Raw genomic sequence first — 41,689 nt, 5'->3', positions numbered from 1 at the left:
GGGGCGCGCGGCGGGCCCGGCGGCGGGGGGCGTCCTCCTCTTCGAGTCCCCCTCTCCCGCGCCCCGCCCCCGGCGGCGGCCCCGCCCCCCGCCCCCCCCGGCCCCCGTCCTGCTGCGGTCTCCCGCCTCGGTCCTGCTGCGGTCCCCCGCCTCAGTCCTGCTTGAGGACGAACGAGGTCCGGGCCACCGCCATGCCCGGGGACTTGACCTCGACCACGTACGTGTCCGGCGTCGCCGCGCCGGGCGGCGGCGACTGGCACTGGGCCGCCGCGCTGAAGTGGCGGTCCCATTCGAGCGATTGCTTCGTCTCGCCCTGCGAGGGCACCCGGAAGAACATGCTGCCGGCGCCCGTCGGGCAGTCCGCCGAGGACCAGACCGGCTTCGCGTTGCTCGCCTGAGTGATGGTCAGCACCGCCTGCTTCGGGCCGAGATCGACCTTGCAGGTGGTTCCGGAGACGTTGCGCGCGACGAGTTCGAGGCGGGGCTTCTCGTTCGCCTCGTACTCGTTCTTCACGCTCTTGACCTCCCACTGCAGCGCGCTGGGCGCGCAGGTGGGCACCGGCGAGTCCGCCGGGACGACCTGGTTCTGGCCGGAGGTGCCCGCGCCGCCGTCCGCCGAGCCCGGTGCGGAGCCCGGCTCGCCGTTCTTGCCCGAGCCCGCGCCGCCGGAGCCCGCGCCGGCGGCGGCGCCCGTGCCGCCGCCGCTGCCCGACTCGCCGCGGCCGCCCGGGGCCTGACTGATCGCCGGGCCGGAGCCCGACGGTCCGGGGGTGATCTGGGTGACGGGATCGGAGCCGCCCTGGCCCTTGCCGTCCGTCCCCGGCTTCCCCCCGCCGGAACTGACGGTCCATACGGCGAGGAGCGCGAGGAGCGCGGCAACGGACGCCAGCACGGCCCTCCGTCGCCAGTAGATGGAGGAGGGGAGCGGCCCGACCGGATTGCGCAGAGATCCCACGGAGGGAACTTTACGAGAGTTCAGGGCGCGATCCGTGCCCACATGCCGCGCACTCGGCTTGTTTTGCCGATGATCATCCTGCGGAGTGACCCGGGGCCACCCGGTGAGGTCCGGAACGGTCCGGAATTGATGAGGCCATTATTCCGCTTTGAGTACTGTCGGTCACCATGGACAGCTCTGGCCTCTATCTCGACATCACCGATTTCGCCCGCTCCGCCCCCGGCTGGGTGCAATCGGCCTTCGAGCTCTGGACGGAGTACGGCCTGTTCGCCTTCGGCGCCCTCTTCATCGCCGTGTGGTGGCGCTCCCGGACGCGGCACGACCCCCGCGCGGTCGCCCTCGCGGTGCTCGCCCCCCTGGCCACCGCCGTCGCGTACGTCGCCTCGGCGCTGGTGAAGTCCAGCGTGCACGAGGAGCGCCCCTGCCGGGCCGTGGCCGGGGCGGCGGACTCGCTGCTCACCTGCCCGGCCTCCGGCGACTGGTCCTTCCCCAGCAACCACGCCACGATCGCCGGCGCCGCCGCCCTCGCACTGGCCCTGGCCGTACGCCGGCTCGTCCTGCTCACCGTGCCGCTCGCGCTGCTGATGGCCTTCTCCCGCGTGTTCGTCGGCGTCCACTACCCCCACGACGTGGCGCTCGGTCTGCTGCTGGGCTCGAGCCTCGCCGTGCTCACCGTCCTCGCGCTGACCGGTCCCACGGCCAGGATCATCACCGCCCTGCGGGCGAGCGGGGTCCGCGCCGCCGTCCTGATCACCGGCCCGGACCCGGCGCGGTAGGGGCGAAACGTGCCAGGATGCCGTCTGTCATGACTGCATCCCCGGCATACCCCGCGACGTCCACGCAGCCCGCGCCGCCCACGGCGGCCCCGGCGGCCCCGGCCGCGCTGCACTCTCCCGTGATCGCCTGGTTCGAGGCGCACGCCCGGGACCTGCCCTGGCGGCGTCCCGAGGCCGGCCCCTGGTCCGTGATGGTCAGCGAGTTCATGCTCCAGCAGACCCCCGTCAACCGGGTCCTGCCGGTGTACGAGCAGTGGGTCGCCCGCTGGCCCCGCCCGGCCGACCTGGCCGCCGAGGCCCCCGGCGAGGCCGTACGGGCGTGGGGGCGGCTCGGTTATCCGCGCCGGGCCCTGCGCCTGCACGGCGCGGCCGTCGCGATAACGGAGCGGCACGGGGGCGACGTACCGCGCGAGCACGCGCAGCTGCTGGCGCTGCCCGGGATCGGCGAGTACACGGCGGCGGCCGTGGCCTCCTTCGCGTACGGGCAGCGGCACGCCGTCCTCGACACCAACGTGCGCCGGGTCTTCGCGCGCGCCGCGACCGGGGTCGAGTACCCGCCGAACGCCACGACGGCCGCCGAGCGGCGCCTGGCGCGGGCCCTGCTGCCCGAGGACGAGGACACCGCGGCCCGCTGGGCGGCGGCCTCGATGGAGCTCGGCGCGCTGATCTGCACGGCCAAGAGCCCCGACTGCGGGCGCTGCCCGGTGTCCGGGCTGTGCGCGTGGCGGCTCGCCGGGAAGCCCGCGCACGAGGGGCCGCCGAGGCGCGGGCAGACGTACGCCGGGACGGACCGTCAGGTGCGCGGCAAACTCCTCGCGGTGCTGCGCGAGGCGGTCGGCGCGGTGCCGCTGTCCCTCCTGGACACCGTCTGGGACGAGCCCGTGCAGCGGGCCCGCGCGCTGGACGGGCTGGTCTCGGACGGGCTCGTGGAGCCGCTGGCCGGTCAGATGTACCGGCTTCCCGCGGGGCTCCCCACGACCCCTCAGGACTGACGGGAGGATTCCGCTTAGCCCGGCGAAACCCGCAGCTCACGGGCTTCGTTACACAATCTATGGGTGTCCGTGCGCCCACCGAAGGCTGACCCGCACAGGCCCGTGACAACGCCTCCGTACCGTCTGATCCGTAAGGCAGCGGATGAGCGGCAGCGGAGGCGGTCTAGAGATGGCGCACGGCGAGGTACTCGCGTTCGAGGAGTACGTACGCACCCGGCAGGACGCGCTGCTGCGCAGTGCCCGTCGCCTGGTTCCGGACCCGACCGACGCACAGGACCTCCTGCAGACCGCCCTCTTCCGTACCTACGGCCGCTGGGACGGGATCGCCGACAAGTCCCTCGCCGACGCCTACCTGCGCCGCGTCATGATCAACACCCGTACCGAGTGGTGGCGCGCCCGCAAGCTCGAAGAGGTCCCCACCGAGCAGCTCCCCGACGCCTCGGTCGAGGACGGCACCGACCAGCGCGCCGACCGCGCCCTGCTGATGGACATCCTCAAGGTGCTCGCGCCCAAGCAGCGCAGTGTGGTCGTCCTGCGACACTGGGAGCAGATGAGCACCGAGGAGACGGCCGCGGCGCTCGGCATGTCGGCGGGAACCGTGAAGAGCACCCTGCACCGCGCACTGGCCCGTCTCCGGCAGGAGCTGGAGAGCCGGGACCTGGACATGCGCGCGCTGGAGCGTGGTGACCACCGCGGCGACCACATGATCCGGTACGAGGGGCGTGAGCGGTGCGCGGCCTGAACGGCCCACAGCTGAACGGTCGGACACCGAACGCCCGGGAACCGGGCGAAGGGCGTCTGGCGGGCAAGAGCTCGGTGGTACTCATGTCGGCGGGGACGGTCGTCCTCGCCGGCACTGTGCTGTTCGCGGCCGGCTGCTCCACCGGGGGCACCGGCCTGCGGGACGGCGGCCCGGCGCGCACCGAGTCGGTGGCCAAGACCGGCGTCCCCTCCGGCGAAGCCGAGGGGACGGCCGCCGCGCCCTTCGCCCCGCGGGCCTCCGGGACGCCGGGGGGCAAGAAGATCGACCCGGTCGCGCTGATCAAGGCGGATCCGAAGGTCAGCGCCGAGGTCAAGCGGGAGCTGAAGCCCTGCACGGGCAAGGAGTACCCGGTCGACGTCAGCTACGGGAAGGTCACCGGCGGACCGGCGGTCGACATCGTGGTCAACGTCCTGTCCTGCGCCGACGCCCTGGGCCGCGGCTCGTACGTGTACCGGGCGGACGACGGGAAGTACGAGAATGTCTTCTCGGACGAGCAGCCGCCCGTCTACGCGGAGATCGACCGGGGCGACCTGGTCGTCACCAAGTCCGTCTACGGGAAGAGCGACGCGCTCGCCTATCCCTCGGGCGAGGACACGATCACGTACCGCTGGAACGGGGAGAAGTTCACCGAGCAGGACCGGGTGCACACCGACTACAGCAACGTGGTCGACGGCGGGGCGGCCCCCGCGCCGGCCGTCAGCCCGAAGGGCTGAGCACCGCGCGGCGAGCGGCGAACACTGAGCACTGAGCACTGAGCACTGAGCACTGAGCACTGAGCACTGAGAAAAGTACCGAGTACCGAGGCGAGGCGAGGCTCCCGAATGGCCGAGACGCATGTCCTGTTCGTGGAGGACGACGACGTCATCCGCGAGGCCACGACCCTGGCGCTGGAGCGTGACGGCTTCGTGGTCACCGCCATGCCCGACGGACTGTCCGGCCTGGAGTCCTTCCGGGCCGACCGCCCCGACATCGCGCTGCTCGACGTGATGGTGCCCGGCATGGACGGCGTGAGCCTGTGCCGCCGCATCCGCGACGAGTCCACCGTCCCCGTGATCATGCTCTCGGCGCGCGCCGACTCCATCGACGTGGTCCTGGGTCTGGAGGCCGGAGCCGACGACTACGTCACCAAGCCCTTCGACGGCTCGGTCCTCGTCGCCCGGATCCGCGCGGTCCTGCGCCGCTTCGGCCACGCCGGCGGCCCGCAGGGCGGCGGGGCCGACGAGGACGACGACGCCGAGCACGGGGTCCTGGTCTTCGGCGACCTGGAGGTCGACACGGAGGGCATGGAGGTGCGCAAGGCCGGTGCCTCGGTGGCGCTGACCCCCACCGAGATGCGGCTCCTGCTGGAGTTCTCCACGTCCCCCGGCACGGTGCTCTCGCGCGACCGGCTGCTGGAGCGGGTCTGGGACTACGACTGGGGCGGCGACACCCGCGTCGTGGACGTCCACGTGCAGAGGCTGCGCACCAAGATCGGCCAGGACCGGATCGAGACGGTCCGGGGCTTCGGATACAAGCTGAAGGCCTGAGGGCCCTGACCAGAATGAAGCCGGGGAGAATCGGGGGATGAACACGGGGATGAAGCGGGAATGAGACGGTTCACCCTCCGGACCGGGATCCGCTGGAAGATCACGCTCGCCATCGCGTCCGTGGGCGCGCTCACCGCCATCGCACTGAGCCTGGTGGTGCACAGCGCTGCCCGCGTGTCGATGCTGGAGAGCGCCCGCGAGGTGCAGCTGGACCGGGTGCAGTTCATCTCCCGCAGCGCCGACGCCAACCGCAAGCCCTCGATGGGAGCCAAGCTCAACGACCCCGAACTGCCCGCGGGTCTGCGGGAGAAGGCCCGGTCCGGGCGGCGCGGCACCTATGTGCAGGAGAGCCCGCGCGCACTGCCCGAGGTGTGGGCCGCCGTACCGCTCGGCAACGGGCAGGTGCTCTCGCTCCACTCCCCGTTCCGGGAGAGCGCCAACATGCTCCGGGACCTGGACCGGGCCCTGGTCGTCGGCTCGCTCGCCGTGGTGATCGGCGGTTCGGCGCTCGGCGTGCTCATCGGCGGCCAGATCTCGCGCCGGCTGCGCAAGGCCGCGGCCGCCGCGCAGCGGGTGGCGCACGGGGATCCCGAGGTTCGGGTGCGGGACGCCGTCGGGGGCGTCGTACGCGACGAGACCGACGACCTGGCGCGGGCCGTCGACGCGATGGCCGACGCGCTCCAGCAGCGGCTGGAGGCCGAGCGGCGGGTGACCGCCGACATCGCGCACGAACTGCGCACCCCGGTGACGGGCCTGCTCACGGCGGCGGAACTGCTGCCTCCGGGCCGGCCGACCGAGCTCGTACGGGACCGCGCGCAGGCACTGCGGGCGCTGGTCGAGGACGTGCTGGAGGTGGCCCGGCTGGACAGCGCGTCCGAGCGGGCGGAACTTCAGGACGTGGCGTTGGGCGAGTTCGTGGGGCGCCGGGTCCACTCCCTGATGCCGGAGGCGAGCGTACGGATCGTCGCGGACGAGATCGTCAGCACCGATCCGCGCCGCCTGGAGCGGATCCTCGGGAACCTGCTGGCGAACGCCTCGCGGTACGGGCGGGCGCCGGTCCAGGTCGACGTCGAGGGCCGGGTCGTACGGGTGCGGGACCACGGGCCGGGCTTCCCGGAAGCGCTGCTGCGCGAGGGGCCGAGCCGGTTCCGGACCGGGTCGACGGACCGCGCCGGGGTGGGCCACGGGCTGGGGCTCACCATCGCGGAGGGGCAGGCGCGGGTGCTGGGCGCCCGGCTGACGTTCCGCAACGTGGCGGCGCCGGGCGGCTTCGCCCGCGAGGGCGCGGCGGCGGGCGCGGTGGCGGTGCTGTGGCTCCCGGAGCACGCGCCGACGTCGACGGGGAGCTTCCCCGTCGTGCCGAAGGCGTAGGTCCGGTCGGACCGACGCCTTGGGCACGGGGACTTCGCGGGCGGGCGGGCCGTCCGGTCAGACGGTGACGCCGAACTTCTGCAGGAAGGCGACCGGGTTGACGGCCGAGCCGTAGTTCGGGGTGGTGCGGATCTCGAAGTGGAGGTGCGGGCCGCTCGAGTTGCCGGTGTTGCCGGACAGGGCGATCTTCTGGCCCTTGGCGACCTTCTGGCCGGGCTTGACCTGGATCTTCGAGAGGTGCGCGTACTGCGAGTACGTGTTGTTCGCGTGCTTGATCACGATGGCGTTGCCGTAGGCCGGGCCGTCGCCGCCGCCGTTCGGGCCGGCCTTGACGACGACGCCCGCCGAGGCGGCGTCGACCCGGGTGCCGACGGGGACGGCGAAGTCCTGGCCGGAGTGCTTGTGCGACCACATGGTGCCGCCCTTGCCGAAGGTCGCGGAGAGCGTGTAGCTCGAGACGGGCTTCTCCCAGGCCGTGGCCGCCGGCTTCGCGGCGCCCGCCGCGGCCTGGGCGGACACGAGCCCGGCGGTGCCGGCCAGGGCGGTCGGGGTCTCGGCGGCGAAGGCGGCGGTCGTCCCCGCCCCGAGGGCCAGAGTCGCACCGAGAGCGGTGGCGCCGATGGCGATACGGGTACGACGGGTGCTGACGCGCTTCGCGGACATGAAAGAGACCTCCGGGGCCGGGGACAAGGGCGTGTGTTTCGCTGCTTCGCTGCTTCGGTACTGCGGTGTTCCGGTGCTTCGGGCAAGAAAGGACCCGGCACGCTCAGGGGTGCCGGGCTCGCTTGCTCATCCTTGGTAACCCGGCCCCCCCGGCTTCCCCAAACGTCCGTTTTACTACCGGAGGTCGTAGGAGGACCGGGTGCTGTCCGACCTGTTGACCGCCTGATTACTGAGGTGAGGGTGGGGCAAATCGGACACAAAACCCTACGAATACTCCTAGTAGGTCCGATTTGCCCTGTGCGGCTTGTCACCGGCGCGGGACCTCCGCGGCCACCGCGTGGGGCCAAAGCCCTGCGACCGCCTCCGCCCGGAGCTACGCTCACGCCTCGTGGACGCATCCGTGGTGGGGATCCGGCTGGCCTCGGGGGTCGTGACCCCGCTCGTGAAGAAACTCCTCCGGGGGGAGGGACCGGGCGCCGGCCTCGCGGACCGGCCCGTGCGCATCTCCTCCTACGTCGGCCTGCGCGAGCAGCGGGTCCTGACCCGGGACGACCTGCGCGAGCTGGCCGGCACGCTCGTCGCACGGGCCCTGCGGGCCCCCGGGGAGCAGCCGCTCCCGCCCGGCGAGGAGGCGGGCGTCGCGACCGCCCTGGCCGTCACCCTCCACGCGCTGGGGGACCTCTCCATGGAGGACGCGCAGGCCGTCGAGATGGGCCCGCGCGCCTTCGCCGCGGCCCTGCGCGCGGCCGCGCCCCCGACGGGCCTGGGACGGGACGCGGAGCTCTTCCACGACCGGCTGCTGGAGCTCACCTGCCTCCACATCCTGCACTTCTTCACCACCCGCTCCACCTTCATCCCGCACGCGCTGGTCGAGCAGGCCCGCCGCCAGGCCGAACTGATCGCCAAGGTCGACGCCCTGCTCGCCCGGATCACCCGCGAGGACGGCCGGGACGCGGCCTTCGAGACCCGGTACCTGCAGTACCTCGTCAAACGGCACGGCAGCCTGACGATCTTCGGGATGGACCTGCCCCCGGGGGCGGCGCGCTGGCCGCTGGACACGGCGTACGTGACCCTGGAGGCGGCCTCCCACCCCCACCACACCGGCGGCGGCGCCTTCCGCCCGGACGCCTGGAGCGGCGGCACGGGCGGGGCGCCCGGGAGCTGCCCCGACCCCGCGGCCACCACGGACCGGTTACTGGTCAACCGGTCACGCGTCCTGCTGCGCGGCGAGGCCGGCTCCGGGAAGACCACGCTGATCCAGTGGCTGGCCGTCTCCACCGCCCGGGCGGCGGCCGAGGGCGGCCCCGTCCCCTTCGTCCTGCCGCTGCGAACCCTGACCCGCTACGGGGAACGGCTTCCCGCCCCGGAGGACTTCCTGGTCGCCACGGCACTGAAGGGGCAGGCGCCGGACGGGTGGGAGAGCCGGGTCCTGAACGAGGGGCGCGGCCTGATCCTGGTGGACGGCATCGACGAGATACCGGAGACCGAGCGGGCCCGCGCCCGCGACTGGCTCTGCGACCTGCTCACCGCCTACCCCGGCAACCGCTGGCTGGTGACGTCCCGCCCCTCCGCGGTCCGCCCGGACTGGCTCGGCGCCGAGGAGTTCACCGAGCTGACGCTCGCCCCCATGAACCGGGCCGACGTGGCGGGCTTCGTCACCCGCTGGCACCGGGCGACCGGGGCCGGCGAGGAACTCCGCGACCAGCTGCTGGAATCCCTGCACGCCAAGGGGGAACTGGCCCGGCTCGCCACGAACCCCCTGCTCTGCGGACTGATCTGCGCCCTGCACCGCGAGCGCCGGGGCTTCCTGCCGTCGGGGCGCAAGGAGCTCTACTCGGCTGCCCTGTCGATGCTGCTGCACCGCCGCGACCGGGAGCGGGAGCTGCGCCTGCCCGAGCTCGCCGAAGAGCCCCAGCTCCAGCTGCTCCAGCGGCTCGCGTACTGGCTGATCCGCAACGGCCGCACCGCGATGGGCCGGGACCGGGCCGCTTCCCTGATCGCCGACGCGCTGCCCGCCGTACCGGCCGCCGCGCGGGCCCTCGGCGAGGCCCCGGCCGTGCTCACGTACTTCCTGGAGCGCAGCGGCCTCCTGAGGGCCCCCACCGCGGACACCGTCGAGTTCGTCCACCGCACCTTCCAGGACTTCCTGGGCGCCCGGGCGGCCCTGGACGAGGGCAGCCTCGGTGAACTGACCCGGCACGCGGACGACGACCAGTGGGAGGACGTCATCCGCATGGCGGTCGCCCAGGGCCGCCCCCTCGAACGCGCGGCGATCATCGGCGACCTGCTGGTCCGCAACTCCGACCGGGCGGTCCTGCTGGCCTTCGCGTCCCTGGAGTACGCGGCCGAGCTGGAACCGCGGCTCCGCGCGGACGTCCGCAGGGCGGCCCGCCGGCTCATACCGCCGAAGGACGAGGAGGCCGCGCGCGCCCTGGGCCGGATCGGCCCGCTGGTCCTGGACCTGCTGCCGCACGGCGAGGAGGCCCGCGGCGACGACGCCCACCTGTCGGTGATCGCGGCCCTGGAGACGGGTTCCGAGGCCGTCGGCTACCTCGCCCGCTACGCCCGCCACCCGGACGAGCGGATCCACGAGCGGCTGACCCGTTCATGGGGGCTGTTCGACTCCCGCCAGTACGCCGCCGAGGTGCTCGCGCGCATGGAGCCCCCGCCCCGCTACCTGTCCGTCGAATCCGATGCCATGCTCGACGCGCTGACGGGCTTCACCGGCCCGCCCGGCCTGTTGGTCCGGCACGAGGTGACCCGGGGCGCCCTGACGCGCTTCCTGGCCCGCCAGCCGGTGTCGGGGCTGACGCTGTGGAGCTTCCCGGGCGGAACCGACGCGGAATTCCTGCGCGGACACAGCACACTGCGGCGCCTCACCGTCAACCACTGGTCCGAGCTGGCGAGTCTGGAACCGCTCCACGGGCTGCCCCTGGAGGACGTGTCCCTCTACCTGGGCAGCACCCTCCCCCTCGGCCCGGCGATCGCGTCCTGGACCCGGCTGCGCCGGCTCAGTCTGTTCGCGAGGGCGGGCCAGTGGTCCTTCCACGACGCCTCCCGGGCGACGCACCTGGAGGAGATCGAGGTGACCGAGGCGGACGGGGACCTGGCCGGTCTGGGCCGGCTCGGGAGCCTGCGGCGGCTGTGGCTCGGCTACGGCTGGCGCCCGGGCGGAAAGGCCGCCTGGGCGGAGCTCTCCGCCCTGAAGAACCTGCGGGAGATCGCCGTCTCCCCCGGGGTGCTGGCCGGCCTCGCCGAGTTCGCGGAGCTGCCCTCGCTGCGGACCGTGATGTTCTACGACGACGACGAACCGTGGGAGGACGGGATCGAGGAGCGGCTGCGGCGCCGCTTCCCCGAGGCCGAGCTCGACATGGTGCCGCAGGCCTACGGCTGACGGCCGCGGCCCCGGGGGCCGCGCAAAAGGGGCGGCCCCGGAACCTTGAGGTTCCGGGGCCGCCCCTTCGTACAGCGTCCTGGCGAGCAGCGCTTACGCGCCCTTCGACAGGTCCGGGCCGGAGCCCGTGGCCTCGATCGGGGGAAGGTCCGAGATCGGGGTCTTCTCCTCGCCGCGGAAGGTGAACTTGGCTTCCTCGCCCTCACCCTCCTTGCCGACGACCACGATGTGACCGGGACGCAGCTCGCCGAAGAGGATCTTCTCCGACAGGACGTCCTCGATCTCCCGCTGGATCGTGCGACGCAGCGGGCGGGCACCCATGATCGGGTCGTAGCCGCGCTTGGCCAGCAGTGCCTTGGCCTCGGCGCTGAGCTCGATGCCCATGTCGCGGTCCTTCAGGCGGTCGTCGACCTTGGCGATCATCAGGTCGACGATCTGGACGATGTCTTCCTCGGTGAGCTGGTGGAAGACGACCGTGTCGTCGACGCGGTTGAGGAACTCGGGCCGGAAGTGCTGCTTGAGCTCTTCGTTGACCTTCGCCTTCATCCGGTCGTATCCGGTCTTGGTGTCTCCCACGGCGGCGAAGCCGAGGTTGAAGCCCTTCGAGATGTCCCGCGTACCCAGGTTGGTCGTCATGATGATGACCGTGTTCTTGAAGTCCACGACCCGGCCCTGGGAGTCGGTCAGACGACCGTCTTCCAGGATCTGGAGAAGGGAATTGAAGATATCCGGGTGCGCCTTCTCGACCTCGTCGAAGAGGACGACGGAGAACGGCTTCCGGCGGACCTTCTCGGTCAGCTGGCCGCCCTCTTCGTAGCCCACGTAGCCGGGGGGCGAACCGAAGAGACGGGAAACCGTGTGCTTCTCGCTGAACTCCGACATGTCGAGGGAGATCAGCGCGTCCTCGTCGCCGAAGAGGAATTCGGCGAGCGTCTTGGAGAGCTCGGTCTTACCGACACCGGACGGGCCGGCGAAGATGAACGAGCCACCGGGACGCTTCGGGTCCTTCAGACCCGCACGGGTACGGCGGATGGCCTGGGAGAGCGCCTTGATGGCGTCCTTCTGGCCGATGACGCGACGGTGGAGCTCGTCCTCCATGCGCAGGAGTCGCGAGGACTCCTCCTCGGTCAGCTTGAACACCGGAATGCCGGTCGCGGTCGCCAGGACTTCGGCGATGAGCTCGCCGTCGACCTCGGCGACGACGTCCATGTCGCCGGCCTTCCATTCCTTCTCGCGCTTGGCCTTCGCCGCCAGCAGCTGCTTCTCCGAATCACGGAGGGAAGCCGCCTTCTCGAAGTCCTGGGAGTCGATGGCCGACTCCTTGTCGCGACGCACGTTCGCGATCTTCTCGTCGAACTCGCGGAGGTCCGGCGGCGCGGTCATCCGGCGGATGCGCATCCGGGAGCCGGCCTCGTCGATCAGGTCGATCGCCTTGTCCGGGAGGAAGCGGTCCGAGATGTACCGGTCGGCCAGGGTGGCCGCCTGCACGAGGGCCTCGTCCGTGATGGAGACGCGGTGGTGGGCCTCGTAGCGGTCGCGCAGGCCCTTGAGGATCTCGATGGTGTGCTGGAGGGAAGGCTCCGCCACCTGGATCGGCTGGAAACGGCGCTCGAGAGCGGCGTCCTTCTCAAGGTGCTTGCGGTACTCGTCGAGCGTCGTGGCACCGATGGTCTGGAGCTCACCACGGGCCAGCATGGGCTTCAGGATGCTGGCGGCGTCGATCGCGCCCTCGGCGGCGCCCGCACCCACGAGGGTGTGGAGCTCGTCGATGAACAGGATGATGTCGCCGCGGGTGCGGATCTCCTTGAGCACCTTCTTGAGGCGCTCCTCGAAGTCACCGCGGTAGCGGGAACCGGCGACCAGGGCACCCAGGTCGAGGGTGTAGAGGTGCTTGTCCTTGAGGGTCTCGGGCACCTCGCCCTTGACGATCGCCTGGGCCAGGCCCTCGACGACGGCGGTCTTGCCGACGCCGGGCTCGCCGATGAGGACCGGGTTGTTCTTGGTCCGGCGGGACAGCACCTGCATGACCCGCTCGATCTCCTTCTCGCGCCCGATGACCGGGTCGAGCTTGGATTCGCGAGCGGCCTGGGTGAGGTTGCGGCCGAACTGGTCCAGGACGAGCGAGGTCGAGGGGGTTCCCTCGGCCGGGCCGCCGGCGGCCGCCGACTCCTTGCCGCCTCCGGAGTAGCCGGAGAGCAGCTGGATGACCTGCTGCCTGACTCGGTTGAGATCGGCGCCCAGCTTCACGAGGACCTGGGCTGCGACGCCCTCGCCCTCGCGAATGAGGCCGAGCAGGATGTGCTCGGTGCCGATGTAGTTGTGGCCGAGCTGGAGGGCCTCTCGGAGCGAAAGCTCCAGGACCTTCTTCGCCCGCGGGGTGAAGGGGATGTGGCCGGAAGGGGCCTGCTGCCCCTGTCCGATGATCTCCTCAACCTGCTGGCGAACAGCCTCGAGCGAAATCCCGAGGCTCTCCAGGGCCTTAGCGGCGACACCCTCACCCTCGTGGATCAAGCCCAGGAGGATGTGCTCGGTGCCGATGTAGTTGTGGTTGAGCATCCGGGCTTCTTCCTGAGCCAGGACGACAACCCGCCGCGCGCGGTCGGTGAACCTCTCGAACATCGTTTATCGCTCCTCAGAGCGGTCGGGCAGTTCGGGGTCGGTCCCCGCCCTGTCCTTCCGCATGCTAGTCCCGCGGGGCGGGACAGCTCATTCCAACTGCCGACATCCGTCCGCGGCTCACCCTCACGTCCGTGGGAAAACCCGGCTGTAAGTGCCGACAACTGCTCCAACCCGATGGTGCGAGACGATGTTCCCGCAGGCCAGGCAGATACCCGTCACACGTGTACGCCGATGGCGAACGGAAGCCCGTCACAGGCACCGCAAAACAGCGTGTCGCCCCCATCCACTAGGAATGTCTTACCCGCGTGGAGCGACAGTTCACGTCGGTGGACGACGGATCCCTCCGCTACGGGCGAACAGACCTCCGTCCCGAATGTGGGACTCCGCCCCGACGGATGTTTACGTTCCGCATTGACTCGAGTGCGGTGCGTCACATCGCGCGTAACCCCGGGACGTTTCCGGAGTTGCTCCGGTCATGGCTCCCACCGCGCCGCCCCTCACCGTCCCGCTCCCCCGCGCCCCGTTCGAAAGCGATTCCGATCCGGCGTCCTGGTACGAACGCGTGCTCGGCTGGACCGTGGCCGGAGGGCCGCCCGCCCAGCTGGTGACCGGGATCCGGTTCGACGTGCTGGAGCTGCCGGCCGACGCCGGGGCCGCCGTGCTGCGCCGGCCCGTGGTCACGGGGCCGGTGGCGGTCATGGGCCGCCGGATGCGGTTCCTGGTGGCCCCGGGGGCCGCCGACGAGCTGGAGGGGCTGCTCGACTGGCTGGAGTGGGGCGGGGTCGCCCTGGATCTCGCCGCCCTGGGTACGGGTGGCCGGATCACGGCTCCGGTGCCCCCCGGACATCCGGTGGGCACGGAGGGAAGCCCTCGGGGGGCCGCCGTGTGGCTGCGGCCCCCCGAGCAGGGGTGTGAGGCACTACTGCCCGCCCTGCCCGCTCCCGGGCAGGGCTCCGGGCCCGCGCGCGGGCCCGATCTCGTACGCCTGGTCGCGGCGGCGGCGACGGAATGCCACCGGGCGCGGCTCGGGCGGACCGTCCGGACGGGCCGGACCGATCAGGCCGTGGCCTTCTCGTAGGCGTCGCGGATCTCGGCGGGAACGCGGCCGCGGTCATTCACGCTGTAGCCGTGCGACTTGGCCCAGGCGCGAATAACGGCGGTGTCCGGGTTACCCGCCGAAGTGGCGGCGCGACCCTTGGTACGGCCGGCCGCGGCGCCGCGGCCACCGGTGCGGCGACCGCCCTTGGTGTACGGGTCGAGCAGGCCGCGGAGCTTTTCAGCGTTGGCGGTGGTGAGGTCGATCTCGTAGGTCTTGCCATCCAGAGCGAACGTCACCGTCTCGTCCGCCTCGCCGCCGTCGAGGTCGTCGACAAGAAGGACCTGAACCTTCTGTGCCACCGGGATTTCCTTTCATCGAAAAGCAGTACGCGGAAAGGAAACCGCTTTTGCCTGGAAAACACAAACCCCCCGTGAGAGGTTCGGCTCCGCAACGAGGCGGGAAACGTACGCGATTCGGACATAGGCCACACGTACGGGGACCCGGGGAAAATCCCGCTTGATCGGTCAGAGGTGCAGAAGCATCCGGCTGTTGCCCAAGGTGTTCGGCTTCACTCGTTCGAGACCGAGGAACTCGGCGACGCCCTCGTCATAGGAACGCAGCAGCTCCATGTAGACATCCGTCTCGACGGGGGTCTCGCCGATCTCCACGAAGCCGTGCTTCGCGAAGAAGTCCACTTCGAAGGTCAGGCAGAATACTCGGCTCACACCGAGCCGACGGGCTGTCTGCAACAACTTGTCCAGCACGAGATGACCGACTCCGACGCCCTTCAACTCGCGGTCGACGGCGAGAGTGCGGACTTCGGCCAGGTCTTCCCACATCACGTGAAGTGCGCCGCAGCCCACCACTTGACCGTCTTCGCCGCGTTCCGCGACCCAGAACTCCTGGATGTCTTCGTAAAGGACGACCGGCGCTTTGTCCAGGAGGATGCGCTGCTGCACGTACTGGTCGAGCAGGCGGCGCAGCGCGGGAACATCACCGGTGCGCGCTCGGCGGATCGTCACGGTTTTTGCATGTGCAGCGGAAAACTCACCCATGCCCGGACGTTATCGCCCCGGCTCCTCGCCCCGCCCGCCGGAGTCGCCTTCGGCGGCGGGATCCGCGGGATCCACGGGCGCGGCGGGCGGGGGCGCGGGATCCGTAGCGGGATCCGCCGCGGGTTCCGCCGGCTGAACGATGCGGATGGCGTCCCGGAGGGCCTCCCGCTGTTCGGCCGACATCATGCCGAAGAAGGCCACCAGGGCGGCGGCGGGGTTGTCACTCGTGGACCAGGCCTCGTTCATCAGTGCGGCCGAGTAGGCGGCGCGGGTGGAGACCGCCGTATATCGATACGCGCGGCCTTCCGCTTCCCGGCGGACCCAGCCCTTCTGATGAAGATTGTCCATAACGGTCATGACCGTGGTGTACGCGATGGACCGTTCCTGCTGCAGGTCTTCCAGGACTTCGCGAACGGTGACCGGGCGGTTCCACTGCCACACCCGCGTCATGACTGCGTCTTCGAGTTCTCCCAAGGGGCGAGGCACATCAGCACGATAGTGCGGCATGTCGGGAATTGCCCGGCTATTCGGGCGGCAACGCGCGACAAAATCCGGGTGCGCCGCATGACGACGCGGGGCGTACGGCCCGGAGGCCGTACGCCCCGCGCGTGCGTCAGGATCCTCGCGGGGGCTACTTCTGGGAGGGGGACTGCTGCTGGGTGGCCTCGGCACGGGCGAGCACGGCGTCGACCACCGCGTCTTCCTTGCCCTTGTTGGCGCCGCCCTGGCTCTTCACGATCGTCACGACGAGCGCGATGAAGAACACGGCCATCACGAAGGGGGGCACGAGCGCGGAAACGTAGTCCATGCCCCCAGCCTAGCTACCCGGCCGCGCGTCCGGCCGCCGGGGGCGGGGCGGGCTTGCGGCGCGGCGGGAACACCTCGCCCGGGGTCGGGACGGGCCGTGCGGGCCGGTCGTCGGGGCGTGGCTCCGCGGGCTCCTTCTCCTTGCCGGAGCCCGAGCCCGAGCCCGAGCCGGAGCCCGAGCCGCCGGCGATGGCCAGCAGCCGGGTCCGCGGCGCGGGCGCGGTGGACAGCCTGCGGCGTACGGACCGCTCGGCGACGGCCTGGGCCCGCTCCAGCAGGGCGGCCACGACCCGGTTGGCGCGCAGGGCCCGCAGGGCGGCGAGGTCGTCCGGCACGGGCTCGTACCCGGCCGCCAGGGCGTCCTGCAGCAGCTCCAGGTAGCCGGAGAGGCTGCCCGGCAGCGCGGCTCTGTACCGCGTCAGGTCGGCGAGGAGGAACGCTCTGAGCCGGCCCGCCTCCTGCACCGCGTCGTCCACCGACGCCGCCAGGCGCAGGCAGTCCTGGACCTCCACGGGCGTCAGGGGGGCCGTAGAGGACTGAAGGGCGTGAGCGAGCGAACGCCTGAGCACGTGAAGCTCATCGGCGCTGAACGCCATGCCGCCGCGGGATCCGTAGGGCGTGGGCATGGGCCGAAGGTACGCGCTAATCGGACAAAATCCCCTGACTGGACACGGACGCGGCGCGGCGTGACCGGCCAGGTGGCGGAATCAGCCCGTCCGCTTGATCACGTCGAGGAAGTCCGCCCAGGCGGCCTGGGTGGTGGCGAGGACGAGGTGGGCCGGGTCCGCGCGGTCGGCCACGCGGACCAGGGTGCCGGGGGCGGCGCTGACGTACACGCAGTTGTCCCCCTCGCCGCAGAACGAGGACTTCTGCCAGGCGGTCCGTTCGGTCATGGTGTCTCCTCCGTTCACGGGCGCGTGCGGCGCCGTGGACGAGCTCCCGGTGCTTCTCGTGGAAGGACGTTATCCCCGCACCGGTCTCCCGCCTCCTGTTTCCGCGGAATTTCCTCCAGCGCGTCCGCGGCTGTGCCGAAGCAGCACCAAAACGGCACCAAAGCGGCGCCGAGGCCTTGCCGGGGCCTCACGGAGGCCCTATGGGGCCCCGCACGGCCCCGGCCGGGACCCCGCGCGTCCGCACGTGGTCCCGGCCGGGGCCGGACGCGGCGGCGGGCCCGCCGGCCGTGAGGCAGCCGACGGGCCGGCGGTCCGGCGCTACGCGAAGTGGGGAGCGTTGCGCTCGTAGACCAGGCGCAGGCCGATCAGGGTCAGCCAGGGCTCGTGGTCGTCGATGACCGACGCCTCCCCGAGGACCATGGGGGCCAGGCCGCCCGTGGCGATGACGCGGACGTCGTCCGGGTCTCCGTTCGGGCCCGCGAGCTCCTTCGCCATCCGGGCGACGACCCCGTCGACCTGGCCGGCGAAACCGTAGACCACGCCCGACTGCATCGCCTCGACCGTGGACTTGCCGATGACGTTGCGCGGGCGGGCCAGCTCGATCTTGCGGAGCTGGGCGCCGCGTACGCCGAGGGCCTCCATGGAGATCTCGATGCCCGGGGCGATCACCCCGCCCACGTACTCGCCCTTGGCGGACACCGCGTCGAAGGTGGTCGCCGTACCGAAGTCGACGACGATCGCCGGACCGCCGTAGAGCTCGACGGCGGCGACCGCGTTGATGATGCGGTCCGCGCCGACCTCCTTCGGGTTGTCCGTGAGGATCGGCACCCCGGTCTTGACCCCGGGCTCCACCAGCACCGCCGGCACGTCCCCGTAGTAGCGGCGGGTGACCTCGCGCAGCTCGTGCAGCACCGACGGCACCGTCGAGCAGATGGCGATGCCGTGGATGCCGTCGCCCAGCTCGGTGCCGAGCATCGGGTGCATGCCCATCAGCCCTTGCATGAGCACGGCCATCTCGTCGGCCGTGCGGCGCGGGTCGGTCGAGATGCGCCAGTGCTCGACGATCTCGTCACCGTCGAACAGGCCCAGCACCGTCTGGGAGTTGCCCACATCGATGGTGAGGAGCATCGGTTACACCGCCTCGCGCAGATCGAGACCGATGTCCAGGATCGGGGCGGAGTGGGTGAGCCCGCCGACCGCGAGGAAGTCGACGCCCGTCTCGGCGTAGGCGCGGGCGGTGTCCAGGACCAGGCGGCCCGAGGACTCCAGCGCGGCGCGGCCCGCGACCAGGGCGACGGCCTCCGCGGTCTGCTCCACCGTGAAGTTGTCCAGCAGGATCAGGCCCGCGCCGGCCTCGAGGACCTCGCCGACCTGCTCCAGGGTGTCGACCTCGACCTCGATCGAGACCTCCGGGAAGGCCTCCCGCACGGCGTTGAAGGCCTGGGCGACGCCGCCGGCCGCCACCACGTGGTTGTCCTTGACCAGCGCCGCGTCCGACAGCGACATGCGGTGGTTGGTACCGCCGCCGCAGCGCACCGCGTACTTCTCCAGGGAGCGCAGGCCCGGGGTGGTCTTGCGGGTGTCGCGGACCTTGGTGGTGGTGCCCTCCAGGGCGTCGACCCAGCGACGCGTCTCCGTCGCGATGCCCGACAGGCGGCACACGATGTTGAGGGCGCTGCGCTCGCCGGTCAGCAGGTCGCGGGTGCGCGAGCGCACGGACAGCAGGACCTGCCCGGCCTTGACGACGTCGCCGTCCTCCGCGTGCCGTTCCACCTCGAAGGACTCGGTGCAGACGACCGAGAACACGGCCTCGGCGATGCGCAGGCCCGCCACGACGCCGTCCTCGCGGGCGACGAAGTCGGCGATGGCCTCGGCCTCTTCGGGGACGGTGGCGACGGTGGTGACGTCCTCCCCGCCGTCGAGGTCCTCGGAGAGCGCCATGTGCGCGATGTCCTCGACCTCGATGGCGTCCAGGCCCGACTCCTCGAGCAGCTCGACGAGGGCCGGGTCGAGGCCGGACTCCTCGCCGTCGCCGCAGGCGCAGTCGTCGCCGCAGCCGCCCTCGTTCTGGCCGGCGAGGGGGAGTTCGTTGTGGTCGTGCTCGTGCGTGCTCACGGTTACTGCTCCAGGCTGTCGTTGCTCAGGGGGATCTGTACGGACGGGAAGTCCGCCGATTCGGTGGGGGTGACGACCAGGGCCCGTCGCTCCGCCTCCGACAGGCGGACGACGAGGTGGCGGCGCCAGGCGGCGTCGTCCCGGTCGGGGTGGTCCTCGCGCCAGTGGCAGCCGCGGGTCTCCGCGCGCTCCTGGGCGGCGGCGACCAGCACCCGGGCGACGCACAGCAGATTGGTGGCCTCCCAGGTCTCGGTGCCGGGGACGGCCGTCTTGCCCCGGGTCTCCAGCTCGCCGGCGGCCGTCGCGTACAGGGCCTCGAGCGCGGCGGCGGCCCGGCGCAGCGACGCGGCGGAGCGCAGAACGCCCGCGCCGTCGGTCATGATGCGCTGGATCTCGTAGCGCGCCTCGGCGGGCTGGAGGGGGCCGGTGGCCGGGACGGGGACGGCGGGGCCGGCGGGACCGGCGGGACCGGCGGCGAGCGCGATGATGTCGTCCGCGATGCGCTCGGCGAAGACCAGTCCTTCCAGCAGGGAGTTGGAGGCCAGCCGGTTCGCGCCGTGCACGCCGGTGCAGGCGACCTCGCCGCACGCGTACAGGCCGGGGACGGTGGTGCGCCCGTGCAGGTCGGTGCGTACGCCGCCGGAGGCGTAGTGCGCGGCCGGGGCCACCGGAATGGGCTCGGTGACCGGGTCGATGCCGTGCGAGCGGCAGGCGGCGAGGATGGTCGGGAAGCGGTGCTCCCACATCTGCGCGCCGAAGTGCCGGGCGTCCAGGTACATATGCTGCGTGCCCTGCTCCTGCATGCGGCGCATGATGCCCTTGGCGACGATGTCGCGGGGGGCGAGCTCGGCGAGCTCGTGCTGGCCGGTCATGAAGCGCACGCCGTCGGCGTCGACGAGGTACGCGCCCTCGCCGCGCACGGCCTCCGACACCAGGGGCTGCTGGCCTTCGGCGTCGGGGCCGAGGAAGAGCACGGTGGGGTGGAACTGCACGAATTCGAGGTCGGAGACCTCCGCGCCGGCGCGCAGCGCGAGCGCGACCCCGTCGCCGGTGGAGACGGACGGGTTGGTGGTCGCGGAGAAGACCTGGCCCATGCCGCCGGTCGCGAGGATCACGGCGGGAGCGCGGACCGCGCCGACCCCGTCGTGCTGGCCCTCGCCCATGACGTGCAGCGTGACGCCCGCGGTACGGCCCCGCTCGTCCTGGAGGAGGTCGAGGACGAGCGCGTTCTCGACGGTCTCGATGCCGGCCGCCTGGACCGCTTCGACGAGCGCCCGGGAGATCTCCGCGCCCGTGGCGTCGCCGCCCGCGTGCGCGATGCGGCGCCGGTGGTGGCCGCCCTCGCGGGTCAGCTCGATCTCACCGGTCTCGGCCGAGGTGTCGAAGACGGCTCCGGCCTCGATGAGGCGGCGTACGGCGCCGGGGCCCTCGGTGACCAGGAGGCGTACCGCGGCCTCGTCGCACAGGCCGGCGCCGGCGACGAGGGTGTCCTCGAGGTGCTGTTCGGGGGTGTCCCCGTCGCCGAGGGCCGCGGCGATGCCGCCCTGGGCCCAGCGGGTGGAGCCGTCGTCGAGGCGGGCCTTGGTGACGACGACCGTACGGCGGCCCGCGGCGGCGCAGCGCAGCGCGGCGGTCAGGCCCGCGACTCCGGATCCGACGACCACGACGTCGGCGTCGACGGCCCAGCCGGGGGCCTGGGCGTGCAGCCGTATGCCGGTGCCGGTGGTGGTGCCCGCCGTTGCGGGACCTCTGCCTGGGGTGCTCACGCGTGAACTCCGAACTCCAATGGAATGTTGTCGATCAGCCGGGTCGTGCCCACTTTCGCGGCGACGGCCAGCACGGCCTGCCCGGTGAAGCCGGGGCCTGCCTCGGTGAAGTCCTGGGGGTCGACCAGCGCCAGGTAGTCCAGGACGAGGGGCGGGTCGTGGCGGCCCGCCTCCTCCAGAACGTGCCGCGCGGCGGCCCGTACGGCGTCGGGGAGACCGGCGCCCGCCGCCGCGACGGCGTGCGCGTCGGCGGAGGCGCGGATCTCGCCGAGCCGGGCCAGACCGGTGGCCCGCTCGTCGCCGGCCGGCGGGGCCTGCGCCTCGGCGCGGGCCCGCAGCGCGGCCTGGGCGGCGAGCCGGTCGCGCCCGGCGAACAGGGCGCGGGAGAGGGCGAGGGCGGTATGCCGCTCCGTGCCGGAGAGGTAGCGGTTGCGGGAGGACAGCGCGAGCCCGTCGTCCTCACGGACGGTCGGTACGCCGACCACCTCCACCGGGAAGTTCAGGTCCGTCGCCATCCGCCGGATCAGGGCGAGTTGCTGCGCGTCCTTCTGGCCGAAGAGCGCCAGGTCGGGGCGGGTGAGGTGGAGCAGCTTGGCGACGACGGTCAGCATGCCGTCGAAGTGGCCGGGGCGGGTGGCCCCTTCGAGGCGCTCGCCCATCGGGCCGGCGCTGATCCGCACCTGGGGGTCGCCGCCCGGGTAGACCTCGTCCACGGCGGGGGCGAACACCGCGTCGGCGCCCGCCGCCTCGGCGAGGGCCAGGTCGGCGTCGAGGGTGCGGGGGTAGCGGTCGAGGTCCTCGTTCGCCCCGAACTGGAGGGGGTTGACGAAGACGGTGACCACGACCTGGCCGTCGGGGCCGGCCTGGGCGCGGGCGGTGCGGACCAGGGTGGCGTGGCCCTCGTGGAGGGCGCCCATGGTCATGACCACGGCGCGGCGGCCGGTGCGGGGGAGCGCGTGCAGCGCGTCGGCGGTGTCGATGAGGATCACCGGTCACCGCCTCCGAGGCCGTCGCGGTCGTCCGGTCCGTCGAGGCCCAGGTCCTCGGCGCTGTCGGCGAGGACGCCGAGGAGGTCCTCGGCGAGCTCGGGCTTGAGCAGGCCGTGCGCGAGGGCCCGGTCGGCGGTCGAGCGGGCCATCGCGAGGTATCCGGCGACCGTGGCCGGGGCGTGCTTGCGCAGCTCCGAGACGTGCACGGCGACGGTGCCGGCGTCGCCGCGGGCCACCGGTCCGGTCAGGGCCGCGTCACCGGAGCGCAGGGCGTTGTCCAGGGACGCGCCCAGCAGCGGGCCGAGCATCCGGTCGGGGTGCTCCACGCCGGCCTTGTGCAGCAGCTCCATCGACTGGGCGACCAGGGTGACCAGGTGGTTCGCGCCGAGGGCGAGGGCCGCGTGGTAGAGCGGGCGGTTCGCCTCCTCGATCCACTCGGGCTCCCCGCCCATCTCGATGACCAGGGCCTCGGCGGCGAGCCGCAGCTCGTCGGGGGCGGTCACCCCGAAGGAGCAGCCGGCGAGGCGCTGCACGTCGACCTCGGTGCCGGTGAAGGTCATCGCCGGGTGCAGGGCCAGCGGCAGGGCGCCCGCGCGGCGGGCCGGGTCGAGCACGGAGACCCCGTACCGGCCGGAGGTGTGGACGAGGAGCTGTCCCGGGCGGACGGCGCCGGTCTCGGCGAGGCCCTGCACCAGCGGCGGCAGCGCGTCGTCGGGGACGGTCAGCAGGACGAGGTCGCTGGCCTGGAGGACCTGCGCGGGCGCGACGACCGGCACGCCCGGCAGCATGCGCTCGGCGCGGCGGCGCGAGGCGTCGGAGACCCCGGACACGGCGACGGGCCGGTGCCCGGTCTGCTGGAGGGCGCGGGCCAGCGCGGGGCCGACCCGGCCGGCTCCGACGACGCCGACGGAGAGCCTGGCAGGGCGCTCCGCCTGAGGAGATGTGTTCACGCGGGGAAGGCCTTCCGTTCCAGTCCGCAGGGGGTACCGGACGATACGTCGCCATGCTAGCTCCTGGGCGTGTTGGCCGGTCGGCGATGATCGGGGCATGAACGAGGACACGGAAGCGGTGGCGGGGCGGGCGGCCGGGCGGGAACCGGGCCCGACGGCGGACGGGGACGCGGAGAGGGCCGCGGGCGGGGACGCCGACGGGAGCGTCGTGCGGGCCCCGGTGGGGGCCTCTGAACGGACCCCGGAGCGGACCCCGGAGCGGGCCCCCGGCCGGGTCGCCGTGGCGGCCGCGGACGAGGCGGGCGCGGCCGAGGCCGCCGTGGCCGAGGCAGCCGCGGAGCTCGCCGCGCAGGCGGCCGAGGAGCGGGCCGAGGAGTTCTCGGGGCGGCTCCTGGCGGCCGGCCGGGCCGCGGAGCGGAAGCTGTCGCACAGCCTGCGGGAGGCGACCATGGCCGGGCTGCTGGCGGAGCTGGGCGCGCTGGCCCCGGACCCGGACGAGCCGGCCGACGTCTACGGCGACGCGGTCGTGGCCCGGCTGGAGCGGCGGGTCGCCGAGCTCCTGGGCACCGAGGACGCGGCGTTCTTCCCGACCGGGACCATGGCCCAGCAGATCGCGCTGCGCTGCTGGGCCGGACGGACCGGGAACCCGGTGGTCGCCCTGCATCCGATGAGCCATCCGGAGCGCTGGGAGGGGGGCGCGGTGTCGGTCGTCTCCGGGCTGCGGACCGTCCACCCCACGGGCGAGCCGCGCCAGCCGACGGCCTCGGAGATCGCCGAGCTGGCGGAACCGTTCGGGACGCTGATGCTGGAGCTGCCCTTGCGCGACGCCGGTTTCCTGCTGCCCACCTGGGAGGAGCTGTCGGCCCTGGTGGCCACCGCCCGGGAGCGGGACGCGGTGGTCCACTTCGACGGCGCCCGGCTGTGGGAGGCGACCACGCACTTCGGCCGGTCCCTGCCGGAGATCGTGGCGCTGGCGGACTCCGTCTACGTCTCCTTCTACAAATCGCTGGGCGGCCTGAGCGGGGCGGCCCTCGCCGGTCCGGCCCCGCTCGTCGCGGAGGCCAGGGTCTGGCGCCACCGGTACGGGGGCCAGATCTTCCGCCAGTTCCCGGCCGCGCTCTCGGCCCTGGCCGGGCTGGACCGGGAACTGCCGAAGCTCCCGTCCTACGTCGCCCAGGCGCGGCGGGTCGCGGCCGCGCTGTCCGCTTCCCTGGCCGCCTGCGAGGTCCCCTGGTTCCGGGTCAACCCGCAGGCTCCGCACACCCACCAGTTCCAGGTCTGGCTCCCGTACGACGCGGACCGCCTCACGGAGGCGGGTGTCCGGCTGGCGGAGGAGACGGGCACGGTCCTCTTCCGCCGCTGGTCGCCCGACGGCCCGCCCGGCCTGTCGGTGACGGAGGTGGAGGTGACGGAGCCGGGCCTGTCGTGGACGGAGGCGGACGTGGCCAGGGCCGTCACCGACTTCGTGGCCCGCCTTTAGCGCGGTGGCGGGGCTGGTGGCGGACGCAAGGCGCTTGCCCCCTCGAAAGCGGCCGACGTACAATTTTCCGTACAACAGGAGGTGGCCCATGAAGACGATGTCGTACTCCGAGTCGCGCGCCCGGTACGCCGAGGTGCTCGACGCCGTCAACGACGACCGCGAAGAGATCGTGATCACCCGCGCCGGACACGACCCGGTCGTCATCGTCTCCCTGGAGGACTACCAGTCCCTGAAGGAGACGGCGTACCTGCTGCGGAGCCCGGCGAACGCCAGGCGCCTGCTCTCCTCGATCGAGCGGCTGGAGAACGGCGGCGGCACGGTGCGGGAGCCCGCCGCGGAATGAAGCTGGTCTGGGACGAGTCCGCGTGGGACGACTACCTCTGGTGGCAGGTCCAGGACCGGAGGATCCTGAAGAGGATCAACACGCTGATCGAGGACGTGGCGCGCAACGGCAACGAGGGGATCGGCAAGCCCGAACCCCTCAAGCACGGCTTCCAGGGCTACTGGTCGCGCCGGATCAACGACGAGCACCGCCTCGTCTACAAGGCCGTCGCCGACGAGGTCCGCATCGCCGCCTGCCGCTACCACTACGAGGGCTGAGCCGCGCGGCCCATCGGGCTCACCCCCTCGGCCGAGGGGGCGCACCGGTCGGCCGTGGCCCGTCCACCACGTGGTCCGCGCACGGGCAGAATGATGCGATGAGCGTCACCATCGACATCACCGGGCTCCCCGCGGAGCGGATCGGCTTCGCGCCGTCGCCGCTCGCGGAGCTCTGCATGGCGTTGCACGCGCTCTCCCAGCCCGGCCACCACCCCGGGCTGGCCTCCTGGACCTCCACCACCGCCGCCGCGCTCGACCCCTGCGTCGCGGACCGGCTGCTGGAGGGCGATTTCATGTGGCGCAGCTCCTTCGCCGACATCTTCATGCCCTTCGCCGGGCTCCCCGGCGGCTCCGGCCTGCCCGGCGCGACGCTGGCCGAGGAGCTCGACCTGCTGGACCGGCTGGACGACGAGCGGTTCGTGTCGGCCGCCCTGGAGCACTGCCGGCTGGCCATGTACGACGGGGGCGTCGCGCACTCGCCGCTCGCGGATCCGCTCGCCCGCGCGAAGGCGCTGGAGTCGGCCTCGGCGCGCGGCCCGCAGCAGCTCGCCTTCGCCGTGCGGGTGCTCGACGACACCGCCGGCGTCCGGGCGTGGCTGCGCCGGCTGCTGGAGGACTGCGACGAGGCCTTCTTCGCGGAGACCTGGAACCGGATCGAGCCCCGGCAGAGCGCGGACGTCCGCCACAAGACGGAGCTGCTGCGCCGCAAGGGGCTCCCGGCCGCGCTCAAGGAGGTCTCCGCGGCGCTGAGCCTCGACGAGGAGCTGACCACCCTGTCGGTGGACAAGATGGTGCACGGCTCCACGACCGCCACCGATCCCCGAATAGGCGGCGGCCTGCTGTTCGTTCCGACGAACTTCGGCTGGCCCCACCTGCTGGTGCTGCACGCCCCCGGCTGGCGCCCCGTCGTCCACTACCCGCTCGGCTCTCCCGAACTGGCCTCCTCCCCGGGGTCGGTGGAGCTGCTCCAGCGGCGCATGGAGGCGCTGGCCCATCCGATGCGGATGATGCTGTGCCGCAGCCTGGCGCGCGCCCCCTACACGACCGGCGAACTGGCGGCCGCGTACGGGATCACCGCGCCGGAGGTGTCCCGCCATCTGACGGTGATGAAGAAGGCCGGGCTGCTCCAGACGCGCCGACAAGGCCGTTACGTCCAGCACCAGTTGGACCTGGCGGCGGTCGCCCGGATCGGTTCCGACTTCATCGAGGGCATCCTGCGGTAGTCCCGCCGCGGCACCGACAGCGGTCAGTGGCCGGATTTCGACGGCTCGGATGCACCGATATACGGATTTCACAAACCGGAATCAGCGAAAACTCTGGCCACGGCCGCTACTTGGTGTCTAACGTGCGTCCACCACTCCCCCCACGCAACGCGCCCGAACTGCCTCAGCACCCGCATCAGCACTCGCTCTCGCACCCGTCGTGGAAGGACCTTGCATGCCCTCACGCCGTATAGCCGCAGCCACCGCCGCCCTGGCAGCCGCGGCACTCGTCTCCCCTCTGCTGCTCGCCGGTCCGGCCGGCGCCACCGGCAACCCGCACAGCGACGCCGCCAAGGGTGACGCCCTGGCCAAGAAGCTGGTCAAGGAGGCGACCGGCAAGGGAGCCAACAACCACCTGAAGGTCCTGCAGGCCATCGCCGACTACAACAACGGCACCCGCGTGGCGGGTTCCAAGGGCCACGAGCAGTCGGCCAAGTACGTCGAGGCCGTCATGCGCGCGGCCGGGTACAAGGTCACCCGGAACGAGTTCACCTTCGCGTACACAGAGACGATCGCCGAGAGCCTCAAGGTCAACGGCGCCGGGGGCCGCGACGTCCCGATCAAGGTGATGACGTACACCGCCAGCGGCCCGGAGAACGGCGTGACGGCCCAGGTCGCCGTCGTCCCCGTCGACGCGGACGGCACGAACGGCTGCGAGCCCGGCGACTTCGCCGCGGGCGCCTTCACCGGCAAGGTCGCCCTGATCAAGCGCGGCGGCTGCACCTTCGCGGTCAAGCAGGCGAACGCGGCCGCGGCCGGCGCGGTCGGCGCGGTCATCTACAACAACACCGCGGGCGCCCTGAACGGCACCCTCGGGGCGGCCGACGCGGGCAAGGTCCCCACCGGCGGCGTCACCCAGGCGGACGGCGAGCGGCTCGCCGCCGAGGCCGCGGCCGGACCCGTCGAGGTCACCCTCGACATCCGCGAGTTCCACGAGGACCGCAAGACGTTCAACGTCATCGCGGAGTCGCAGGGCGGCGACGAGGAGAACACCGTCTTCCTCGGCGCGCACCTCGACTCCGTCGCGGCGGGCCCGGGGATCAACGACAACGGCTCCGGCTCGGCCGGCATCCTCCAGGTCGCGCAGCGCCTCGCGAGCAGCCAGACGAAGATCAAGAACAAGGTCAAGTTCGCCTGGTGGTCGGCGGAGGAGTTCGGCCTGCTCGGCTCCGACGCGTACGTCAGCGGGCTGAGCGAGGCCCAGAAGAAGCAGATCAAGCTCTACCTGAACTTCGACATGATCGCCTCGCCGAACGCCGCGTACTTCGTCTACGACGGCGACGACTCGGACAAGGTCGGCTCGGGCCCCGGCCCGGAGGGCTCGGCGCAGCTGGAGAAGGGCATCACCGACTTCCTCGACGGCCGCGGCATCCCGCACGAGGGCTCCGACTTCACCGGCCGCTCGGACTACGGCCCGTTCATCGAGGCCGGCATCCCGTCCGGCGGTACGGACACCGGCGCGGAGGGCATCAAGACGGCCGCGCAGGCCGCCAAGTTCGGCGGTCAGGCGGATGTCGCGTACGACGTGAACTACCACGGCAAGGGCGACACGATCGCGAACATCGACCAGAAGGCGCTCGACATCAACGTCGACGTCATCGCGAACGCGGTCGGCCACTACGCCTACGACCTGGCGCCGCTGGCGCAGCCGGTGGTCTCGAAGCCCAGCACCGGATCCGGCACGGGCGGCGGCCTGCGCCCGGGTCACGACCACGACGCCACCTCGTAGCGGACGGGCGGTGACCGTCGGGGCCCCGGAGGCGGCCGACGAGCGGTGACCGTCGGGCCCCGGAAGCGGCCGACGGGCGGTACGGGCGGGGGCGGCCGGGTGCGAACCGGCCGCCCCCGCCCGCGTGCCTCAGAACAGCGGGAGCTGGCCCGGAAGCGGGCCCAGCGTGAAGCCGTCGAGCGTCGGGGCGGCCGCGCCGAGCATCACGCGGGCCCGGGAACCGGGACAGGAGACCAGGTCCCCGCGTCCCCGCCCGGCCGGCGGGTCGTGGCGGGCGATCCGCCCGGCGGTGACGGCGCAGTCGCGGCCGCAGGAGGGGCAGGCTCGGCGCGGGGAGTGGGACATGCCCCCAGTCTGCCCTCCGCGGTGGCCTCCGGGCCCCCCTTCGGCCGCCCTCCTCCTCGTCCTGCCCCCGCCCGTCAGCCGCGCCGGGTCTCCAGCCAGGTCTCGTGGGCGCGGCTCACCCGCGCCCACAGCGCCGCGCGGTCCGCCGGGGTCAGATCGTCGAGGCGCCGGCCGAAGAGGCCCTCCAGCGTGGCGTAGAACTCCTCCGGGCCGTCCAGCACCCGTTCCGTGTTCCCCTTCACGGGGTCGACCCGGCTCAGCACCCGCCCGCGCAGCGCGTCGATGCCGTCCGCGTCGCGCCGCAGGACGGCGAAGGCCCGTACGAACCCGGAGTCCTCGGAGGTCGACAGCCGGACGTGCTCGTCCTCGAAGTCGGCCGTCCCGGCGGGCTCCGCGCGGAAGCTCACGACGGGGGCGGAGCTGCCCGGGTGGCGGTAGATCCACGCCGGCCGGTCCTCGCCCCCGGCCGGCTCCGGCCGCTCCAGGGAGTAGCCGAACGCGCCCTGGGCGTAGGAGCCTTCGCGCAGCGGCAGCGGCTCGTGCGGGCCGTCTCCGAGCCCGGCGTCCACGTAGTACTCCGCCCCGTCGACCCGGACGGTGAGCACCAGGTGGTCGCCGCTCACGCCCCGCTCGGCGGACGCGGACTCGGACTCCTTGTACACGCCGCCGAGATGGCGGGTGACGTCGTAGCCGAGGTGACCGAGGAGCGCCGCGAAGGCGCCGTTGAGATGGAAGCAGTACCCGCCGCGGCCGGCGGCGAAGCGGCGCACCGACAGCTCGGGGTCGATCCCGGCCGGCCGGCCGAGCTGGATGTCGAGGTTCTCGTACGCGATGCGCTCCAGGTGGGCCCGCTGGAGGGCGAACAGCCCCTCCGCGGAAGGGGCGCCGGGGGGCTCGGCGATACCGAGCCGCCGCAGGTAGGCCGAGTAGGCGTCGGCTATGCCGGAAGTCATGGGAGGAGCCTAGGCGGCGGGTCCGACACGGGGAGGGCCGGCGCGGGAAGGGCCGGCGGGCGGGAGGGCCGGCGCGGGGAGGGCCGGCGGGCGGGAGGGCCGGCGCGGGGAGGGCCGGCGCGGTGCGTCTGGGCCGGCGCGGTGGGTCAGGGGCGGAGGGGCCCGTCCCCCGCGACCGGGAGGGTCCCCTGGGCCGGCCAGCGGCCGACGCCCACCGGCTGGACGAGCCAGCCGAAGTCGCCGAGCCCGCCGCGGGCCGTGAGTTCGGCGGCCTCCCCCGCCAGGGACAGCGCGCGGACGTACGCCGCCGGGTCGCTCGAGGCCAGCGCCAGCGGCGGCCGGGCCCCCGAGACGCCGAGGGCGCCCAGCGCCTCCCGCTGGGTCAGCAGCGCGGCCCCCGGTCCCGCGCACGCGTCCAGCGCCACGTGGGCCGTGACGTCGCAGCTGCCGTCCGGGACGGGTGCGACCTCCCGCCCGGCCCGGAATCCGGTCAGCGTGCCGTACGGCGGCCGGGTGTCCCGGGTGTGGGCGTAGTCCACCGCCACCGCGAGACCCCGGTCCACGGTCGCGACGGCCGCCGCCCAGGCCTCGTCGCGCGGCCTGCCGATCTCCGCCCGGCCCGCGCCCGGCCACCACCGGTCCAGCCAGGCCCGGTCCCGCCCGTCCAGCGGGCCGCCCGCGCTCTGCGCACCGTCCCGCGCGACCTCGACGTACCGTCCGTCCTCGGCGAGGTCCAGCGGGACGTTGTCGAGCCATTCGTTGGCGAAGAGCAGCCCCCGCGTCCCCCCGGGCGGCTCGTCGGTCCACCGGATCCGCCCGTCGAGCCCGTCCGGCCGCCCGGCCCGCTCCACCCCGTACGGACGCACCCGCGCCGCCGTGTCCGCGGGCAGCTCCGCCAGCACCCCGGCCAGCAGCTCCCCGCGCCCGGCCCCCACATCGACCAGGTCCAGCTCCTCCGGACGGCCGAGCTCCCCGTCCACCCACAGCAGCAGCCGGGCCACGGCCCGCGCGTAGAGCGGGGAGGCGTGCACGGAGGTGCGGAAATGCCCGGCGGGACCGGGGCCGCCGGGGCGCACGTAGAACCCTTCGGGCCCGTACAGCGCGCGCTCCATCGCCGTCCGCCAGCGGACGGGCCGCGCCTGTTCCGCTCCGTCTGCCGTGCCTTCACCCTGAGTGCTCATCGCGGAAAGGGTATGGTCGCCTCCACCTCCGGTAGTACTCCCCCCGGATCCGGATCGCCCCTCTGGTTGACTCCAGCACCTATCCGCTGTCCCTACTCTGGGTTACGTGCAGCGCCTCTACGACTTCCTCCGCAGACACCCGACGGGCGTCGACAGCTTCTGGGCTGTCCTCCTGTTCGGGGTGTCGATGACGAACGTCGTGGGCGAGCCCGCCCTGGACACCAGGCTCAAGCTGGCCGCCGTACCCCTGGCCCTCGCCCTGAGCACGGCCGTCGCACTGCGCCGCAAGTGGACCCAGCAGATGTTCTGGCTCGTCCTCGGAGCCGGGATCTATCAGCTGGCCCTGGCCGTCACGGCCGGCACGTGGGACCTGGCGATGTTCGCGCTCCTCTTCACGGTCGCCGCGAGCGACGTCCCGCGCTGGGTGTCGCGCACCGCCCTGGGCTGGGGGCTCGCGGCCGCACCGCTCTACTTCCTGCGCTTCGGCGTGGACAAGGGGACCACGGGCTTCGAGACCCTCGCCTACTCCCTCTTCATGATCGTCCCCTTCGCGCTCGCCTGGGTCCTGGGAGACTCCCTGCGCACCCGGCGCGCCTACTACGCCCAGCTCGTCGAGCGCAACCAGCGCCTGGAGAAGGAACGGGCGGCCCAGGCCCAGGTGGCCGTCGCCGCCGAGCGCGCCCGGATCGCCCGCGAGCTGCACGACGTCGTCGCGCACAACGTCTCGGTGATGGTGGTCCAGGCCGACGGCGCCGCCTACGTGATGGACGCGGCCCCCGAGCAGGCCAAGGAAGCCCTCCAGACCATCTCCGGCACCGGGCGCCTCGCGCTGGCCGAGATGCGCCGGCTGCTGGGCGTCCTGCGCACCGGGGAGCCGCAGGAGTCCGAGGACTACGTGCCGCAGCCCGACGTGGAGCAGATCGACGTGCTGGTCGAGCAGGTGCGGGCGGCCGGACTCGCGGTGGACTTCGCGGTCGAGGGCACCCCGCGCGCCCTGCCCAGCGGCCTCGAGCTGACGGCGTACCGGATCGTGCAGGAGGCGCTGACGAACACGCGCAAGCACGCCGGCCCGGACGCGAAGGCCAGCGTGCGCCTCGTCTACTTCGACGACGGACTCGGCCTGCTCGTCGAGGACGACGGCCGCGGCGCGGCCCACGAGCTGTACCAGGACGGCGGAGCCGACGGTGCCGGACACGGACTCATCGGCATGCGCGAACGCATCGGTATGGTCGGGGGCACCCTGGACGCGGGCCCTCGGCCCGGTGGCGGCTTCCGGATCAGTGCCCTGCTCCCGCTCAAGAAAAGGTGATCGATGTCCTTCCCCACCAGCTCCTCCATCCGCGTGATGCTGGTCGACGACCAGGTGCTGCTGCGCACCGGCTTCCGGATGGTGCTCGCCGCCCAGCCCGACATGGAGGTGGTCGCCGAGGCCGGCGACGGCCTGGAGGCGCTGGAGGTGCTGCGGGCCACCAAGGTGGACGTGGTGCTGATGGACGTCCGCATGCCCCGGCTCGACGGGGTCGAGGCCACGCGCCGCATCTGTGAGCCCGCCGAGCACCCCAAGGTCATCATCCTGACCACCTTCGACCTGGACGAGTACGCGTTCTCGGGTCTGAAGGCGGGCGCGAGCGGGTTCATGCTCAAGGACGTCCCGCCGGGCGAGCTGCTGGCCGCGATCCGCTCGGTGCACAGCGGCGACGCGGTCGTCGCCCCGTCCACGACCCGCAGGCTCCTGGACCGCTTCGCGCCGATGCTCCCGGCGAGCTCGTCCGAGCCGCGGAACAAGGACGTCGAGCGGCTGACGGAACGCGAGCGCGAAGTCATGATGCTGGTCGCCCAGGGCCTGTCCAACGGCGAGATCGCCGCCCGCCTGGTCCTGTCGGAGGCCACGGTGAAGACCCACGTGGGCCGCATCCTGACCAAGCTGAACCTGCGCGACCGCGTCCAGGTCGTCGTCCTCGCGTACGAGACGGGGCTGGTCCGCGCGGGCGGCGGCGGGAGCGCCTGACCGACCCCAGCGGGCCCGGACACACCGGGCCCGGACGCACCGGGCCCGGACACACCGGGCGCGAACGCACCGGGCGCGAACGCACCGGCGGCCGGGCCTCGGGCCGGGCCGCCGGTCAGCCAGGGGCCTGGACTCAGGCCGGACCGACGGCCGGGCCTCCGGTCATCCAGCGGTCGGGGCGGGCCGCGGCGCGGGAGGTACGCGAGCGGGCCGCCTGCGCGTGGAGCAGCTCGGCGGCCTCGGCCGTCCCGCGCAGGCGGGCCGTGACCGTGGCGTTCGCGCCGGTGTCCACGTGGACGTCGGCCACGCCGCGGGCCCGCTCCCAGGGGCCCTGGGAGCGGCGCACGCTCTGCACCTTGGCGTGCGGGACGATCTCCGTCCGCCGGCACAGGCGGCCCCGGCGCGCCGCGAACACGTCCGCGGAGACGGCCAGCCCGTACCCCTTCCACCACACCGGCACCACCCAGCGGGATCCGGACCGGGGCGACGGGGCGAAGGCCAGGCCCGCCAGGTCGACGCCGGGCAGGACGCGCGCGACGACGGCGTGGGCGGCGGCCCGGGTGGCCACCGGGACCAGGACGTCGTTCTTCGAGCCGGCCACCGCCAGCTCCACCCGGACCCAGCCGCGCCGCCGCCACAGCAGCGGCTCGACGATCCGTACGGTCTGCACGCGCCCCGGCGGCACGGTCTCGTGGGCCCGGTCCAGCAGCCCGTGGTCGAGGCGGAGCCCGTCCGGGGACTCGGCGACGGTCCAGTCGTACTCGGCGAGGAACCGGCCGGCGGTGCCCTTCCAGACCGCGCCCAGGACCGGGAGCAGGGTGACGGCGGCCACCCAGGGGCTGGAGCTGAACCACCACACCGCGAACGGGGCGGCGAGCCCCCCGGCCACGGCCGCCGGGGCCCAGAGGGTCAGCACCAGCGACATCGCCAGATCGCGCGGGCCCACCCGCAGCAGCTGCCGCTCGGGGGCCTCACCCAGCGCGACGGCCTCGGCCGGGGCGAAGCCGGCCGCGCGGGCCAGCAGCTCGGCGCGGAGCGCCACGGCGTCGTCCTCGCTCAGGAAGGCCAGCTCGTCCTTGTCGTCGGTGCCGATGACGTCGAGGCGGAGCTTGGCCACGCCGGCGAGCCGGGCCAGCATCGGGCGGGTGACGTCGACGGCCTGGATCCGGTCGAGGCGGATGTGGGCGGTGCGGCGGAAGAGGAGCCCGGTGCGGATGCGCAGTTCGGCGTCGGTGACGGCGTAGTGCGTGAACCACCAGCTGAGGAAGCCGTACACGCCGAAGACGAGGACGAGCGCGGCCAGCGCGAGGGCCCGCAGGAGGGTGGAGAGGCCGGTGACCCACTCGGCGACGTTCTCGCCCTGCTGGGCGGCGACGCCGACGGTCGCGGCGATCGGCACCCAGGCACGGCGCAGGGGCGTGAGGAAGTGCAGCCGCCGCTCGTCGGACGCGGCCGCGGGGTCGGCGGACGCGGCCGCCGGTTCGGCGGTCACAGGCCCGCCGACCTTGCCTCGCCGAGCTCGGTCAGCCGGTCCCGCAGCCGCTCGGCCTCCTCGGGCGCGAGCCCGGGGATCTTCGCGTCGGTCGCCGCCGCGGCCGTGTGCAGCTGGAGGGAGGCCAGTGCGAAGCGCCGCTCCAGCGGCCCCGAGGCCACCTCGACCAGCTGCATCCGCCCGTACGGGACCACGGTCTCCTCGCGCCACATCACGCCCCGGCTGATCAGCAGGTCGTCGGCGCGCTCCGCGTAGCGCCAGGAGAGCCAGTTGCGGCCCAGCAGCCACCAGCCCCAGGCGAGGACGGGCAGCCAGATCCCGCCGAAGGCCGCCCAGGCCGGTCCGGCGGTCAGCCCGAGCACCAGGGCCGTCACCAGGGCGAACAGCCCCGTCCAGAACACCAGCAGAAGCCGCCGCAACGTGAGCAGCCCGCCCGGCAGGCCCACCCACTCGGGTCCGCTCGTCCCACCCGTTGTCCCCGTTTCCATTCCCCCAGCGTAGGGGGGTGGGCCGTGGGGCCCCCTCGGCTGCGAGAATGCCGCCATGACGGAGACCACGGTCGGCATCGGCGGCGCGGCGGAGAGCACCGACATGGTGCTCAACATCGGCCCCCAGCACCCTTCCACGCACGGCGTGCTGCGCCTGCGGCTCGTCCTGGACGGCGAGCGGATCGTCAGCGCCGAGCCGGTGGTCGGCTACATGCACCGCGGCGCCGAGAAGCTCTTCGAGGCCCGCGACTACCGCCAGATCGTGATGCTCGCGAACCGCCACGACTGGCTGTCCGCGTTCTCCAACGAGCTGGGCGTCGTCATGGCCGTCGAGCGGATGCTCGGCATGGAGGTCCCCGAGCGGGCCGTGTGGATGCGCACCCTGCTCGCCGAGCTGAACCGGGTGCTGAACCACCTGATGTTCCTCGGCTCGTACCCGCTCGAACTCGGCGGGATCACCCCGATCTTCCACGCGTTCCGCGAGCGCGAGGAGCTCCAGGCCGTCATGGAGGAGATCTCCGGCGGCCGCATGCACTACATGTTCAACCGGGTCGGCGGCCTGAAGGAGGACCTTCCGGCCGGCTGGCTCGGCCGCGCCCGCGAGGCCATCGCCGACGTCCGCACCCGCATGGACGTCTACGACAAGCTGGTCCGCGGCAACGAGATCTTCCGGGGCCGCACGCGCGGCGTCGGCATCCTGTCCGCCGAGGCCGTGCACGCGTACGGGGTCTCCGGCCCGATCGCCCGCGCCTCCGGCGTCGACTTCGACCTGCGGCGCGACGAGCCGTACCTCGCCTACGGCGAGCTCCAGGACGTGCTCACGGTCGTCACCCGCTCCGAGGGCGACTGCCTGGCCCGTTTCGAGGTCCTGCTGGAGCAGACCCACAACGCGCTCGACCTGGCCGTCGCCTGCCTGGACCGGATGGCCGAACTGCCGCCCGGTCCGGTCAACCAGCGCCTCCCGAAGGTGCTGAAGGCCCCCGAGGGCGAAACGTACGCGTGGACCGAGAACCCGCTCGGCATCAACGGCTACTACCTGGTCTCCAAGGGCGAGAAGACCCCGTACCGGCTCAAGCTGCGCAGCGCCTCGTACAACAACATCCAGGCGCTGGCCGTCCTGCTGCCGGGTCAGCTGGTCGCCGACATGGTGTCGATCCTCGGCTCGCTGTTCTTCGTCGTCGGTGACATCGACAAGTAGGCCGACGAGCCGGCCGGGCCCCGCGCGGCGGCTCCCGGCCCGGGGGGTAGCACCCCCCACGGGGTCGGGGCGGCCGGATGTCGGGGCGGCCGGAGCGGCCGTAGCTTCGAGCCATGACGATCCAACAGCGCGTCCGCCCACGCCAGTTGCTCCGACGCGGCGCGGCCGCCGTAGCCCTCGCGGCCGTCCTCGGCGGCATCACCGCCCCCGTGGCCTTCGCCGCGCCCACCCCCTCCGCCGCCACCTCCGCCGCCACCGCCTCGCGGGGCGCCCGCGGAACCCTCATCGGCGTCACCCCCCTGGAGACCATCGGCCGCGGCGAGGTCGTCGCCCGGCTCGCCGCCCTCGGCTTCGACACCTCCACCGTCCGGTACGGCGTCGCCGCCTACCGCCTCGAGTACGCCACCGTCGACCCCCGGGGCCGCCCGACGACCGCCACCGGCCTCCTCGTCCTCCCCGTCCTCCCCCGCCAGGGCGCGCACCGCCTCGACCTGGTCTCCGACACCCACGGCACGGTCGCCCACCGCGACGACGCCCCGTCCGGGGGCGCGGGCTCCAACCGGCTCACGCCGTACCTGCACGCCTCCGCCGGCCGCGCCGTCGCCGCGCCCGACTACCTCGGCCTCGGCGGCGGCCCGGGCAGCCACCCGTACATGGACACCGCCTCCTCCGTCACCGCGTCCGTGGACATGCTGAAGGCCACCCGCGCCGCGGCCGAGCGGCTCGGCCGGAGCGTCAGCCGGGACGTCTACGCCACCGGCTTCTCGCAGGGCGGCCAGGTGGCGATGGCGCTGGGCCTCGAACTCTCCCGCGGCCGCGACGGCCTGCGGCTGCGCGGGCTCGCCCCGATCGCCGGCCCGTACGACCTGACCGGCTCCGAGATACCCGGCATCACCGACGGCCGGGTCGCGCCGCGCAGCGCCGTCTTCTACCTCTCCTACTTCCTCACCGCGCAGAACCGGCTGCACCCGCTCTACGAGGACCCGGCCGAGGTGTTCCGCGCCCCTTATGCACAGGCTGTGGAAACCCTGTTCGACGGGAACCACGGGGAGGAGGAGATCGCGGCCGCGCTCCCGGCGACTCCCCAGGAGCTGCTCACGCCCCGGTGGGCCGAGAACATCCGCGACCCGCACGGCGCCCTGCTCGCGGCCCTGCAGGCCAACGACGGATCCTGCGACGGGAAGCCCTCGGCCCCCGTCCGCCTCTACGGGGGCGCCGCCGACACCGACGTGCCCCTCGCCAACGCCCGTGCCTGCGCGGCCGACCTGGCCCGCCACGGGGTCCGGGCGAGGATCGTCGACCAGGGCCCGGACGCCGACCACTTCACCTCGGCGATCCGCTCGGCGCCCCAGGCCGTCCGCTGGTTCGACTCGCTCGGCCGGGGGGCGTCCGGCGGATCAGGATCGGACGGCTAGGCCGTCACGTCCGGATCCGGAAGGGACGGCCCGGCGCCGTGGCACTAGGAGATCGCCGTGCGCAGCTGCGCCACGTCGATCGGCTCCGTCTCGTCGTGGGCCGTCAGGTCGATGACCTGGCCCACGGCGCGGTGCTCGGCGGTGGCCTGCTTGAACTCCGGCTCCGCGCCGCCCCGGGCGGACTCCGCCTTGTGGACCGCGAGGACCTCCGCGCCGACCACGTCGGCCAGGTCCTCGTTCTGGACGGACTCGATGGCCGCGCGGGCCTGCGCCCCCGTCTTCGTACCGAAGAAGTCGAAGCCGCCCTCGACCCGCGAGGCCGAGCGGCGCTGCGGGGAGTACGGGGCCACCGCGGCCGCGAGGCGGCGCGCGGGGAGCGCGGCCAGCGCGGGCCGGGCGTGCGCCTCGAGCGCGGGCCGCTCCGGGGCGGGCCGCTCCGGGGCGGGCTCCGCGGACGCGGGCTTCGCGGAGGCGGACTCCACCGTCCCGGACCCGGGCTCGGCCGTGGCCCGCGACGACGCCCGCGCCGTGCGGGCCAGGGCCCCCAGCGCGGCATGGGCGCGGGCGAAGCCGACCGGCGTGGGCGCGCCGGACGCGGTGCGCTCCTCGGAGACGGCGGGAAGTTCCTTGGGGGCCGCGGCGGCCGGAGCGGCGGCCTCGATGGCCAGCAGCCGGCGCCGCTCCAGGGCGCTCGCGCGCTCGGTCTCGGCGGTGGCGTAGCGCCGCAGCAGCGCCGCGTGTTCGCCGCGCAGGCGCGCGAGTTCGACGCGCTTGGCCCGCAACTTGGCGTCGAGCTTGCCGCGGAGCACCCGGGCCTCTTCGAGGTCGGATTCCAGCTCGGCTATCCGCTCGTCGGTGCGCCACTCGTCCTTGACCCGTTCGCGCCCGAGCTCCGCGACCCGGCGCCCGGCCGCGCGGTCCCAGGAGCGCATGACGACGGCCCCGGTGACGCCGGCGGCCGCGGTCAGGGCCACGAGCAGGCGCAACGGCAGCGGTTCGGCGAGGAGCCAGGCCGCGCCGGCGGCGGCGACGGACACGCCGGCGACGGCCGACGGCGTGAGGAGCCGGTGAAGAGGTTCGGGATTGCGGTGGCGTCCACGGGGCATGGCCTGAAATTTACAGGGCGTGGACTGGGTGTGGGGTAACCGCCCGGCAATCTGTTTCCGAGCGGTTACCGTCCTTTCCTCATCAAAGGCGGACCTCTTACTTCTTCACCAGGCCCTTGGACTCGAGATAGGCCTTCGCCACATCCGCCGGCTTGGCCCGCTCGGCATCGACCTTGCGGTTCAACTCGACCAGGTCCGCCGTGGTCAGGACCTTGGTGATCTTGTCGAGGGCGGCCGCGATCTCGGGGGCGCCGGCGTCCTTGGCGTTGACCACCGGGAGCAGGTTGTCGGCGTTCTGGAGCTTCTTGTCGTCCTCCAGCAGGACCAGCCCGTAGGCGTCGAGCGTGGCGTCCGTGGTGGTGGTGAGGACCAGTTGGTCGGCGCCGTCCTTGACCGCCTGCTTGGCCTGCGGGGTTCCGACGCCCTTGGGGTCGATACCGGAAACATCGATTCCGTATGTCTTCTTCAAGCCGGGTGCGCAGAAGGGCCGCACGGCGCATTCGTCACCCGCCGCGATCTTCACCTTGAGACCGGACGCGCCGAGGTCGGAAAGGGTCTTGAGATTGTTCTTCGCGGCGAATTCCTTGGTCACCGCGAAGGCGTTCTGGTCGACCGCCGAGCCCGCCACGAGCGCCTTCAGGCCCAGCGGGCCCGCCAGGTTCTCCAGCGCCGCCACCGTCGCCGCCACGTCGCTCGAGGCGACCGGCTTGGCGGTGGCCTCCTTCGAGCCGTTCACCTTGGCGTTGAGGAACTCCGCGAGGGTCGCCGCGTACTCCGGGACGACATCGATCTCGCCCTTCTCCAGCGAGGGTTCGTACAGCTCGCGGTTGTTGACCGTGGTGATCGAGGCCGAGTAGCCGGCGTCCCCGAGCACCTGTGCGTACAGCTCGGCCAGCACGTTGGACTCGGTGAAGCCGGCCGCGCCGATCACCAGCTTGCCGCCCTTGGCGCCCGCGGCCGGCGCGGAAGCCGGGGAGCCCCCGTCCTTGGACTTCTCCAGGCTGTCGCCGCCGCACGCGGTGAGCGAGGCGGTCAGGGCGACCGCGCCCAGGGCCGCGCCGAGGACGCGCGTGGACTTGCTCATGTGTCTGCTCCTTCGAGGAAAGGGGGGAAGCCGGAAGGCGGGAACCGCGGGGCGGGAGCCGCCGGGGCGGGGTGCGCGGGTCAGCGAGCGGCCCCGCCCGGCAGCAGCCGGTCCGCCGCGATCAGCGCGCCCTCCACCAGCAGGGCCAGTGCGGCGACCAGCAGGGCGCCCGCCACGACCTGCGGGGTGTTGTACGTGTTGAAGCCGGCGGTGATGATCCGGCCGAGGCCGCCCTGGCCGACCATGGCCGCGATGGTGGCCGTGGCGATGACCTGGACGGCGCCCGAGCGCAGACCCGTCATCACCAGGCCGCGCGCGAGCGGCAGCTCCACCCGCCAGAAGAGCTGGCCGCCGGACATGCCCATGCCCCGCGCCGCCTCCACCACCGAGCGGTCGACCTCGCGCACGCCGACGTACGCGTTGGTCAGCATCGGCGGCACGGCGAAGAGGACGAGCGCGGCGATGGTGGGCACGTAGCCCGCGTTGCGCAGCGGCGAGACCATGAACAGCGCCAGCACCGCGAAGACCGGTACGGCCCGGCCGATGTTGGAGACGTTGACGGCGAGCCCGCCGCCCTTCCCGAGGTGGCCGAGCCCCAGCCCGACCGGGAGCGCCACCGCGCAGGCCAGCGCCAGGGCGACCCCGCTGACGTACACGTGCTCGCCGAGCCGGTGCCAGACCCCGCTCTCCCCGGACCAGTTGGCGCCGTCCGCCAGCCAGTCCCAGGCCTGTCCGAGGACTCCCATCAGGCCACCTCGGCGACGTGGGCGGTGCGGAGCTCGCGCGCGGCGCGCGCGCCGCGGCCGCCGCGGCGGGTGGCGCGGGTCCAGGGCGTGAGCAGCCGCTGGAGGCCGAGCAGCAGCAGGTCGGCGGCCAGCGCGAGCAGCACGCACAGCACCGAGGCGGTGAGCACCTGGGCCTTGAAGGAGCTGTTGACGGCGGGGGCGATGAGGTTGCCGAGGCCGCCCTTGCCGACGATGGACCCGACGGTCGTCAGCGCGACCGTGGAGACCGTCGCGATCCGGACTCCGGCCAGCAGCGCGGGGAGCGCCAGCGGCAGCTCCACCTGCCACAGCAGCCGGCCCGCGCCGTACCCCATCCCGCGCGCCGCCTCCCGCACTTCCTCGGGGACGGCTTCCAGGCCGGCCAGCACGTTGCGGACCAGGATGGTCAGCGAGTACAGGGCCAGGCCGGTCACCACCAGCGCCGCCGAGAGTCCGAACACCGGGAGCAGCAGGGAGAACATGGCGAGCGAGGGGACCGTGTAGAGCAGGGTGGTGATGCCGAGGACGGGGGCCGCCCAGCGGCGGCCGCGGCGGGCCAGCAGCGCGAGCGGGAGGGACACGGCGATGCCGATCAGCACCGACACGGCCGTGATCCAGACGTGTTCGAGGGTGGCGTCGGTGAGCTCCTGGGACCGGGAGGTGACGTACTCCCAGCAGATCCAGTCGTTCGCCACCAGGCAGCTCTGCCCGGCCATCCGCGCCTCACCCCCGTCACCTGAACGTACGTATGAGCGACCATAACCCCCGGCACCGACGATGGCCGGAATCCTTCGCACTCGGGCAACACGCCCTTCACAAACGGGCCGCGCCGGTAGGGAAGGATGGCTCCGTGATCCGATTCGAGCAAGTGACCAAGCGCTACCCCGACGGGACCACGGCCGTCGCGGACCTGTCCTTCGAGGTCGCGGAGGGCGAACTGGTCACCCTGGTGGGCCCGTCCGGCTGCGGCAAGACGACGACGATGAAGATGGTCAACCGGCTCATCGAGCCGACCTCCGGCCGGATCCTGCTGGACGGCGAGGACATCGCGGCCGCCGATCCGGTCGAATTGCGCCGCCGCATCGGCTACGTCATCCAGCAGGTCGGGCTGTTCCCGCACAAGACGGTCCTGGAGAACACGGCGACGGTCCCGCAGCTGATCGGCACCCCGAAGGCCAAGGCCCGCGCGCGGGCGGCCGAACTCCTCGACCTGGTCGGGCTGGACCCGGCCGTCTACGGGGGCCGCTACCCGGAGCAGCTCTCCGGCGGGCAGCGCCAGCGCGTCGGCGTCGCCCGCGCGCTCGCCGCGGATCCGCCGGTGCTGCTGATGGACGAGCCGTTCGGCGCGGTGGACCCGGTGGTGCGCGAGCGGTTGCAGAACGAGTTCCTGGCGCTCCAGCGCACGGTGCGCAAGACCATCCTGCTGGTCACCCACGATCTGGAGGAGGCGATCCGGCTCGGTGACCGCATCGCGGTCTACGGGGCGGGCACCATCGAGCAGTTCGCGCGCCCGGCGGAGGTCCTCGCCGCGCCGGCCACCGAGTACGTCGCCGGGTTCGTCGGCGCCGACCGGGGGCTCAAGCGGCTCGCGGTCACGCCCGTCGCCCACACGGACCTGACGGCCGCCGACGGAAAGGCCCCCGCCGCCGGCGTGGCGTTGGGGGCCAGTCTGCGCGAGGCGCTCGCGCTGCTGCTCCAGGAGGACTCGGGCCGGATCGGGGTCACCGATCCGGACTCCGGCGCGCTGATCGGCGTACTCACCCCGGAGGGGGTGCACCGGGCGCTGCGCCGGGCCCGTCTGCAGGAGGCCTGACAGGGGCGGGGGGGGGGGGGCGCCCCCCCCCCCCCCCCCCCCCCCCCCCCCCCCCCCCCCCCCCCCCCCGCGACCCCCCCCCCCCCCCCCCCCCCCGC

Annotated in this window: 41 protein-coding genes; 18 read left to right on the top strand and 23 right to left on the bottom strand. The window is 73.1% G+C overall.

Annotated features, from left to right (window positions below):
• Positions 1 to 151: 151 nt before the first annotated feature.
• Positions 152 to 955 carry a hypothetical protein gene (locus tag ACWF9Z_RS12925; protein WP_453601052.1) on the bottom strand — a complete coding sequence of 268 codons (804 nt, stop codon included), beginning with the start codon at positions 953 to 955 and terminating at the stop codon, positions 152 to 154.
• A 167-nt stretch (positions 956 to 1,122) separates the two neighbouring features.
• Here ACWF9Z_RS12925 and ACWF9Z_RS12920 point away from each other — a divergent pair, with 167 nt between their 5' ends.
• The 6 genes from ACWF9Z_RS12920 to cseC all read left to right on the top strand — a co-directional run bounded on the left by ACWF9Z_RS12920 (position 1,123) and on the right by cseC (position 6,383).
• Positions 1,123 to 1,731, top strand: a complete 609-nt coding sequence (locus ACWF9Z_RS12920; RefSeq protein WP_453601050.1) for a phosphatase PAP2 family protein — start codon at positions 1,123 to 1,125, stop codon at positions 1,729 to 1,731.
• Positions 1,732 to 1,760: 29 nt separating this feature from the next.
• On the top strand, positions 1,761 to 2,723 hold the full coding sequence (locus ACWF9Z_RS12915) for an A/G-specific adenine glycosylase (RefSeq protein ID WP_453601047.1): 963 nt from the start codon (positions 1,761 to 1,763) through the stop codon (positions 2,721 to 2,723).
• A 169-nt stretch (positions 2,724 to 2,892) separates the two neighbouring features.
• The gene (locus ACWF9Z_RS12910) at positions 2,893 to 3,465 is read left to right on the top strand and encodes a SigE family RNA polymerase sigma factor (RefSeq protein ID WP_453601045.1); all 573 of its coding nucleotides are present in this window, start codon (positions 2,893 to 2,895) and stop codon (positions 3,463 to 3,465) included.
• 83 nt (positions 3,466 to 3,548) lie between these two features.
• Positions 3,549 to 4,199, top strand: coding sequence for a hypothetical protein (locus ACWF9Z_RS12905; protein WP_453601042.1), 651 nt, complete (start codon positions 3,549 to 3,551; stop codon positions 4,197 to 4,199).
• A gap of 108 nt (positions 4,200 to 4,307) precedes the next feature.
• Entirely contained in the window at positions 4,308 to 5,012 is a 705-nt protein-coding gene (gene cseB, locus ACWF9Z_RS12900) for a two-component system response regulator CseB (protein WP_453601039.1), read from the top strand.
• 60 nt (positions 5,013 to 5,072) lie between these two features.
• A complete protein-coding gene (cseC, locus tag ACWF9Z_RS12895; protein ID WP_453601037.1) occupies positions 5,073 to 6,383 on the top strand; it encodes a two-component system sensor histidine kinase CseC in 1,311 nt (436 codons plus the stop codon).
• A 57-nt stretch (positions 6,384 to 6,440) separates the two neighbouring features.
• On the opposite strand, the gene ACWF9Z_RS12890 is transcribed toward cseC, so the two are convergent.
• The gene (locus tag ACWF9Z_RS12890; RefSeq protein ID WP_453601034.1) at positions 6,441 to 7,046 is read right to left on the bottom strand and encodes a M23 family metallopeptidase; all 606 of its coding nucleotides are present in this window, start codon (positions 7,044 to 7,046) and stop codon (positions 6,441 to 6,443) included.
• Between the two features lie 388 nt (positions 7,047 to 7,434).
• Here ACWF9Z_RS12890 and ACWF9Z_RS12885 point away from each other — a divergent pair, with 388 nt between their 5' ends.
• On the top strand, positions 7,435 to 10,440 hold the full coding sequence (locus tag ACWF9Z_RS12885; protein WP_453601032.1) for an NACHT domain-containing protein: 3,006 nt from the start codon (positions 7,435 to 7,437) through the stop codon (positions 10,438 to 10,440).
• Between the two features lie 93 nt (positions 10,441 to 10,533).
• Here ACWF9Z_RS12885 and ACWF9Z_RS12880 read toward each other — a convergent pair whose 3' ends face one another.
• Positions 10,534 to 13,059 (bottom strand): ATP-dependent Clp protease ATP-binding subunit, encoded by a 2,526-nt coding sequence (locus ACWF9Z_RS12880; RefSeq protein WP_356656557.1) that lies wholly within the window; start codon positions 13,057 to 13,059, stop codon positions 10,534 to 10,536.
• A gap of 475 nt (positions 13,060 to 13,534) precedes the next feature.
• On the opposite strand from ACWF9Z_RS12880, the gene ACWF9Z_RS12875 reads away from it, so the two are divergent.
• Entirely contained in the window at positions 13,535 to 14,137 is a 603-nt protein-coding gene (locus ACWF9Z_RS12875) for an SCO3374 family protein (RefSeq protein ID WP_453601029.1), read from the top strand.
• Here the strand turns inward: ACWF9Z_RS12875 and ACWF9Z_RS12870 are convergent.
• From ACWF9Z_RS12870 to ACWF9Z_RS12820, 11 genes are all read right to left on the bottom strand, one after another.
• Entirely contained in the window at positions 14,116 to 14,457 is a 342-nt protein-coding gene (locus ACWF9Z_RS12870) for a histone-like nucleoid-structuring protein Lsr2 (RefSeq protein WP_453601026.1), read from the bottom strand. The two genes, ACWF9Z_RS12875 and ACWF9Z_RS12870, sit on opposite strands and share 22 nt — an antisense overlap.
• Before the next feature lie 165 nt (positions 14,458 to 14,622).
• A complete protein-coding gene (locus ACWF9Z_RS12865) occupies positions 14,623 to 15,153 on the bottom strand; it encodes an amino-acid N-acetyltransferase (protein WP_453601023.1) in 531 nt (176 codons plus the stop codon).
• A 9-nt stretch (positions 15,154 to 15,162) separates the two neighbouring features.
• Positions 15,163 to 15,639 (bottom strand): BlaI/MecI/CopY family transcriptional regulator, encoded by a 477-nt coding sequence (locus ACWF9Z_RS12860; RefSeq protein WP_453601021.1) that lies wholly within the window; start codon positions 15,637 to 15,639, stop codon positions 15,163 to 15,165.
• A 145-nt stretch (positions 15,640 to 15,784) separates the two neighbouring features.
• Complete coding sequence (locus ACWF9Z_RS12855; RefSeq protein ID WP_453601019.1) at positions 15,785 to 15,961, bottom strand: hypothetical protein; 177 nt, start codon at positions 15,959 to 15,961, stop codon at positions 15,785 to 15,787.
• Between the two features lie 13 nt (positions 15,962 to 15,974).
• Complete coding sequence (locus tag ACWF9Z_RS12850) at positions 15,975 to 16,586, bottom strand: hypothetical protein (RefSeq protein WP_453601016.1); 612 nt, start codon at positions 16,584 to 16,586, stop codon at positions 15,975 to 15,977.
• Between the two features lie 81 nt (positions 16,587 to 16,667).
• A complete protein-coding gene (locus ACWF9Z_RS12845) occupies positions 16,668 to 16,853 on the bottom strand; it encodes a DUF397 domain-containing protein (RefSeq protein ID WP_453601014.1) in 186 nt (61 codons plus the stop codon).
• Positions 16,854 to 17,171: 318 nt separating this feature from the next.
• Positions 17,172 to 17,981: a type III pantothenate kinase gene (locus ACWF9Z_RS12840; protein ID WP_356656573.1), complete on the bottom strand. Its 810-nt coding sequence runs from the start codon at positions 17,979 to 17,981 to the stop codon at positions 17,172 to 17,174.
• A 3-nt stretch (positions 17,982 to 17,984) separates the two neighbouring features.
• Entirely contained in the window at positions 17,985 to 18,968 is a 984-nt protein-coding gene (gene nadC / locus ACWF9Z_RS12835; RefSeq protein WP_453601012.1) for a carboxylating nicotinate-nucleotide diphosphorylase, read from the bottom strand.
• A 2-nt stretch (positions 18,969 to 18,970) separates the two neighbouring features.
• A complete protein-coding gene (locus ACWF9Z_RS12830) occupies positions 18,971 to 20,734 on the bottom strand; it encodes an L-aspartate oxidase (protein ID WP_453601009.1) in 1,764 nt (587 codons plus the stop codon).
• A complete protein-coding gene (gene panC, locus ACWF9Z_RS12825) occupies positions 20,731 to 21,723 on the bottom strand; it encodes a pantoate--beta-alanine ligase (RefSeq protein ID WP_453601006.1) in 993 nt (330 codons plus the stop codon). Before panC ends, ACWF9Z_RS12830 begins: the two co-directional genes overlap by 4 nt.
• Positions 21,720 to 22,673: a Rossmann-like and DUF2520 domain-containing protein gene (locus tag ACWF9Z_RS12820; protein ID WP_453601004.1), complete on the bottom strand. Its 954-nt coding sequence runs from the start codon at positions 22,671 to 22,673 to the stop codon at positions 21,720 to 21,722. Before ACWF9Z_RS12820 ends, panC begins: the two co-directional genes overlap by 4 nt.
• A 319-nt stretch (positions 22,674 to 22,992) precedes the next feature.
• Between ACWF9Z_RS12820 and ACWF9Z_RS12815 the strand changes: the two genes are divergently transcribed.
• From ACWF9Z_RS12815 to ACWF9Z_RS12795, 5 genes are all read left to right on the top strand, one after another.
• Entirely contained in the window at positions 22,993 to 24,153 is a 1,161-nt protein-coding gene (locus ACWF9Z_RS12815) for a threonine aldolase family protein (RefSeq protein WP_453601103.1), read from the top strand.
• Between the two features lie 88 nt (positions 24,154 to 24,241).
• On the top strand, positions 24,242 to 24,496 hold the full coding sequence (locus ACWF9Z_RS12810) for a type II toxin-antitoxin system Phd/YefM family antitoxin (protein ID WP_453601001.1): 255 nt from the start codon (positions 24,242 to 24,244) through the stop codon (positions 24,494 to 24,496).
• Positions 24,493 to 24,753, top strand: coding sequence for a Txe/YoeB family addiction module toxin (locus ACWF9Z_RS12805; protein ID WP_453600998.1), 261 nt, complete (start codon positions 24,493 to 24,495; stop codon positions 24,751 to 24,753). Before ACWF9Z_RS12810 ends, ACWF9Z_RS12805 begins: the two co-directional genes overlap by 4 nt.
• A gap of 98 nt (positions 24,754 to 24,851) precedes the next feature.
• The gene (locus tag ACWF9Z_RS12800; protein ID WP_453600995.1) at positions 24,852 to 25,976 is read left to right on the top strand and encodes a DUF5937 family protein; all 1,125 of its coding nucleotides are present in this window, start codon (positions 24,852 to 24,854) and stop codon (positions 25,974 to 25,976) included.
• A gap of 214 nt (positions 25,977 to 26,190) precedes the next feature.
• Entirely contained in the window at positions 26,191 to 27,744 is a 1,554-nt protein-coding gene (locus tag ACWF9Z_RS12795) for a M20/M25/M40 family metallo-hydrolase (RefSeq protein WP_453600992.1), read from the top strand.
• 129 nt (positions 27,745 to 27,873) lie between these two features.
• Here ACWF9Z_RS12795 and ACWF9Z_RS12790 read toward each other — a convergent pair whose 3' ends face one another.
• The 3 genes from ACWF9Z_RS12790 to ACWF9Z_RS12780 form a co-directional block, all read right to left on the bottom strand.
• Positions 27,874 to 28,089: a hypothetical protein gene (locus ACWF9Z_RS12790; protein WP_453600989.1), complete on the bottom strand. Its 216-nt coding sequence runs from the start codon at positions 28,087 to 28,089 to the stop codon at positions 27,874 to 27,876.
• Positions 28,090 to 28,163: 74 nt separating this feature from the next.
• Positions 28,164 to 29,042: an arylamine N-acetyltransferase family protein gene (locus ACWF9Z_RS12785; RefSeq protein ID WP_453600987.1), complete on the bottom strand. Its 879-nt coding sequence runs from the start codon at positions 29,040 to 29,042 to the stop codon at positions 28,164 to 28,166.
• A 146-nt stretch (positions 29,043 to 29,188) separates the two neighbouring features.
• The gene (locus ACWF9Z_RS12780; RefSeq protein WP_453600984.1) at positions 29,189 to 30,223 is read right to left on the bottom strand and encodes an SAM-dependent methyltransferase; all 1,035 of its coding nucleotides are present in this window, start codon (positions 30,221 to 30,223) and stop codon (positions 29,189 to 29,191) included.
• A gap of 106 nt (positions 30,224 to 30,329) precedes the next feature.
• On the opposite strand from ACWF9Z_RS12780, the gene ACWF9Z_RS12775 reads away from it, so the two are divergent.
• Together ACWF9Z_RS12775 and ACWF9Z_RS12770 are read left to right on the top strand one after the other, a co-directional pair.
• Positions 30,330 to 31,532 (top strand): DUF7134 domain-containing protein, encoded by a 1,203-nt coding sequence (locus tag ACWF9Z_RS12775; protein ID WP_453600981.1) that lies wholly within the window; start codon positions 30,330 to 30,332, stop codon positions 31,530 to 31,532.
• A 3-nt stretch (positions 31,533 to 31,535) separates the two neighbouring features.
• Positions 31,536 to 32,231 carry a response regulator gene (locus ACWF9Z_RS12770; protein WP_453600979.1) on the top strand — a complete coding sequence of 232 codons (696 nt, stop codon included), beginning with the start codon at positions 31,536 to 31,538 and terminating at the stop codon, positions 32,229 to 32,231.
• Positions 32,232 to 32,364: 133 nt separating this feature from the next.
• Here the strand turns inward: ACWF9Z_RS12770 and ACWF9Z_RS12765 are convergent, their stop codons facing one another.
• Both ACWF9Z_RS12765 and ACWF9Z_RS12760 read right to left on the bottom strand, forming a co-directional pair.
• Positions 32,365 to 33,723, bottom strand: coding sequence for a PH domain-containing protein (locus ACWF9Z_RS12765; RefSeq protein WP_453600976.1), 1,359 nt, complete (start codon positions 33,721 to 33,723; stop codon positions 32,365 to 32,367).
• On the bottom strand, positions 33,720 to 34,211 hold the full coding sequence (locus ACWF9Z_RS12760; protein WP_453600974.1) for a PH domain-containing protein: 492 nt from the start codon (positions 34,209 to 34,211) through the stop codon (positions 33,720 to 33,722). Before ACWF9Z_RS12760 ends, ACWF9Z_RS12765 begins: the two co-directional genes overlap by 4 nt.
• A 55-nt stretch (positions 34,212 to 34,266) precedes the next feature.
• On the opposite strand from ACWF9Z_RS12760, the gene ACWF9Z_RS12755 reads away from it, so the two are divergent.
• Together ACWF9Z_RS12755 and ACWF9Z_RS12750 are read left to right on the top strand one after the other, a co-directional pair.
• Positions 34,267 to 35,409 (top strand): NADH-quinone oxidoreductase subunit D, encoded by a 1,143-nt coding sequence (locus tag ACWF9Z_RS12755; RefSeq protein WP_453600971.1) that lies wholly within the window; start codon positions 34,267 to 34,269, stop codon positions 35,407 to 35,409.
• Positions 35,410 to 35,522: 113 nt separating this feature from the next.
• On the top strand, positions 35,523 to 36,824 hold the full coding sequence (locus tag ACWF9Z_RS12750) for an alpha/beta hydrolase family protein (RefSeq protein WP_453600968.1): 1,302 nt from the start codon (positions 35,523 to 35,525) through the stop codon (positions 36,822 to 36,824).
• Between the two features lie 44 nt (positions 36,825 to 36,868).
• Here ACWF9Z_RS12750 and ACWF9Z_RS12745 read toward each other — a convergent pair whose 3' ends face one another.
• The 4 genes from ACWF9Z_RS12745 to ACWF9Z_RS12730 form a co-directional block, all read right to left on the bottom strand.
• Positions 36,869 to 37,930 (bottom strand): hypothetical protein, encoded by a 1,062-nt coding sequence (locus ACWF9Z_RS12745; protein WP_453600965.1) that lies wholly within the window; start codon positions 37,928 to 37,930, stop codon positions 36,869 to 36,871.
• 97 nt (positions 37,931 to 38,027) lie between these two features.
• Entirely contained in the window at positions 38,028 to 39,014 is a 987-nt protein-coding gene (locus tag ACWF9Z_RS12740) for an ABC transporter substrate-binding protein (RefSeq protein ID WP_453600962.1), read from the bottom strand.
• Positions 39,015 to 39,094: 80 nt separating this feature from the next.
• Positions 39,095 to 39,760, bottom strand: a complete 666-nt coding sequence (locus ACWF9Z_RS12735) for an ABC transporter permease (protein ID WP_453600959.1) — start codon at positions 39,758 to 39,760, stop codon at positions 39,095 to 39,097.
• The gene (locus ACWF9Z_RS12730) at positions 39,760 to 40,494 is read right to left on the bottom strand and encodes an ABC transporter permease (RefSeq protein ID WP_453600956.1); all 735 of its coding nucleotides are present in this window, start codon (positions 40,492 to 40,494) and stop codon (positions 39,760 to 39,762) included. The genes ACWF9Z_RS12735 and ACWF9Z_RS12730 overlap by 1 nt, the downstream gene beginning before the upstream one ends.
• A gap of 134 nt (positions 40,495 to 40,628) precedes the next feature.
• Between ACWF9Z_RS12730 and ACWF9Z_RS12725 the strand changes: the two genes are divergently transcribed.
• Positions 40,629 to 41,591: an ABC transporter ATP-binding protein gene (locus ACWF9Z_RS12725; RefSeq protein WP_453600953.1), complete on the top strand. Its 963-nt coding sequence runs from the start codon at positions 40,629 to 40,631 to the stop codon at positions 41,589 to 41,591.
• Positions 41,592 to 41,689 lie beyond the last annotated feature (98 nt).

Source organism: Streptomyces sp. NPDC054961, from assembly GCF_053609145.1.
The sequence above is the reverse complement of the archived record's forward strand: the minus strand, read 5'-3'. Positions and strand labels throughout refer to the sequence as shown.

Bases quoted from the DNA above. Each gene is read 5' to 3' on its own strand.
- ACWF9Z_RS12770 (WP_453600979.1), top strand. From the start codon at position 31,536: ATGTCCTTCCCCACCAGCTCCTCCATCCGCGTGATGCTGGTCGACGAC.
- ACWF9Z_RS12780 (WP_453600984.1), bottom strand. From the start codon at position 30,223: ATGAGCACTCAGGGTGAAGGCACGGCAGACGGAGCGGAACAGGCGCGG.
- ACWF9Z_RS12915 (WP_453601047.1), top strand. From the start codon at position 1,761: ATGACTGCATCCCCGGCATACCCCGCGACGTCCACGCAGCCCGCGCCG.
- ACWF9Z_RS12890 (WP_453601034.1), bottom strand. From the start codon at position 7,046: ATGTCCGCGAAGCGCGTCAGCACCCGTCGTACCCGTATCGCCATCGGC.
- ACWF9Z_RS12740 (WP_453600962.1), bottom strand. From the start codon at position 39,014: ATGAGCAAGTCCACGCGCGTCCTCGGCGCGGCCCTGGGCGCGGTCGCC.
- ACWF9Z_RS12735 (WP_453600959.1), bottom strand. From the start codon at position 39,760: ATGGGAGTCCTCGGACAGGCCTGGGACTGGCTGGCGGACGGCGCCAAC.
- ACWF9Z_RS12875 (WP_453601029.1), top strand. From the start codon at position 13,535: ATGGCTCCCACCGCGCCGCCCCTCACCGTCCCGCTCCCCCGCGCCCCG.
- ACWF9Z_RS12745 (WP_453600965.1), bottom strand. From the start codon at position 37,930: ATGCCCCGTGGACGCCACCGCAATCCCGAACCTCTTCACCGGCTCCTC.
- cseB (WP_453601039.1), top strand. From the start codon at position 4,308: ATGGCCGAGACGCATGTCCTGTTCGTGGAGGACGACGACGTCATCCGC.
- ACWF9Z_RS12905 (WP_453601042.1), top strand. From the start codon at position 3,549: ATGTCGGCGGGGACGGTCGTCCTCGCCGGCACTGTGCTGTTCGCGGCC.
- ACWF9Z_RS12790 (WP_453600989.1), bottom strand. From the start codon at position 28,089: ATGTCCCACTCCCCGCGCCGAGCCTGCCCCTCCTGCGGCCGCGACTGC.
- ACWF9Z_RS12760 (WP_453600974.1), bottom strand. From the start codon at position 34,211: ATGGAAACGGGGACAACGGGTGGGACGAGCGGACCCGAGTGGGTGGGC.
- ACWF9Z_RS12920 (WP_453601050.1), top strand. From the start codon at position 1,123: ATGGACAGCTCTGGCCTCTATCTCGACATCACCGATTTCGCCCGCTCC.
- ACWF9Z_RS12730 (WP_453600956.1), bottom strand. From the start codon at position 40,494: ATGGCCGGGCAGAGCTGCCTGGTGGCGAACGACTGGATCTGCTGGGAG.
- ACWF9Z_RS12810 (WP_453601001.1), top strand. From the start codon at position 24,242: ATGAAGACGATGTCGTACTCCGAGTCGCGCGCCCGGTACGCCGAGGTG.
- ACWF9Z_RS12855 (WP_453601019.1), bottom strand. From the start codon at position 15,961: ATGGACTACGTTTCCGCGCTCGTGCCCCCCTTCGTGATGGCCGTGTTC.
- ACWF9Z_RS12865 (WP_453601023.1), bottom strand. From the start codon at position 15,153: ATGGGTGAGTTTTCCGCTGCACATGCAAAAACCGTGACGATCCGCCGA.
- ACWF9Z_RS12910 (WP_453601045.1), top strand. From the start codon at position 2,893: ATGGCGCACGGCGAGGTACTCGCGTTCGAGGAGTACGTACGCACCCGG.
- ACWF9Z_RS12850 (WP_453601016.1), bottom strand. From the start codon at position 16,586: ATGCCCACGCCCTACGGATCCCGCGGCGGCATGGCGTTCAGCGCCGAT.
- ACWF9Z_RS12800 (WP_453600995.1), top strand. From the start codon at position 24,852: ATGAGCGTCACCATCGACATCACCGGGCTCCCCGCGGAGCGGATCGGC.
- ACWF9Z_RS12845 (WP_453601014.1), bottom strand. From the start codon at position 16,853: ATGACCGAACGGACCGCCTGGCAGAAGTCCTCGTTCTGCGGCGAGGGG.
- ACWF9Z_RS12750 (WP_453600968.1), top strand. From the start codon at position 35,523: ATGACGATCCAACAGCGCGTCCGCCCACGCCAGTTGCTCCGACGCGGC.
- ACWF9Z_RS12880 (WP_356656557.1), bottom strand. From the start codon at position 13,059: ATGTTCGAGAGGTTCACCGACCGCGCGCGGCGGGTTGTCGTCCTGGCT.
- ACWF9Z_RS12785 (WP_453600987.1), bottom strand. From the start codon at position 29,042: ATGACTTCCGGCATAGCCGACGCCTACTCGGCCTACCTGCGGCGGCTC.
- ACWF9Z_RS12805 (WP_453600998.1), top strand. From the start codon at position 24,493: ATGAAGCTGGTCTGGGACGAGTCCGCGTGGGACGACTACCTCTGGTGG.
- ACWF9Z_RS12755 (WP_453600971.1), top strand. From the start codon at position 34,267: ATGACGGAGACCACGGTCGGCATCGGCGGCGCGGCGGAGAGCACCGAC.
- ACWF9Z_RS12795 (WP_453600992.1), top strand. From the start codon at position 26,191: ATGCCCTCACGCCGTATAGCCGCAGCCACCGCCGCCCTGGCAGCCGCG.
- cseC (WP_453601037.1), top strand. From the start codon at position 5,073: ATGAGACGGTTCACCCTCCGGACCGGGATCCGCTGGAAGATCACGCTC.
- ACWF9Z_RS12840 (WP_356656573.1), bottom strand. From the start codon at position 17,981: ATGCTCCTCACCATCGATGTGGGCAACTCCCAGACGGTGCTGGGCCTG.